General features: G+C 70.9%; 50 protein-coding genes (1 of these 50 running past the window's edge). 24 read left to right on the top strand and 26 right to left on the bottom strand.

Annotated elements, in window-relative coordinates; all coding sequences use genetic code 11:
• A protein-coding gene (locus LUW87_RS17680; RefSeq protein ID WP_232672523.1) for an AfsR/SARP family transcriptional regulator crosses the window boundary here: on the top strand, positions 1-2595 show its 3' portion. The gene continues 345 nt to the left of window position 1, outside the view; 2595 of the gene's 2940 nt are visible here — the last part of the coding sequence; the start codon falls outside the window, past its left edge; it ends in the stop codon at positions 2593-2595.
• Positions 2596-2608: 13 nt separating this feature from the next.
• On the opposite strand, the gene LUW87_RS17675 is transcribed toward LUW87_RS17680, so the two are convergent.
• Positions 2609-3802, bottom strand: a complete 1194-nt coding sequence (locus LUW87_RS17675; RefSeq protein WP_232672522.1) for an acyl-CoA dehydrogenase family protein — start codon at positions 3800-3802, stop codon at positions 2609-2611.
• Positions 3803-3857: 55 nt separating this feature from the next.
• A complete protein-coding gene (locus LUW87_RS17670; RefSeq protein ID WP_232672521.1) occupies positions 3858-6029 on the bottom strand; it encodes an alpha/beta hydrolase in 2172 nt (723 codons plus the stop codon).
• Positions 6030-6194: 165 nt separating this feature from the next.
• Between LUW87_RS17670 and LUW87_RS17665 the strand changes: the two genes are divergently transcribed.
• Both LUW87_RS17665 and LUW87_RS17660 read left to right on the top strand, forming a co-directional pair.
• Positions 6195-6881 carry a class I SAM-dependent methyltransferase gene (locus LUW87_RS17665; protein ID WP_232672520.1) on the top strand — a complete coding sequence of 229 codons (687 nt, stop codon included), beginning with the start codon at positions 6195-6197 and terminating at the stop codon, positions 6879-6881.
• Positions 6878-7609, top strand: a complete 732-nt coding sequence (locus tag LUW87_RS17660) for a PIG-L deacetylase family protein (protein ID WP_232672519.1) — start codon at positions 6878-6880, stop codon at positions 7607-7609. The genes LUW87_RS17665 and LUW87_RS17660 overlap by 4 nt, the downstream gene beginning before the upstream one ends.
• Positions 7610-7622: 13 nt before the next feature.
• On the opposite strand, the gene LUW87_RS17655 is transcribed toward LUW87_RS17660, so the two are convergent.
• Entirely contained in the window at positions 7623-8042 is a 420-nt protein-coding gene (locus LUW87_RS17655) for a hypothetical protein (protein WP_232672518.1), read from the bottom strand.
• 132 nt (positions 8043-8174) lie between these two features.
• On the opposite strand from LUW87_RS17655, the gene LUW87_RS17650 reads away from it, so the two are divergent.
• From LUW87_RS17650 to LUW87_RS17640, 3 genes are all read left to right on the top strand, one after another.
• A complete protein-coding gene (locus LUW87_RS17650; protein WP_232672517.1) occupies positions 8175-8786 on the top strand; it encodes a DedA family protein in 612 nt (203 codons plus the stop codon).
• 183 nt (positions 8787-8969) lie between these two features.
• Positions 8970-9350 (top strand): thioredoxin, encoded by a 381-nt coding sequence (trxA, locus tag LUW87_RS17645; protein WP_232672516.1) that lies wholly within the window; start codon positions 8970-8972, stop codon positions 9348-9350.
• A gap of 42 nt (positions 9351-9392) precedes the next feature.
• A complete protein-coding gene (locus LUW87_RS17640) occupies positions 9393-10586 on the top strand; it encodes an MFS transporter (RefSeq protein WP_232672515.1) in 1194 nt (397 codons plus the stop codon).
• Positions 10587-10617: 31 nt separating this feature from the next.
• Here LUW87_RS17640 and LUW87_RS17635 read toward each other — a convergent pair whose 3' ends face one another.
• From LUW87_RS17635 to LUW87_RS17620, 4 genes are all read right to left on the bottom strand, one after another.
• Positions 10618-11136, bottom strand: coding sequence for a mycothiol transferase (locus tag LUW87_RS17635; protein WP_232672514.1), 519 nt, complete (start codon positions 11134-11136; stop codon positions 10618-10620).
• A 157-nt stretch (positions 11137-11293) separates the two neighbouring features.
• Entirely contained in the window at positions 11294-12112 is an 819-nt protein-coding gene (locus LUW87_RS17630) for a patatin-like phospholipase family protein (RefSeq protein WP_232672513.1), read from the bottom strand.
• Between the two features lie 173 nt (positions 12113-12285).
• Positions 12286-13518 carry an acyl-CoA dehydrogenase family protein gene (locus LUW87_RS18565; RefSeq protein ID WP_232672512.1) on the bottom strand — a complete coding sequence of 411 codons (1233 nt, stop codon included), beginning with the start codon at positions 13516-13518 and terminating at the stop codon, positions 12286-12288.
• Between the two features lie 89 nt (positions 13519-13607).
• Complete coding sequence (locus LUW87_RS17620) at positions 13608-14930, bottom strand: APC family permease (RefSeq protein WP_232672511.1); 1323 nt, start codon at positions 14928-14930, stop codon at positions 13608-13610.
• Positions 14931-15236: 306 nt separating this feature from the next.
• On the opposite strand from LUW87_RS17620, the gene LUW87_RS17615 reads away from it, so the two are divergent.
• Both LUW87_RS17615 and LUW87_RS17610 read left to right on the top strand, forming a co-directional pair.
• Positions 15237-15884 (top strand): DUF389 domain-containing protein, encoded by a 648-nt coding sequence (locus LUW87_RS17615; RefSeq protein WP_232672510.1) that lies wholly within the window; start codon positions 15237-15239, stop codon positions 15882-15884.
• A gap of 119 nt (positions 15885-16003) precedes the next feature.
• Positions 16004-16903 carry an alpha/beta fold hydrolase gene (locus tag LUW87_RS17610; RefSeq protein WP_232672509.1) on the top strand — a complete coding sequence of 300 codons (900 nt, stop codon included), beginning with the start codon at positions 16004-16006 and terminating at the stop codon, positions 16901-16903.
• A gap of 43 nt (positions 16904-16946) precedes the next feature.
• On the opposite strand, the gene LUW87_RS17605 is transcribed toward LUW87_RS17610, so the two are convergent.
• The 4 genes from LUW87_RS17605 to LUW87_RS17590 all read right to left on the bottom strand — a co-directional run bounded on the left by LUW87_RS17605 (position 16947) and on the right by LUW87_RS17590 (position 20167).
• Positions 16947-17567 carry a hypothetical protein gene (locus LUW87_RS17605; protein WP_232672508.1) on the bottom strand — a complete coding sequence of 207 codons (621 nt, stop codon included), beginning with the start codon at positions 17565-17567 and terminating at the stop codon, positions 16947-16949.
• Positions 17568-17706: 139 nt separating this feature from the next.
• The gene (locus LUW87_RS17600; protein ID WP_232672507.1) at positions 17707-18159 is read right to left on the bottom strand and encodes a nitroreductase family deazaflavin-dependent oxidoreductase; all 453 of its coding nucleotides are present in this window, start codon (positions 18157-18159) and stop codon (positions 17707-17709) included.
• 103 nt (positions 18160-18262) lie between these two features.
• Entirely contained in the window at positions 18263-19717 is a 1455-nt protein-coding gene (locus LUW87_RS17595) for a flavin-containing monooxygenase (protein ID WP_232672506.1), read from the bottom strand.
• Between the two features lie 177 nt (positions 19718-19894).
• Positions 19895-20167, bottom strand: a complete 273-nt coding sequence (locus LUW87_RS17590; RefSeq protein WP_232672505.1) for an SHOCT domain-containing protein — start codon at positions 20165-20167, stop codon at positions 19895-19897.
• Between the two features lie 286 nt (positions 20168-20453).
• Between LUW87_RS17590 and LUW87_RS17585 the strand changes: the two genes are divergently transcribed.
• The gene (locus LUW87_RS17585; RefSeq protein ID WP_232672504.1) at positions 20454-20753 is read left to right on the top strand and encodes an MTH1187 family thiamine-binding protein; all 300 of its coding nucleotides are present in this window, start codon (positions 20454-20456) and stop codon (positions 20751-20753) included.
• A gap of 76 nt (positions 20754-20829) precedes the next feature.
• On the opposite strand, the gene katG is transcribed toward LUW87_RS17585, so the two are convergent.
• Both katG and LUW87_RS17575 read right to left on the bottom strand, forming a co-directional pair.
• Complete coding sequence (gene katG, locus LUW87_RS17580; RefSeq protein WP_232672503.1) at positions 20830-23037, bottom strand: catalase/peroxidase HPI; 2208 nt, start codon at positions 23035-23037, stop codon at positions 20830-20832.
• 75 nt (positions 23038-23112) lie between these two features.
• Positions 23113-23562 carry a Fur family transcriptional regulator gene (locus tag LUW87_RS17575; protein ID WP_346742590.1) on the bottom strand — a complete coding sequence of 150 codons (450 nt, stop codon included), beginning with the start codon at positions 23560-23562 and terminating at the stop codon, positions 23113-23115.
• A gap of 317 nt (positions 23563-23879) precedes the next feature.
• On the opposite strand from LUW87_RS17575, the gene LUW87_RS17570 reads away from it, so the two are divergent.
• The 4 genes from LUW87_RS17570 (at position 23880) to LUW87_RS17555 (ending at position 30463) form a co-directional block, all read left to right on the top strand.
• Positions 23880-27143: a DEAD/DEAH box helicase gene (locus tag LUW87_RS17570; protein ID WP_232672502.1), complete on the top strand. Its 3264-nt coding sequence runs from the start codon at positions 23880-23882 to the stop codon at positions 27141-27143.
• 141 nt (positions 27144-27284) lie between these two features.
• Positions 27285-28280: an OB-fold nucleic acid binding domain-containing protein gene (locus tag LUW87_RS17565; RefSeq protein ID WP_232672501.1), complete on the top strand. Its 996-nt coding sequence runs from the start codon at positions 27285-27287 to the stop codon at positions 28278-28280.
• A complete protein-coding gene (locus LUW87_RS17560) occupies positions 28281-29306 on the top strand; it encodes a lipid-transfer protein (RefSeq protein ID WP_232672500.1) in 1026 nt (341 codons plus the stop codon).
• Positions 29303-30463 (top strand): thiolase domain-containing protein, encoded by a 1161-nt coding sequence (locus tag LUW87_RS17555; RefSeq protein WP_232672499.1) that lies wholly within the window; start codon positions 29303-29305, stop codon positions 30461-30463. The genes LUW87_RS17560 and LUW87_RS17555 overlap by 4 nt, the downstream gene beginning before the upstream one ends.
• Positions 30464-30503: 40 nt before the next feature.
• On the opposite strand, the gene LUW87_RS19405 is transcribed toward LUW87_RS17555, so the two are convergent.
• Positions 30504-31706 (bottom strand): cytochrome P450, encoded by a 1203-nt coding sequence (locus LUW87_RS19405; protein ID WP_232672498.1) that lies wholly within the window; start codon positions 31704-31706, stop codon positions 30504-30506.
• 82 nt (positions 31707-31788) lie between these two features.
• Positions 31789-32058 carry a hypothetical protein gene (locus LUW87_RS17545; protein WP_232672497.1) on the bottom strand — a complete coding sequence of 90 codons (270 nt, stop codon included), beginning with the start codon at positions 32056-32058 and terminating at the stop codon, positions 31789-31791.
• A gap of 199 nt (positions 32059-32257) precedes the next feature.
• Between LUW87_RS17545 and LUW87_RS17540 the strand changes: the two genes are divergently transcribed.
• Positions 32258-33199 (top strand): oxidoreductase, encoded by a 942-nt coding sequence (locus LUW87_RS17540; RefSeq protein WP_232672496.1) that lies wholly within the window; start codon positions 32258-32260, stop codon positions 33197-33199.
• Positions 33200-33208: 9 nt separating this feature from the next.
• Here LUW87_RS17540 and LUW87_RS17535 read toward each other — a convergent pair whose 3' ends face one another.
• From LUW87_RS17535 to glpK, 3 genes are all read right to left on the bottom strand, one after another.
• A complete protein-coding gene (locus LUW87_RS17535; RefSeq protein WP_232672495.1) occupies positions 33209-34135 on the bottom strand; it encodes an aldo/keto reductase in 927 nt (308 codons plus the stop codon).
• Positions 34136-34337: 202 nt separating this feature from the next.
• Positions 34338-35924 carry a phytoene desaturase family protein gene (locus LUW87_RS17530; protein ID WP_346742596.1) on the bottom strand — a complete coding sequence of 529 codons (1587 nt, stop codon included), beginning with the start codon at positions 35922-35924 and terminating at the stop codon, positions 34338-34340.
• Positions 35925-36087: 163 nt separating this feature from the next.
• On the bottom strand, positions 36088-37599 hold the full coding sequence (gene glpK / locus LUW87_RS17525) for a glycerol kinase GlpK (protein ID WP_232672494.1): 1512 nt from the start codon (positions 37597-37599) through the stop codon (positions 36088-36090).
• Between the two features lie 187 nt (positions 37600-37786).
• On the opposite strand from glpK, the gene LUW87_RS17520 reads away from it, so the two are divergent.
• A complete protein-coding gene (locus tag LUW87_RS17520) occupies positions 37787-39424 on the top strand; it encodes a glycerol-3-phosphate dehydrogenase/oxidase (RefSeq protein WP_232672493.1) in 1638 nt (545 codons plus the stop codon).
• A gap of 56 nt (positions 39425-39480) precedes the next feature.
• Positions 39481-40608: a serine hydrolase domain-containing protein gene (locus LUW87_RS17515; RefSeq protein ID WP_232672492.1), complete on the top strand. Its 1128-nt coding sequence runs from the start codon at positions 39481-39483 to the stop codon at positions 40606-40608.
• A gap of 164 nt (positions 40609-40772) precedes the next feature.
• Here LUW87_RS17515 and LUW87_RS17510 read toward each other — a convergent pair whose 3' ends face one another.
• Together LUW87_RS17510 and LUW87_RS17505 are read right to left on the bottom strand one after the other, a co-directional pair.
• A complete protein-coding gene (locus LUW87_RS17510) occupies positions 40773-42101 on the bottom strand; it encodes a sodium-dependent transporter (protein WP_346742595.1) in 1329 nt (442 codons plus the stop codon).
• 149 nt (positions 42102-42250) lie between these two features.
• Positions 42251-42565 carry an EthD family reductase gene (locus LUW87_RS17505; RefSeq protein ID WP_232672490.1) on the bottom strand — a complete coding sequence of 105 codons (315 nt, stop codon included), beginning with the start codon at positions 42563-42565 and terminating at the stop codon, positions 42251-42253.
• A gap of 245 nt (positions 42566-42810) precedes the next feature.
• Here LUW87_RS17505 and LUW87_RS17500 point away from each other — a divergent pair, with 245 nt between their 5' ends.
• A complete protein-coding gene (locus LUW87_RS17500) occupies positions 42811-44694 on the top strand; it encodes a flavin-containing monooxygenase (protein WP_232672489.1) in 1884 nt (627 codons plus the stop codon).
• Positions 44695-44974: 280 nt separating this feature from the next.
• Here LUW87_RS17500 and LUW87_RS17495 read toward each other — a convergent pair whose 3' ends face one another.
• From LUW87_RS17495 to LUW87_RS18940, 5 genes are all read right to left on the bottom strand, one after another.
• A complete protein-coding gene (locus tag LUW87_RS17495; RefSeq protein WP_232672488.1) occupies positions 44975-45253 on the bottom strand; it encodes a hypothetical protein in 279 nt (92 codons plus the stop codon).
• Positions 45254-45420: 167 nt separating this feature from the next.
• Positions 45421-46521, bottom strand: a complete 1101-nt coding sequence (locus LUW87_RS17490; protein ID WP_232672487.1) for a hypothetical protein — start codon at positions 46519-46521, stop codon at positions 45421-45423.
• A gap of 212 nt (positions 46522-46733) precedes the next feature.
• Complete coding sequence (locus LUW87_RS17485; protein ID WP_232672486.1) at positions 46734-47864, bottom strand: phosphotransferase family protein; 1131 nt, start codon at positions 47862-47864, stop codon at positions 46734-46736.
• Positions 47865-47918: 54 nt separating this feature from the next.
• Positions 47919-48665 carry an enoyl-CoA hydratase/isomerase family protein gene (locus LUW87_RS17480; RefSeq protein WP_232672485.1) on the bottom strand — a complete coding sequence of 249 codons (747 nt, stop codon included), beginning with the start codon at positions 48663-48665 and terminating at the stop codon, positions 47919-47921.
• Between the two features lie 188 nt (positions 48666-48853).
• A complete protein-coding gene (locus LUW87_RS18940; protein WP_283251227.1) occupies positions 48854-48982 on the bottom strand; it encodes a hypothetical protein in 129 nt (42 codons plus the stop codon).
• A 255-nt stretch (positions 48983-49237) separates the two neighbouring features.
• On the opposite strand from LUW87_RS18940, the gene LUW87_RS17475 reads away from it, so the two are divergent.
• Together LUW87_RS17475 and LUW87_RS17470 are read left to right on the top strand one after the other, a co-directional pair.
• A complete protein-coding gene (locus LUW87_RS17475; RefSeq protein ID WP_232672484.1) occupies positions 49238-51448 on the top strand; it encodes an EAL domain-containing protein in 2211 nt (736 codons plus the stop codon).
• Between the two features lie 134 nt (positions 51449-51582).
• Positions 51583-52194 carry an LOG family protein gene (locus LUW87_RS17470; RefSeq protein ID WP_232672483.1) on the top strand — a complete coding sequence of 204 codons (612 nt, stop codon included), beginning with the start codon at positions 51583-51585 and terminating at the stop codon, positions 52192-52194.
• 33 nt (positions 52195-52227) lie between these two features.
• On the opposite strand, the gene LUW87_RS17465 is transcribed toward LUW87_RS17470, so the two are convergent.
• Complete coding sequence (locus LUW87_RS17465; protein WP_232672482.1) at positions 52228-52365, bottom strand: hypothetical protein; 138 nt, start codon at positions 52363-52365, stop codon at positions 52228-52230.
• Between the two features lie 177 nt (positions 52366-52542).
• Here LUW87_RS17465 and LUW87_RS17460 point away from each other — a divergent pair, with 177 nt between their 5' ends.
• The 5 genes from LUW87_RS17460 to LUW87_RS17440 all read left to right on the top strand — a co-directional run bounded on the left by LUW87_RS17460 (position 52543) and on the right by LUW87_RS17440 (position 57599).
• Positions 52543-54243 (top strand): N-acyl-D-amino-acid deacylase family protein, encoded by a 1701-nt coding sequence (locus tag LUW87_RS17460; RefSeq protein WP_232672481.1) that lies wholly within the window; start codon positions 52543-52545, stop codon positions 54241-54243.
• Positions 54240-55400: an epoxide hydrolase family protein gene (locus LUW87_RS17455; protein WP_232672480.1), complete on the top strand. Its 1161-nt coding sequence runs from the start codon at positions 54240-54242 to the stop codon at positions 55398-55400. The genes LUW87_RS17460 and LUW87_RS17455 overlap by 4 nt, the downstream gene beginning before the upstream one ends.
• A 66-nt stretch (positions 55401-55466) precedes the next feature.
• Positions 55467-56162 (top strand): CAP domain-containing protein, encoded by a 696-nt coding sequence (locus LUW87_RS17450; protein ID WP_232672479.1) that lies wholly within the window; start codon positions 55467-55469, stop codon positions 56160-56162.
• Positions 56163-56274: 112 nt separating this feature from the next.
• Entirely contained in the window at positions 56275-56724 is a 450-nt protein-coding gene (locus LUW87_RS17445) for a nuclear transport factor 2 family protein (RefSeq protein WP_232672478.1), read from the top strand.
• A 314-nt stretch (positions 56725-57038) separates the two neighbouring features.
• Complete coding sequence (locus LUW87_RS17440) at positions 57039-57599, top strand: GNAT family N-acetyltransferase (RefSeq protein ID WP_232672477.1); 561 nt, start codon at positions 57039-57041, stop codon at positions 57597-57599.
• Positions 57600-57671: the final 72 nt, after the last annotated feature.

Genomic DNA, 57671 nt, shown 5'->3' with positions numbered 1-57671 from the left:
GACGACCCCGACGGGGCCCTGGTCCTCCTCGACGAGGCCCTCGGGTCCTGGCGCGGCGAGGCCTTCGCCGACCTCGCCGACACCGATGCCGGACGCATCGAGGCCACCCGGCTCAGCGAGCTCCGGCTGTTGGCGACCGAGGAGCGCTTCACGACCGCTCTTCACCTGGGCCTCGCCGACGAGGCCCTCCCCGATCTCGAGGCCTTCGTCCGCCGTGAGCCCTTGCGGGAACGGCCTCGGGAGCTCCTCATGGACGCGTTGACCGCGTCCGGCCGGCGTGCCGATGCGCTGCGGGTCTACGACTCGTACCGGCGGCAGTTGGCCGAGGAGCTGGGGGTGGACCCGTCGGCCCATCTGCGTCGTCGTCACGAGCAGCTCCTCGACGCGGTCGAGCCGGCCGACGGTGGACCACGGCGACCGGCCCCAAGGGAGGATGTCCCTCCGGCCGATCGGCACGAGGCCACCGGGTTCGAAGAGGCCTCGCTGCCACGGCCCGTCTCGTCGTTCGTCGGGCGCGACGAGTTGCTCGGCGCCCTGGCGGCCCAGGCGACCCACAACCGCCTGCTCACGTTGGTGGGGCCGGGCGGCGTCGGCAAGACACGCCTGGTCACCGAGTTGGTGCACCGGATCGTCGACGACTTTCCCGACGGTCGCCCCTTCTGCGACCTCACCCCGGTGGACGGTGCCGGCGTCGCCGCGGCCGTGGCGTCGGCCTTCGGCATCGAGCCCCGGGCGGGCGTGGCACCGGCCGAGCGGATCGCCGAGGTGGTCCGTCGGGAGCACGCGCTGCTCGTCCTCGACAACTGCGAACACGTCCTCGACGAGGTCGCCGGTCTCGTCGAGGACCTCGTACGGTCCACCGAACACCTCGTCGTGATCACCACCAGCCGGGAACGCCTGGCCGTGGAAGGCGAACGGATCTTCGCCGTGGACCCACTCGGGGTGGGTGGCGAGACCAGCCCCGCCTTCGAGCTGTTCGTCGACCGGGCGCGCGCCGCCTCCTCGACGTTCGAGCTCGACGAGGCCAGCCGGATCCGGGTCGTCCGGCTCTGCGAGCGGCTGGACGGGCTCCCGCTGGCCATCGAACTGGCGGCGTCACGGCTGCGATCGCTCACCCTCGAAGAGATCACCGAGGGTCTGGAGTCCAGCACCTCGGTGCTCCGGGGTGGCCGCCGCACGGTGCCTCGGCACCGCTCCCTCGACGCCGCCCTCACCTGGTCGTATCGACTGCTCGACGACGACGAACGTGACGTGCTGGCCGCGGCGGCGAGCTTCCTCCAACCCTTCGACGTCGCCGACGTGGCCGCCGTGGCCGAACGGCCCACGGCCGACGTTCGCGACGTCCTGGCTGATCTGGTCGAGCGCTCACTCGTCCACCGGGTCGGCGGCCGCTTCTCGCTGCTCCAGGTGGTCCGCCTCTTCGTGAACGAGCGCACCGAGGACCGGGCCGACCTGACCCGGCTGTCGCTCCGGCACGCGAACAGGGTGGCCGAGCGAGCCGAAACGGCCAACCGGGTCCTGCGCACGGCGCTGGACGACACACCCATCGCCGACGTGCGGGCCTTGGTCCCCGACCTGCGACAGGCCATGACCGCCGCTCTCTCGTCGGGCGACGCCGATCTCGCCGTGCGGTTGGTCGTGGCCGTCCGCGATGCGGCCATGCACGCCATGCTCCCGGAGCTCATGGCATGGGGAGAGCCGGCCGGAGAGCTCGGCGACGCCGTCGCGCACCCACTCGCCGCCGACGCCTTCTCGATCGCCGCACTCGCCGCGTGGAAGGCCGGCGACCTCGACGCCATGCGTCGGCTCCTCCAGCGGGCCGGAGAGACCTTGGCGCGAGGTGGGGAGCGCGACCGCTACGAACACCAAGGAGCCCTGGGCACCGAGGCACTGGCCCACGGCGCGCTCGACGACGCCGTGGCGCCCCTGCGTCGCGCGCTCGAGTGCCCGGAAGCCGTGGACGACGTGCTGCGCCAGGCCGAAGGCGGCGCCACGCTCGTCATCTGCGAGGCCTATGCCCACCGGGCCGAGGCGTGCACCCACGCCGAGCGCCTCCTCACCGACGTGGCTCCTCGCGCGGGTGCCGTCCCCGCCTCGTGGTGCTGGTACGCCGCCGGCGAGTGCCTGCTCGACGCAGAACCGATGGTCGCTCGTGGTCACCTGCAGCGGGCGGTGGAGCTGGCCCGGGCCGGCGGGGCCACCTTCGTCGAGGGCGTGGCCGGGGCATCGCTGGCCTCGCTGGACGCCCGTTCCGGGGACACGACTGCCGCCGTCGGGCACTACCGGTGGTTGCTGCCCCTCTGGCTGCGCGCCGGCGTGCGCTCACCGTTGAGGACGATGTTGCGCACCGTCACCGAGCTGCTCTGCCAGCAGGGCTTCGACGACGCCGCGGCCCGGCTCCTCGGCGTGGTCACCGCACCCGGTGCCGGGCACGAGGTGGTGGGCGACGACGACGTCCGGCTCCGGACCGTGAGGGCCACGCTCGAGCGCAGGATGGGACGGGCGCAGCTCGAGATCCGGCTCGAAGAGGGCCGCGCCCTCGACGACGCGGCCGCCGCCCAGGAGGCGACGGCCGCGTTCGACCAGATGGCCTGATCGCCCCTCGGACTCACCAGCGTGGACCCGCGGGGTCGATGCCCAGCAGCGCCTTGCCGGCGGTCTCGTGGGTGAGCGCGTCGTTGGTCGGATGGAAGCCGCCACACCGCACGTCGCGGTAGAGGCGTTCGAGCTCGTGGCCTCGCACCATGCCCGCACCGCCGGCGACATCCAGGGCGACGTCGACCACACGTTTGGCCGCCTCGACGGCCCGCCACTTGGCCGAGACGATCTTGGCCCCCCACCGGTCGCCGTGGTCGACCCCGTCGACGCAGTCGTCCACGAAGCGCCGGACCGTCGCGTCGGCGGCGTCGAACTCCAGGTACATCTCGGCGACCTGGTGCTGCACCATCGGGTTGTGGGCGTAGGTCCCGCGGGGGATCGCCACCGAGCTCTTGGTGGTGGCCGAGTGGACCGCCAGTTCCAGGGCGCGCTCCGCGATGCCGAGGTACACGTTGCCGACCTGGCCCACGAACCACAGGTTCATGGCGAAGAGGAACAGGTCGCTCTCGTCGCCCGCCGGCGTGATCGCTCCGATGCGGTCATCGGGGACGAACACGTCGTCGAGGACCGTGTCGTAGCTCTGCGAGGGCCGCATCCCGAGGGTGTCCCAGTTGGGGACGACGGTGACGCCAGGTGCCTCACGGGGCACGAAGCCGTGCACCACGACCGGCTGGTCGGGGGTGCTCGTGTCGAGCGCGTGCACCCCGAGGTGGGCCCATGCCGGTCCGTTCGACCCGAACATCTTGTGGCCGTTGACGACGTAGCCACCGTCGACCTTCACCGCCGTCGCGGTCGACATCACGACCGGGGCGTCGTTGCCGGTCTCGGCGTGACCGGCGGCGAACACGTCGCCGGCGACGGCCCGCTCGAGGATCCAGCGCAGTGACGGGTCGCCCGCCCTCTCGTACTCCACGGCGATGCCGACCCAGTAGTGGTGCATGGTCATGGCGAGGGCGGTCGCCGGGGCATAGGTGGCCAACCGACGTTGGGCGCGTCCGAGCTGGCGCAGGTCGTATCCCCAACCGCCGAGCTCCTCGGGGACGGCGGCACCGAGGTACCCGATCTCGCGCAGGACGGCCAGGTCCTCGTGGAAGTACTCGTTGTGCTCGTCGGCCACGCGGGCCCGGTCGCGGAACCCGGCGAGCGTGTCGTGGTCCGGAAGTCGCCTGGTGGCGTCGGTGCTGGGATCTTCGATGAGGGTCATGGTGTGCTCCTGGGTGATGGTGGATGGTTGTCGGGGAGTCGGGGCGGCGTCGTGGTCACAGCAGCTCGACGAGCAGCGACGCGGCGCGGCGAGCGCCGCACCGGGGCACGGGGCGATAGGGCGGCCGATCACGGCGCAGCTCATCGGCCATCGCCGCGGCGAGGGCCTCGGGCGTAGCCGCGGCGTACTCGAGGGCCCGACCGGCGCCATGGCGGTCGAGGCGATGGCGGACGTGGATCTGCTGTTCGAAGTGGTCGAGCAGGGGCAGGTACACGAACGGCCGCTGGGCCGCGGTGAGCTCCATCGTCGTCGTGAGCCCGCCTTGCACGACGGCGAGGTCGCACGCCGCCAGGTGGCGGTGCAGGTCGGGCACGAACGCCCGCTTCTCGACCCCGGCGACGTCGGGGAGGGCGCCCGGATCGATCCTCGGACCGGTGACGATCACAGTACGCAGCCCGGGGATCTCCTCAGCCGCCAACGGATGGGCGGCGACGATCCGCCGGAGCAACGGCAGCCCGACGGCGGAGCCGCCGACCGACGCGATGACGACGACCTCGTCGTCGCGGTAGCCCAGCTCGGCCCGAAGCCGGGTGTGGTCGAGCTCGGCCGGGTCGAAACCGGTGATGTAGCCGCTGAACTCGTAGTGCTCGGCCGTCCACTCGGCGATGGACGGGAGTCCGGCGCCGAAGGTGTGCGGGACGACGTCGTCGGGATCGCCGACGAAGATCGACAGATCCCGGACGTGGGGTCGACGTTCGACGTGGCCGATCATCTCGCGGTTCCAGTCGGCGGCGACGAAGGCTTCACGTTCGCCGCCGGACGCCATGGGGACGATGCCGACGAAGTCGGACAGCCAGGCGAAGCGAGCTCGCTTCAGTGCCGGATGCTCGTGCAGGAAGTGGTCCACCTCCCACGACTCGTCGCCGACGACGAGGTCGTAGCCGGCGCTCTCGGTGAGGTCGGCGAACACGCTGAAGTTCGTGACCAGGATCTCGTCCATGCGGCGCAGGGCCTCGAACACGTGGAGGTCGTGCTCCCCCATCTCGCTCTCGAGGTGCGCAGACTCGCTGGCGAGGCGAAGGCTGGCCGGGTGCACGGTCTCACCAGCCGCGTCGAGCACACGTGTCACCGGGTCCTGGGCCAGCCAGTCGATCCGCACGTCCGGCGCCAGCGTCCGCAGTTCCGTGGCGATCGCCAGGTCACGGCGGGCGTGGCCCAGACCGATCGGGGAGGACAGGTACAGCACGCGCGGTGGCCTCGGACGCCGGATGGCGGCCACCGCACTCGGGGTCCCGGGGTCGGGATCGGTCATCCGGCCGGCTCCCGGAGGCTCCGGGACGGCCGACACCCGGCGGTCCATGAAGGATCGGATGATCCGGTTCACCTCGATCGGGTAGCGGACCTGGGGGCAGTGGGCGGCCTCAGGCATCTCGACCAGCTCCGAACCGAGGCCGGTGGCGAGGCGGCGGCCCCACTCGGGTGGGCAGATCACGTCGAGTCCGCCCTGGATGACCAGGGAGGGGCAGGTCACCGACGCCACCAACGAGCGCAGCGCGGCCGCGGTCTGGTGCGGTGGGGTGGCGGCCCGGGCGGCGACGGTCGCGGTGAGCACCTCGGGGGTGGTGTCGAGCCCCCACGCCAACGCCTCCTCGCGGGGCTTGGTGGCGTGCGGCTCGGCCAGGGCGGTCTCGGTGAACCACCGCACGAACCCGGGAAAGTCCCGGGCCCAGGCGTGACGGTTGTAGCGACCCCAACCCTCCTCGACCTCGAGTTCCTCGTCGAAGGTCGCGAGGGCCCGGGTGAGGGGTGCGTCGACGTCCCCGGCCAGGTCGACCGACGGGCCGATGAACACGGCGCCCTCGACCAGGTCGGTCGCCGATGCCGCCAGCAGCAGGGCCAGCAGGCCGCCGTAGGAGTTGCCCACGAGGACCGCCTGATCGGTCCGGGTCGCGCTCATGACGGCGAGGGCGTCGGCCGCGTGCTGGTGGGGGACGTAGGCGGAGGGATCGGTCGGCCGGTCGGAGCGGCCGCAGCCGCGGGCGTCGTAGGTGACGATCCGGAAGTGGTCGGAGAGCCCGGCGATCTGAGCCTTCCAGATCCGGCTGTGCACGACCATCCACGGCGGGAGCAGCACCAGCGTGTGCTCGCCGGCGCCGAAGACCTCATAGTGCACGGACGTCCCGTCCTGGTCGACGGTGCCCTCCTCGACTGGCTGGCGTGGCCGCATGCCGGTCCTCCTCTCCTGGGTGCTGGACCTCACCGTGATCCGGTGTGCTCGCGGGCCGCTTACGCGGCACTCGCGAGCGCTCGCGAGGCCGTCGCGAGGCCCCTGCGAGAGCTCCACCCCACCGTGGCCCCCGTCCCCACCCCCACGACGAGGAGGAGGCCGGCCATGAGCGCCACCATCCAACCCACCCGACCGACGGTGGAACCCCGGGAGGACCAGACCTTCCACCACGGCACCCGCAGCGACTTCAACGCCTGGTTCTTCCGGGTCTTCGACCGCTACATCAACCACATCGCGCGCCATCACAAGCGTGAGGCGTTCGCCGGCATGCGCGCCGGCGACATCGTGGAGCTCGGTGCCGGGGTCGGCGCCAACTTCGCCCATCTGCCGGCCGGTGCCCGGGTGCTGGCGGTGGAACCGAGCCGGGCGATGCACGACGAGTTGGTCGCCCGGGCAACCGACCGCGCCGTGGACCTGACCGTCCTCGGCGCCTGTGCCGAGGACCTGCCGATCCCCGACGCGTCGGTGGACGAGGTGATCTGCTCGCTCGTGTTGTGCACCGTGAAGGACCAGGCGGCCGCGCTCGCAGAGATCCGACGGGTGCTGCGCCCGGGTGGGAGCTTCCGGTTCGTCGAGCACGTGGCCGCACCTGCGTGGAGCCCCCGGCGTTGGCTCCAGCACGCGATCCGCCGACCGTGGAGCTGGCTGTTCGAAGGGTGCGACCTGTGCCGGGACACCGTCGCCTCGGTCGAGGAGGCCGGTTTCCGCGAGATGCAGGTCCGACGAGCCCGATTCCGCCGGTCCCTGTTCACACCCGTGAACTCGGCCGTCTACGGCTACGGCATCCGATGACCGGCGACGACGAGATCCGGTGTCTGGGTACGATCCTCGGCATCTGGGCGCATCCCGATGACGAGACCTACCTGTCGGCCGGTCTCATGGCGGCTGCGGCCGACAACGGCCAGCGAGTGGTCGTGGTGTCGGCGACCGCCGGCGAGCACGGCACCGACGACCCTGTGACCTGGCCGCCCGAGCGGTTGGGCCCCGTACGGGCCAGGGAGGCCGCCGCCGCGCTCGCCGCGCTCGGCGTGCAGGAGCACCGCTGGATGGGGTTGCCCGACGGCGATCTCCGCCGGTGCTGTCCCGACGAGCAGATCCGGCGGCTCGCCGAGACCATCATCGAGGTCGCACCGGACACGATCCTCACGTTCGGCCCCGATGGCATCACCGGCCATCAGGATCACCAGGTGCTCGGGCGGTGGGCGTCGGCGGCCCATCGGCTGGCCCGACCCGGTGCATGCCTGCTCCACGCCGCGCTCGAGGAGGCCTACTGCAAGAGGTTCCAGCCGCTCCACGACCGCTTCGAGGTCTTCATGGACGGCGCCCAGCCGGAGCCTCGTCATCACGACGAGCTGGCGGTCCACCTTCGCCTCTCCGGAGCGGAGCTCGACCGCAAGCTGGTGGCCCTCCGAGCCCAGGCCACGCAGACCGCTCCGATCATCGAGGCCATCGGCGCCGACAACTACGCCCGATGGGTGGCCGAGGAGGCCTTCGTCGAGGTGCTGGCCGACCGCAGCTGACGGCTCCCGGGTGTCAGCCGAACTGCACGAGCTCGAAGGGCAGACCGCCGGCAGTCACCTCGACGAGGGACATCGGTGCCCCGGTGGCGGCGGTGACCTGGAACGGTCCCCGCACCACGTGCCCGGCCTCCGCCGCCTCGGCGCCGGCACGATCGATGTCCCGGTTCACCACCGCCAGGAGGCGCATTCCGGGCGAGACGTCGCCCCGCAGGTGCTCGGGGATCTCGATGACGTCGAGACTGCCCGGTCCTTCGCCGATGAACGCCGCCCGTGCCGGCGCGGCCAGCCCGCTCCAGCCGAACAGCTGCCCCACGTTCTCCTCCGGGATCTCGTAGCGCGACACGGTGGAGATCCTCGCCACCTCCACGCAGAACCCGACGACCTCCTCGAGGTCCTCGGTGAACACGACGACGTGCGACAACGACTTCGGCATCCGACCTCCCTGACGTCGATCGACCCTAACCCGCGGCGCGGCCGGGAACCGTCGAGCCGGACCCGCCGCGCAGGAGCCCGGGCCAGGGGTCGTGCGAAGGTGCGGACCCTCCGCGTGGGGTAGGTCCCGGCCATGTCCGACTGGGTCACGAGCTTCGTCGAGACGGTCGGGTACCCAGGGATCGTCGTGCTCATGATCCTGGAGATCCCCCTCCCGATCATCCAGTCCGAGATCGTGATGACCTTCAGCGGCTTCGCCGCGTCTCGCGGCGATCTCGACCCGGTCCTCGTCGTCGTCGCCGGGGTCGCGGGCAGCACGATCGGGTCGGTCGCGCTGTTCGCGGTCGCCCGTTCGGTGCCCGAGCCGGCGGTGAAGGACTTCCTCGAGCGCCACGGCGGGTGGCTCGGGTTCACCCGGGAGAACCTGGAGTCGGCGCAGGACCGCTTCCGGCGCCACGACCATTGGGCGGTGCTCGTCGGACGCCTCATCCCCGGCATCCGGTCCTTCATCGCCATCCCGGCGGGCTTCACCCGGATGCCGTACTGGGAGTTCATCGCCCTCAACCTGGTGGGGACCGTCTTCTGGATCAGCGTCCTGACCTACCTGGGGTCGATCCTCGGTGAGAACTACGGCCTGGTGGACCAGTACAGCTCCTACATCACCTACGGCCTCCTCGGGGCCGCCGCCGCCTACGTCCTCTACCGGATCGGCGTGGTGGCGATGACCCGTGCATCCGACACGTGAGGCCGCTGGTCGAGCATCGCCACCTCGTCGCCGGGGGCCCAGTACTGGCGTAGGCCCGCCCCATCGGAAATGCTCCTGGCATCGTGACGTCGGCGAGCTCGTCGCAGGCGTCCCACCCGAAGGAGGACCGGCGTGAGCGAATCGACGGTGAGTCGCTGTGCGAGCTGTGGCACCAAGAACCGCGTGCCGAGCACTGCGACCGGTGTGCCTCGCTGTGCGACGTGCCACCACTCCCTCCCCTGGATCGTCGAGGCCACGGCCGGCGAGTTCGACGATGCCGTCGCCACCAGCGCCCTCCCGGTCGTGGTCGACCTGTGGGCCCCGTGGTGCGGTCCGTGCCGCATGGTCAGTCCGCTGCTCGAAGAGCTGGCGACGGACCTGGCCGGGTCGATCAAGCTCGTGAAGGTGAACGTGGACGAGGCCCCGGGGATCAGCGCCCGGTTCGGGGTCCAGGGCATCCCCACCTTCCTCCTCCTCGACCACGGCACCGAGAAGGGTCGGTTGGTCGGCGCCCACCCCCTCCACGAGCTTCGGGCCTGGGTGCAGCAGTCGAGCACCGCCTGACCCACCGGCAGGGACCTGGTCCCGGGCTGGCATCCTGGGGCCATGTCCACCCCGGTCGCCACGTCGTCGGTGCGACGGGTGACCCTCGCCGCCAGTGCCACCCTGACCGTCGCCGTCCTCCCCGTCTTCCTGGTCGGATCGCTGTCGGCCGACATCGGCCGCGAGCTGGGCTTCGGCACGGCCGGAACCGGCGTCGCCATCACCGGTTTCTTCGCCGCCGGTGGGCTCACGGCCGTCGGCATGGGGCGGGTCACCGATCGGGTGGGCGCCAAGGTCGCCATGCGCGCCGGCGTCGTGCTCTCGGGCATCTGCACTCTGGCCCTGGGCACGATCGCGACCCAGCTGTGGCAGCTGGTCGTGCTGCTGGGCTTGGCCGGCACCGCCATCGGGCTCGTCGACACCGGCGGGGCGCGTTCGTTCTCCGAGGCCGTCCGGTTCGGCCGCCAAGGTCTGGCGTTCGGGATCAAGGAAGCCAGCGTCCCGGCCGCGTCGATGCTGGCCGGCCTCTCGCTCCCGGTGCTCGCCGATGCGCTCGGCTGGCAGTGGGCGTTCGTCGTCGGGGCCGCACTCGCCCCGGCGGTGTGGTTCCTCGTCCCGCCCGATCCGGTGCCCGGCGACGTCGACCACGCAGCCCACCCGGCCTCTCCCGATACCGACGCGCCCCACCGGTCGACGACGCGACGGGCCACGCTCGTGCTGTTCGCGGTGGGCGTGGCCTTCGGCGCCGGTGCGTCGTCGGCGGCGGCCACCCTCTTCGTCCCGGCCGTGAGCGACGCCGGGTGGACCGAGAACGCAGCCGGCGTGCTGCTGGCCATCGCCAGCATCGCCAGCATCGCCACCCGCCTGGGACTCGGGTGGTCGAGCGACCTGGCTCCCCAGCACATCCGCAGGATGCTCGCCGGCGCCCTCGCTCTCGGGGCGCTCGGCGCGGCGCTGCTCGCCGTGTCGAGCGCCCCGGCCGTCGTCGTGGCCGGCGCGCTCCTCGTGCTCGGCGCCGGTTGGGGGTGGAGCGGCCTGGCCTTCCTGCGAGCCGTTCGCGCCACACCGGAGGCCCCGTCGATCGCGGCCGGGATCGTGCTCACCGGGCTGGCGACCGGCGGGACGGTGGGCCCGGCACTGTTCGGAGTGATCGCCTCTCGCTGGTCCTACACCGCGTCGTGGTGGTCCGCCGCCGGTGCGTTGGCCATCGCCGCCGCCGTCGCGGTCGTGGTGCGAGACCACGCCGCCTCACCGTAGGCACCGGGCCCCGCTCGTTTCGGACGGTCGCCTATCGCTCCGATCGACGTTCGAGGAGGCCCCGGACGTAGGCCGCCTGCCCCGCGTGCTGGATGTCGTCGTCGAGGACGCTCACCAACCGGACGCCGAGCGTCACCGGCGGATCCCAGCTGCGGTCGACGACGCGGTCGAGCGCCTCTGGGGTCAGCGTCGCCACGAACGCACGGGTGCGCTCCGCAACAGCGTCGTAGTAGCCGGTCACGGCCGAGACGCTCTCGGGACGAACCCGCGCCACCTGCTCGGGTGTGTGGCCGAACCCGACGTCGGACGGATCGGCCTCGACGCCGAAACGGGCCGCCCAGCCGTCCTCCATCCACACCTGCTCACGCTCGACCAACTCGGCCATGTGCGCGTCCTGGACCCGCGTGAGGTGCCACAACAACCAGCCGATCGGGTTGGAACCGGCCTCGGGCACGACGAGCAGGTCCGCCGGGGACAACCCCGCCGACACCTCGTGGACGTGTTCCTGCACCCTCGACATCAGGTCCTCGAACAGCTCGGGCACGTCCATGTCGCCTCCTTCGATCGCCGCTACCAACCATCTCCCGGCGAGCGGGTGCCTGTCGAGGCGCGCGCCTCGATGCCCCGGAGCATCTTCTGGGTCATCACGAAGCTGACCAGGCCGAGCGGTGACAGCAGCGCCTGACCGAGGCGGCTGTCGAACCCGATCAGGAGGGGAGGCGCTCGTCCAGACGCTTCGCCCAGCGCAACCCCTGCTCGCGGGCGAGGGGGTAGACGTCCCGGGCGGCGTCGGCGTCGAAGAGGTTCATGGGGTTCACCCCGGCGAAGCGGGCGATCTCCTTGTTGGGCCGGATGAGGGTGATGAGGCGGTCGGGGTGGCGGCGCTGCCAGGTGTCGAGCTCGCGTCGCAGCAGGAACCCGGCACCGCGGCCGGTGAGGCCGAACAGGCCGATGTGGGGCCCGGCGAGGGGCGCCACCACGATCACCGATCTGGCTTCGGCGGCGGCGTCGATGGACGTCACCGACCACATGCCTCCGTCCACGTAGAGCCGTCCGTCGATGCGGTGGGGTGGGAAGAGGCCGGGCACCGCCGATGAGGCCGCCACCAGGTCGGCGAGGGGGTAGCGGCCGCCGTCGAGGATGTGGCGGCGGCGCGAGCGCACCGCCAGCGCCGACACCGACACCAGCGGGTGGGTGGCCTCCCCGAACAGCGCCCGGGCCCGGTCGGCGAGCACGCCCGGCTGGCGGGTCGGGACGGACGGCACCTCGATCGAGGCCACCTCGTCGTGGGAGAGGCCGAGGGCGACCGCCGCCGCGGTCCAGGACCCCGCCGAGGTGCCCAGCGCCGGGGCGGTGGCCACCGGGACGCCGCCGTCGATCAGGCCCTGGGCGACCCCCGCCGTGTAGCCGATGCCGAACACGCCGCCACCGCCGTACACCATCGACAGCTCGTGGGGCCCGGAGGTGACCGCGGGGTCGCCGTCGATCTGCACGTTGCCCGGTTGGCTGTGCTCACGGACGGCCACGACAGCCTCCTCGGACCGGTCACGGTCGAGCACACCTCGCCCCGACGGACGCGTTCTGGCGGACCGATCGGCATCAGGCGTGCTCGATCCTGGGTTCGGTTCCACTCTCCGCCTCGGCGCGGCGGATGACCACGGCAGAAGGTCCCGACCCGCGAGCGCCCCTGGTCAGACCGCTAGCTGCGGGGGATGTCCCTCCAGGGCTTGGTCTTGTCGTAGCCCGGCTCCCTGGGCAGGCCGAGGGCCCGTTCGGCGAGGTTGTTGCGCTGGACCTCGTTGGTGCCACCACCGATGGAGATGCCGAAGCGGTTGATGAGCTCGAACTGCACCCACCGGGACTCCTCGGACCCCCCGGCCTGACCGGCGGGCCCGGCGATCCGCATCCCGAGGTTCCCGCTGTGGACCTTGCTCTCGGCGATGAAGAGCTTGAGGATCGACGGGTCGACCGGCGGGACCTCCCGACGGCGGATGGCCGACATGATCCGGTCGCCGACGAACCCGAGCACCTTCTCGCGGCTGTAGGCCACGGCGAGCTCCTGGCGGATCACCGGGTCGTCGAGCACGCCGAACCGCTCGGCCAGCAACCGCAGCGTCTCGAAGAGGCTCTGACCGCTGCCGCCCCCGATGAACGCCGACTCGTTGGACAGCACGGTGCGGGCCGGGGCCCAGCCGCCGTTGATCTCGCCGACGACGTTGGCCACGGGTACGCGCACCTCGCTGAGGAAGACCTCGTTGAAGTGGGAGGCGCCGGTGGGCTGCACCAGGGGCCGGACCTCGATGCCGGGGCTCGACATGTCGACCAGCACGAAGGTGATGCCCTGGTGCTTGGGGGCGTCGGGGTCGGTGCGGGTGAGCAGCATCCCCCAGTTGCAGAACTGGGCCGCCGAGTTCCACACCTTCTGGCCGGTGACGACGAACTCGTCGCCGTCGCGCACCGCCCGACAGGCGAGGCTGGCCAGATCCGAGCCCGCCCCCGGCTCGCTGAAGAGCTGGCAGATGGAGATCTCGGCCGAGAGCATCCGGGGGACGTAGTACGCCTTCTGCTCGTCGCTGGCGTGCTTCATCAGCGTGGGCAGCAACATGGCCATCGTGGCGGCGATGAACCCCGAGGAGACGTCGTAGCGGGCCGCCTCTTCGCGATAGATCGTCTCGTGCCAGGGGTGCCCGCCCCGACCCCCGTACTCGACGGGGTAGGTGAGCCCGGCGAGGTTGTTCTCGAAGAGCGTGCGCTGCCAGCGACAGCCCGTCTCGAAGGCCTCCCGGGCCTCGGCCTCGCTCGTGTGGGCGTTGATGGCGAACGGGCTGTCCTCTTGCCGCGGCTTGGCGTTGGCGGCGAGGAACGCCCTCACCTCGGCCCGGAACTCGGCCTGCTCGGGGGTGTCGGTGCTGGTGTCCTCGGTGATCGTCACGAGACAACGCTAGCGGGGACGACGTCGCGGCCTCTCCGGACCGGACCACTCGCCGGGGGTCAGACGTCGTGGAGCGGCACCCGGAGGGGCTACCCGGTCTCGGTCGCGTCGCTGTACCGCCGCATGTAGACGGTCTCTCCCCCGCCGACGAGAACGGCGAAGACGACGAACGCTCCGACGACCAGCGGGTCGTTCATGATCTGAAAGCCGACGAGCCCCGCCAGCACGACGGCATCGAGGCCGACGGCGGCCAACAGCAGCGAACCCCGGGCGCCGGTGTCGGGGCGCAGATGGCGCCAGTGCCCCCAATGGATGACGAGGTCGAGGGTCAGATACGCGAACGCGCCCAGCGCGGCGATCCTGGTCAGGTCGAAGAGGACGGTGAGGACGATCGCCGCTGCGGTGGTCACCACCAGCGGGGGATTGCCGAACGGGAGCCGACGCCCGGCCGTCACCTCCGGCACCTCGCCCATGTCGCTCATCATCCCCAGCATCCTCGACGTGGAGTACATGGAGGCCATGACGCTGGTGACCGTGGCCACGACAGCCAGCCCGGCGACGAGACGGAAGCCGACTGAACCGAAGACCGGGCGGGCCGCTTCGGCCAGCGAGTCGTCGCGAGCCGCGATGATCTCGGTCAGGGTGAGGTTGCCCCGCACGGCGAACGCGACCGCCAGATAGATCACCGTGACGATGGCGATGGACCAGACGATGGCACGACCCACGTTGCGGTGAGGGTCCTCGATCTCGGCCCCGGTGTTGGTGATGGTCGTGAACCCCTTGAAGGCCAGCAGGGCGATGGCCACTGCGCCGACGAGGGACACCGCCGCAGGTGACTCGATCCCCCCACCGTCACCACTGGGGAAGTCGGCGACCACCAGGCAGGCCCCGGCGAAGAGAACGAGGCCACCGATCTTGACCACCGCCATGATGCTCTCGGTGGCGTTCACCGCCCGGTTGCCGGCCGCGTTGACGGCGAACGAGCCGACCAGAAGGACGACACCGAGGCCCGCGACCCACACCGTGGCGGGTTCGATGCCGACCAGACCGGAGAAGTAGGTCCCGAAGGTCCGCGCCACGAGACTCTCGTTGAGGACCATGGAGGCCCACATCGCCATGGTGAAGACGGCGGCGATGGGCCCGACACCGTAGGCCTCGGTGAGGAATCGGCCGATACCACCGGCGGAGGGGAAGGTGTTCGACAGCTTCACATAGGAGTAGGCGGTGGTGCCGGCGACGACGGCAGCGATGCCGAAGGCCACGGGGAAGAGCGGACCGGCAGCGGCCGCCACCTGACCCGTGAGGGCGAAGACGCCGGCGCCGATCATCACGCCAGTGCCCATCGAGATGGCCCCGGTGAGGGTGATCCTCCCGCTGGACGTGCCCGACGCGGTCGTCGATCGGTCAGCCACCGCAGCGGTCGACGTCGGACGAGCCGGGCGCGGCGACCGACAGGTCGGGATCGTTCTCCACGCCGCCGGGAGCGAGATGCATGCCGGGCTCGTACCCAGGTCCGTTCGGGCTCATTCGTGGGCCGGCCTCGCACCCCGCTCGCCGCCGTCGCAGTGCGCGGCGACATGTCGCTGGTCGCGACGCCAGCCACTGCGCAGCCCGAGCAGACACCGACGAGTCCCCGATCCTGCGGGGGGCCTTCAGGGCCCTCCGGGCCTGGCATGCGGTGGAGGACCGGCGCGATCGGCTCATCGTCGCGGTGGCGCTTGTTCGGCGTCGGCGTCCTCGTGCTGGTGGCCCCCGGCACCATCCTGCTGGCGATACGGGCCGTACTCGGTGCGACCGCCATCGTCATAGGCCTCGTGCTCGTCGCCTCCGGCCCCGGGAAGCACGCTGCGGGATCGACCGCCGAGGGCATCGACTCCGCGTCGATGGCGAGGGTGGCGACGACCTGGCTGCGTGATCGACGCCTGGCACCGACCCGTCGGGTCGAGTTGGCCGAGACCTTGTTCGTCGAACCACCCGACCGCCTGGCCAAGCTGACGTCGTTCTGGGTGATGATGCTGCTGTCGGTCGGCATCGCCAGCTTCGCCGTCGTGCAGAACTCCACCGCAGTGGTCATCGGCGCCATGCTCGTCGCGCCGCTCATGGCACCGATCATGGGGGTGGCGGCAGGCGCCTGGGCCACCGTCGACCCCCGCACCTCGAGCTCGCTGCCGGGTGTGGCCATCGCCGTGGCCCTGGTGCCCCCGTTCGCCGGTGGTGGGCATCACCCACCACCGGACACCGAGAGCCTCGAGCAGGACCTCACCGAGGCGTTCGGCACGCCGGTCACGTTGCGGGCCCGCCATGTCCCGTCGGTGGCCCTCTCCCCCGGTGAGGCGCCGTCACTGCCCGTCGACACGGGAACCTGACGGGCCGGCTCCGAGCGGTCGACACGGATCGCCCCGGCCCCGCCCGATCCCCGCATCGGACATCGGCGGTACGGTCGGGCCATCCCGATCGGCGGCGAGCACCCGGAGGACGAACAACCATGATCGAGCGCATCGCCTACGACGAGTTCGGCTACTTCGCGGACAATGCCGCCGAGTTCGGGATCCCGTATGACGGCCCTCCGACCGTGCGCCGGGAGAAGGTGGAGGTGGAGCCGGGCCGCCACCTGTCGGCCTTGGTGTGGGGCGACGCCCCTGCAGAGGTCGTGCTGCTCCACGGCGGAGCCCAGAACGCGCACACCTGGGACACCGTCGCTCTCGCCCTCGGCCGGCCGCTGGTGGCGATCGACCTGCCCGGCCACGGCCATTCCGACGGCGGCATCGGCGGCAGCCTCGACGTGCGCCGCAACGCCACCGACGTCGCCGCCGTCGTGGCCGCTCTCGCCCCCGATGCGCTCGCCGTGGTCGGCATGTCCCTCGGCGGCATGACCGCGCTGGCGCTCGCCGACCAGCGCCCCGAGCTGGTGCGGAGCCTGGCGCTCGTCGACGTCACCCCAGGGGTGGACGGTCCCAAGGCCCAGTCCATCGTGCAGTTCATCGACGGCCCCGAGACCTTCCCGAGCTTCGAGGACCTGCTCGCCCGCACCATCGAGTTCAACCCCACCCGCACCGAGTCGTCGCTGCGACGAGGGATCCTGCACAACGCCGAGCAGCAGGCCGACGGCAGCTGGGTGTGGCGCTACCGGCGCTTCCGGGAGGAGGGCGAGGTCGGCGGCCACCCCGACTTCGCCGACCTGTGGGACGCCGTGTCGGGGGTGTCGGTGCCGCTCATGTTGGTGCGGGGCATGCGTGCGCAGTCCGTCGTGGACGACGCCGACGAGGCCGAGCTCCTTCGTCGCCGACCCGACGCACGGGTCGAGCACGTCGAGGAGGCCGGCCACAGCGTGCAGGGCGACACCCCCGTCGAGCTCGCCCGGCTGCTCGACGACTTCCTCGGCTGACCCGGGGCCGGTGGCCCCGGGTCGCGCCGATCCCGATCGCCGGCTAGGGGATGCGACCCAGTACCGGCACCCGCGAGAACCACGGCTGGAGCGCGAACCGCCCGGCGCCGACGGTCGCGATGCCCAGGTAGGCCACCATCTCGATCAGGTGGCTGCTGTTCACCGGGTTGTTCTCCGGCCACACGTCGGCGGCGAGGAACATGAACGCCATCAACAAGGCGCTGCCCACGGCGGCCGTGCGCACGGCGATCCCGAGCATCAAGGCCACGCCCGCCAGGAGCAGTGCGGCCATGAACCCCACGTCGGCGAGGTTGATGGCGTCGGGGGCCGAGGGCGCCATCCAGTCGAACAGGAAGCCCGTGTGGCTGGCCTCGGTCCCGAAGTTCAAGAACCCGTACGTGGGCGAACCGCCGTTGATCATGGCGGCGTCGCACCCGAAGTCGATGGCCGAGGACTCCGCCGCCCGGCAGGTCGAGAAGCCCAGCCCGAACATCTTGTCGAGGAAGGCCCACAGGAACGACCAGCCGAGCAGGATCCTGAGCACGGTCCAGGCCCACATCCCCTTGGTGTGGCCATCGCCCAACACCCTCTCGAGGGGCCGGGTGATCTTCGGCGACTCCGATGGAGCCTGGGCAGTTGGTGGTGATGCCGTCGATGCGGTCATGAGACTTCTCCCCGTTGGTCGATACCTCTGTGGGACTCTCTCGGCGACCAGCGTGACAGAGATCGTTCAGATTCGGGCGGATCCGCCCCGACCCTCCCGCTCAGACCGGCGTTGGCGTCCGGTTCGCAGGACCGAGGCGTCAGCCGGCGGGCGCCAGCACGAACAGCGGGATCGAACGCTCGGTCGCGGCCTGGTAGTCGTCGTAGTCGGGCCACACCGCGACCGCTCGCGCCCACCAGGTGGCCTTCTCGTCGCCGCTCACCTCGCGCACCGTGAAGTCACGGACCTCGCTGCCGTCCTGCAGCCGCGCCATCGGCTTGGCCCGCAGGTTGTGCACCCACTGCGGGCTGGTGGGAGCGCCCCCCTGCGAACCGATCACCGCGTAGTGGCCCTCGCCGTCGGCCACACGCACCAGCGGGGTCTTGCGCACCTTGCCCGACTTGGCGCCGAGGGTCCACAGCACGATCCAGTGGTCACCCACCACCGCGCTCGGCTCGGAGCCGCCCGACCTCTCGTAGAGCTCGACCTCTGCCGCGATCGGCTCCCACGGGCTGGGTTCGTAGTCGGCGTCGAAGGCCTCGAAGGCTGCCATGTGCTGATCCCCCTGCCGCGAACCACTCGCGGCGTGCGATGGATGTGTCGTCCGAGGCTACCCAGCGGCGCCTGGCCCCCCGGGTCGAGCCGCGTGCCTGCGCTCAGCCTGGGGCGGCGGCCGGCGAGGTGTGGTGGCGACGACCGAGCTCGAAGTCGTCGAGGTTCGGCTCGGCCACGGACTCGCGGAACGTGTACATGGACCACGGGTACTGGGTGACCATGCGACCGGACTCGCTGAGGTAGTAGTGGCTGCAGCCGCCCTTCCACACCTCCACACCGTCGATGGCGGCTTGCAGCTCGTCGTTGTAGGCGGCCATCACCTCGGGCTTGACGTCCACCCAGTCGACCCCGGCGGCGTCCATGGCCTGAAGGGCCTTGACCGCGTACTGAGCCTCGTACTCGATCATCGGGATGAGCGACCCCTGGTTGGTGTTGGGCCCGTAGAGCATGAACAGGTTCGGGAAACCGGAGGTGGTGATGCCCAGGTGGGCCTGGGCGCCATCGGCCCACGCCTCCCGGAGCGTCAGCCCGCCCCGGCCCGTGATCGGGATGCGCGAGGCGAACTTGTCGACCTCGTAGCCGGTGGCGAACACGATCACGTCGACCTCGCGCTCGACGCCGTCCGCGGTGACCACCCCGTTCGGGGTGATGCGGGCGATCGGGTCGGTCACCAGCTCCACGTTCGACCGGTTGAAGGTCGGGTAGTAGTCGTTGGAGAACAGCGGTCGTAGGCAGCCCCAGGGCGTGGTCGGCGTGAGCTTCCGGCGCACGACCGGGTCGTCCACCACTTCGATGGCGCACGCCGCCACCCACTCGGCAATGGCGTTGATCTCCGGGTTGGAGAACGGGGCGCTCGGCCCCAGGAACGTCATGATGCCGTCGTGGTAGGCCTGCAGCTCCTCGGGATCGAGGAACTGCTCGAGCTGCTCGTCGGTGTGCTCCACGTCCTCCTTGGGCAGCACCCAGTTGGCCGAGCGCTGGAAGACGTGCAGCTGCCCGGCCGCCTTGGCGATCTCGGGGATGGACTGCACTGCGCTCGCCGCACTGCCGATGACGGCGACCCGCCGGCCGGTGAGGTCGACCGACTCGTCCCACGCCCCGGTGTGCATGGCCGCCCCCGCGAAGGTGTCGCGCCCCTCGATGTCGGGGTACTTGAGCTCGCCGAACATGCCCTGGGCGCTGATCACCGCGTCGGCCTCGACCTCTTCGCCGGCCTGGGTGGTGACCCGCCAGACGCCGTGGTCGTCGTCCCACGCCGCCGAGGCGATGCCCGTGTTCAGCCGGATGTGGGGCCACAGATCGAGGTCGGTGACCGTCTTGCGCATGTACTCGAGGATCTCGGGCTGGGCGGCGTAGGAGCGGCTCCAACTCGGGTTGAGGGCGAACGTGAAGCAGTACACGTGGCTCCACACGTCGCACGCCAGACCCGGGTAGCGGTTGCGCTGCCAGGTCCCGCCGACGTCGCCGTCGCGCTCGAAGATCGTGAACTCGTCGTAGCCGGCTTGGCGCAGGTAGTGCCCCGAGCAGATCCCCCCGGGCCCTGCTCCGATCACCACCACGCGACGCCTGTTGCTGCGCGCTGAACCCTTCCCCACGTTGCTGCCCTCCACGGAGTCCCCCTCTTCCGTCTGGACCGTAACGTGGTTACAGGAGGTCCCGCCACTGATGCTGGAGCATTCCCTCCCGCTGCGGGCACGCCCCGCGGTCCGGCGGCCGGATCGGTCGCCGGGACATCATCGGAGGTGGTCGAGCCGTTCGCGGTATTCCTCGGTGGAGAGCTCGCCACTGGCGTAGCGCTCATCGAGGATCTCCCGGGCCCGCGATGGGCGATTCCCCGCCCGGTCGCGACTCCGGGTCACGAGCCAGACGGCGGCCGCGATGATGACGACCCAGGAGAACATCATCACCGTCCCCCAGAACCACATCCATCCACCGCCCCAGCCGTTCATGTGGCCCCACCCGTGGGTGTCGGCGACGACCGGTGAGAGCGTGGTGAAGGTCGACATCGAGTCAGCTCCTTGCTAGGACTGCTTCCCTACCCGACCGCCGGCTGTTCGAGTGATCCCCCGCCCGAACAACGGGCTGCGCCCCACGCGCCTGCGAGTGTCGCAGCAGCTCCACCCGTCGGCTGGGACCGGGCCCCTCCCCCGGGTGGCGCAGCCAGGTGGGCACGTCCACGAGCCCGGGGAGATCTCCACATCGTCCTGCTCGACACCGGCACGACGACGGGCCGAGGGGCCGAGAGCCGCTGACCGCTGGCCGCTGGCCGCACCAGGGGCGACCATGGGCGACATGATCGCTGCCTTCTCCATCACCCCTCTCGGCACCGGCGACTCGGTGAGCGCCAGCGTCGCCGAAGCTGTCCAGATCGTCCGCGACAGCGGGCTGCCGAACGAGACCAACGCCATGTTCACCAACGTCGAAGGCGAGTGGGATGAGGTGATGGACCTGGTCAAGGCCTGCGTGATGAAGGTCGCCGAGACGGCGCCGCGGGTGAGCGTGGTGCTGAAGATCGATCACCGCCCGGGCCACGAGGACGCCTTGCGCCACAAGGTCGACGTCCTCGAGGCCCACCTGGCCGACGGGACCTGATCGGGTCCGACGCGCACCGGCCGGCGGTGTCCGCTGGTGTGGCGGTCACCACCGGCCGGGACGCACCCGGTGTCGGTCAGGCGTGGAGGTCGAAGCGGTCGTTCTCCATGACCTTCACCCAGCCACGGACGAAGGCCTCGAGCATGAGCGCTTCGCCACCGGCGGCGCCGTACTCCTCGGCGATGGCCCGCAGCTGGCTGTTGGCGCCGAAGACGAGGTCGACGCGGCTCGCCTTCCAGCGGGGCTCGCCCGTGGCGCGGTCGCGGCCCTCGAAGACGTCCTCGGACTCGTCGATCGACGCCCACTTGGTGCCCATGTCGATCAGGTTCACGAAGAAGTCGTTGGTGAGCGCTCCGACGCGATCGGTGAACACGCCGTAGCCCTCGTCACCCACGTTGGCCCCGAGGACTCGGAGCCCACCCACGAGGGCGGTCATCTCCGGCGCGGTGAGGTCGAGCAGGAACGCCTTGTCGATGAGCAGGTGCTCGGTGGGCACGGCGCCGAACTTCTTGACGTAGTTGCGGAAGCCGTCGGCGGTGGGCTCGAGGAACTGGAACGAGTCGATGTCGGTGTCGTCCTGGGTGGCGTCGGTGCGCCCCGGGGTGAACGGCACGGTGATGTCGTGACCCGCGGCTTTCGCGGCGGCCTCGACGGCGGCACAGCCACCCAACACGATCAGGTCGGCGATCGACACCTGCGCGCCGCCCTTGGCGTTGAACGACGCCTGCACCTTCTCGAGCTCGGCGATCACCGCCGGCACACCGGAGCTGACGTTGGCGTCCCAGTCGATCATCGGCGACAGGCGGATGCGGGCGCCGTCGGCGCCACCGCGGAAGTCGGTGCGCCGGTAGGTCGAGGCCGAGGCCCAGGCCGTGAGCACCAGCTGCGCGGTGGACAAGCCCGAGTCGAGGAGGGTGGACTTCAGCTCGGCGATCTCGGCGTCGCCGATCATGGGCCCCTCGTGGGCGGGGTTGTTGTCCTGCCACACGAAGCGCTCGGCGGGCACCTGGGGGCCCACGTAGCGCGAGGCGGGGCCCATGTCGCGGTGGAGGAGCTTGAACCAGGCCTTGGCGAAGGCGTCGGCCAGCTGGTCGGGATTCTCGTGGAAGCGCTTGGAGATCTCGAGGTAGGCGGGATCGGTGATCATGGCCATGTCGGCGGTCGACATGGTGGGCGGGTTCACCTTTCCCTCGACGTGGGCGTCGGGCACCCAGTAGCCGTCCTTGACCTCGCGTGGCTGCCACTGCTTGGCCCCGGCGGGCGACTCCACCAGCTCCCACTCGTGGACGAAGATCGTGTCGAGGTAGGTGTTGTCCCACTTGGTGGGCGTGGGCGTCCAGGCCCCTTCGAGCCCCGAGGTGATGGTGTACTCGCCGAGGCCCGTCTCGTGGCTGTTGGCCCACCCGAAGCCCTGGTCGGCGAAGCTGCCGGACTCCGGCTCGGCGCCCACGGCGTCGGCCGGGGCGTTGCCGTGCATCTTGCCGAAGGTGTGGCCACCGACGGTCAGCGCCACCGTCTCTTCGTCGTTCATGGCCATGCGCCCGAACGTCTCACGGATGTCCTGGGCGCTCTTCATGGCGTCGGGCACGCCGTTGGGTCCCTCGGGGTTGACGTAGATGAGGCCCATCTGCACGGCCGCGAGCGGGTTGTCGAGGGTGCGGCTGCCGTCCTCGAACGAGCCCGTGTAGCGCTCGTCGTGGGTGGCCAGCCACTCGTTCTCGGGGCCCCAGTAGATGTCGTCCTCGGGCGCCCAGATGTCGGCGCGGCCGAAGGAGAAGCCAGCCGTGCGAAAGCCCATGGTCTCGAGCGCTCGGTTGCCGGCGAAGACCATCAGGTCGGCCCAGGAGATCTTCTGGCCGTACTTCTGCTTGATGGGCAGCAGCAGGCGGCGGGCCTTGTCGAGGTTGCCGTTGTCGGGCCAGGAGTTGAGCGGGGCGAAGCGTTGGGCGCCGGTGCCGGCGCCGCCCCGACCATCGTTGACGCGGTAGGTGCCGGCGGCATGCCAGCTCATGCGGATGAAGAACGGCCCGTAGTGGCCCCAGTCGGCGGGCCACCAGTCCTGGGAGTCCGTCATCAAGGCGTCGACGTCACGGGTCAGCTCGTCGATGTCGACGTCGGCCAACGCCTCCCGGTAGTCGTAGTCGGACCCGAAGGGGCTCGAGTCCGGGTGCGACTGGTGCAGGATCCGCAGGTTGAGGGAGTTGGGCCACCACTTCTCGTTGGACTGGAACTCGTTGGAGGTGAGTGCGCCCCACGCGGGGGCGGTCTTGCCGTTCTCGGACATGTGGGTCTCCTTGGCTCGCTGCTGCTGGGCGGTTGGCGGGTCGGTGATCGGTCGGTGGTCGGTGGGCGGGGTGGTTCAGCCGGTGGTCGGGGTCGCCGCAGCCTGGCGGCACTCGGGGCAACGGCCCCAGTAGACGACCTCGGCTTCGTCGATCTCGAAGCCCTGGTCGTCGGAGGCGATCAGGCACGGGGTCTCGTCGACGGCGCAGTCGACGTCGGCCATCCGCCCGCACCCCCGGCACACCATGTGGTGGTGGTTGTCGCCCACACGGGTCTCGTAGCGCGCCGACGACCCCGCCGGCTGGATGCGGCGGACGAGACCCTGCTCGGTGAGCACGTGGAGGGCGTCGTAGACGGCCTGGCGCGAGACGGTGCCCAGCTGCGCGTGCACGACACCGGCGATGTCGTCGGTGCTGCTGTGGGGCCGGCCGGCGACGGCGCGCAACACGGCGATGCGCTGGGCGGTGACCTGGATGCCGTGAGCTCGCAGCAGGTCGGCCGGCTCGGTCAGGACGTCGTGTTCCACGGTGCCTCTCGAGGATCGGGACGGATGGTGGTGGTGGCGACGGCCCGCCCCGTCGACCGATTCTGGATCCGATCAAGAATTGGACTCCCTATCCATAACCCGGATCTCCGCGCCGCGCAACCCCCTTCTTCCGGATCCGCCCCCCACGGGGCACCGACGTGTGTCCCCCACCGCACGACGGCCGCCCCACCGGAGACCGGCGGAGGACCTGTCCGACGCCCTGCGTAGGGTTGACCCCGATCGATCCGCCCCGATCGGCCTCTCGTCACGGCTCACCCCAGCAGGGCCGACGCCTCTTCGCGGAAGACCATCTCACCGTGCCCGCACCACCGACCGTCGACGAGCTCGACGATCACGTCCTCCACGCCTCCTACGACTCGGGTTCACTGGCGCGCGGCCGCGCCTACGCCGACGAGGACCGCGTCCGGGTGCTCAGCTGCGAGCCGGGCACCATCAAGGCGGTCTGTCGCGGATCGGGCCGGGAGTCCTACGTGCTGTGGGTGCGATGGAGCCGCCGCGAGGGCTCCATCGCGCTCGATGACACGTGCAGCTGCCCGCTCGGCGGCGCGTGCAAGCACTGCGTGGCGACCATCCTCACCGCCCGCCGGCTCCCCTCTCCGATCAGCCCGTCGGGTGCCGGCACCCCCTCGCAGCCCGACTGGCGCCAGACCCTGGCGGAACTGGCCGGCGCCGACGACGACGACGACCACGAGGCGACCGCGGCCGGCCTCGCCCTGCAGGTGACCGTGCAGCACCCGAGGCCCAGCCGCTACGCCGCCGACGACGGGCCCCGTGTCACCCTCCGACCGATGCGCCGGGGCCGAGCCGGCACGTGGATCAAGACCGGTGCGTCGTGGCGCGACATCGCCTCGCCCCACCGCACCACCGGCACCTCCCAGGACCACGTCGACCTGCTCCAACGGGCGGCCCTCAGGGCGCTGATGACCAGCGGCCCGCCCGACCTCGCCTACGCCAACAACCAGACGGTGTCGCTGGCTCGGTTCGGACCCGACGTCTGGTACCACCTCGAGCGAGCGGTCGAGGCGGGCGTCGAGCTGATCGGCGAGCACGACCGCGACGAGATCGTCCTGTCGGCGTCCAGGGCCACCCCCCGGGTCGACCTCTCGGCCGACGAGACGGGCGACGTCACCCTGTCGGCCACGTTCACCGTCGACGACGAACCGGTGCCGCTCAGCGAGGGGCGCAGCGGCCTCGTCGGCACACCGGCCCACGGGCTGTGGGTCAGCGACGGCGGCCGACTCGACCTCGTCGGCCTCGGCGCTCCCCTGCACCCCGCCGTGCACCGGCTGGCCGCCGGTGAGGCCCTCACCGTCCCGGCCCACGACGTCGAGGACTTCCTCGACCTCTACCAGCCGGCGCTCGCCCGCCACGCCACCGTCGCCTCCTCCGACCGCAGCGTCGCCTTCACGACCAGCCGCTTCGAGGGCCTCGTGGCGTTCGTCGACCGCACCGCCCTCGACGCCGCCACCCTGCGGTGGGCGGCGCGCTACCGGCGCGGCCCCCGCACCGTCGACCATCCCTTGCACGGTCCCGGCGGCCGCACCCGAGATCGAGCGGAGGAGGAGGCGGCGGTCGCCGACCTGAAGCCGCCGACCCACCTGCTCGACGCCCTCGTCGACCGCGACGGTCGGCTCCGCGACCTGACGGTGTCGGGCGCGGCAATCGTCAGCCTGCTCACCGAGATCCTCCCCTGGCTCGAGGCCGAAGGCGTCGAGATCGAGGTCGTGGGCGATCACCCTCAGCTGAGCGAGGCGATCGAGGACCCACGCGTCTCGCTCTCGGTCTCCGACGGCGACCGGCGGGACGGGACCGATTGGTTCGACCTCGCGGTCGAGGTGAGCGTCGACGGTCAGCGGGTCGACTTCGCCGCCCTCTTCGCCGCCCTCGACCGTGGCGACGAGGCGCTCATCCTGCCGTCGGGCACCTGGCTTCGCCTCGACCGCCCCGAGCTCACCCGGTTGCGCGAGCTCATCGACGAAGCCCGCGGCCTGGCCGATCCCTCCGGCGACGCCGTGGCCCGCCTCAACCGCTTCCAGACCAGCTGGTGGGACGAGCTCACCGGCCTCGGCGTGGTGACCGAGCAGTCCCAGCGGTGGGCCGACAGCATCGACCGCCTGGCGGCGCTCGCCAGCCCCGAGCCCGTCGCCCCGCCGGCCGGTCTGTCGGCCACGCTGCGCCACTACCAACAGGAGGGCCTCGACTGGTTGGCGTTCCTGCACCGCAACGGCCTCGGCGGGATCCTCGCCGACGACATGGGCCTGGGCAAGACCATCCAGACCCTCGCCTTGTGCGTCCACATCCTCGCGGAGGAGCCCGAGGCCCGGTTCCTCGTGGTGGCCCCGACCAGCGTCGTGGAGAACTGGGCCCGTGAGGCCGGCCAGTTCGCGCCCGGGGTCGAGGTCCGCACCATCCGCGAGACCGCCGCCCGCCGGGGCACGTCGCTCGGCGACGCCACCGCCGGAGCGTCGATCGTCGTCACCTCCTACGCCCTGTTCCGCCTCGAGTTCGACGACTACGCCGACCAGGAGTGGGAGCTGCTGCTCCTCGACGAAGCTCAGTTCGTCAAGAACCACCAGGGCAAGACCTACCAGTGCGTGCGCCGCCTCGAGGCCGCCACCAAGATCGCCGTCACCGGCACGCCCCTCGAGAACACCCTCATGGACCTGTGGTCGCTGCTGTCGATCACCGCGCCGGGCCTCTACCCCGACCCGAAGCGGTTCAGCGAGACGTACCGCAAGCCGATCGAGAGCGGTGAGGCCCCCGAGCTGCTCGCCACCCTGCGGCGCCGCATCGCCCCGCTCATGCGGCGACGGACCAAGGACGCGGTGCTCACCGAGCTCCCGCCCAAGACCGAGCAGACGGTCGAGATCGAGCTCAGCGCCCGCCACGCCCGGATCTACGAGACCCAGCTCCAACGTCAACGCCAGAAGGTCCTCGGCCTCGTCGGCGACGTGCAGAAGCACCGCTTCGAGATCCTGAAGTCACTCACCATCCTGCGCCAGCTCGCCCTCGACCCCGCACTGATCGACGACGAGCACGACGACGTCGGGTCGGCCAAGCTCGACCGGCTCCTCGACGACCTCACCCAGGTGGTCGCCGAAGGCCACCGGGCCCTGGTGTTCAGCCAGTTCACCCGGTACCTGACCCGCGTCCGGGCCCGCCTCGACGCCGCCGGCATCGACCACACCTACCTCGACGGCCGCACCCGCAAGCGCCACGAGGCCATCGCCCGGTTCAAGGACGGCGACGCCCCGGTGTTCGTCATCAGCCTCAAGGCCGGCGGGTTCGGCCTCAACCTCACCGAGGCCGACTACTGCTTCGTCCTCGACCCGTGGTGGAACCCCGCCACCGAGAACCAGGCCGTCGACCGCACCCACCGCATCGGCCAGCAGAACCCGGTGATGGTGTACCGCTACGTCTCCAGCGGCACCATCGAGGAGAAGGTCATGGAGCTCAAGGCCCGCAAGGCGGACCTGTTCGCCAGCGTCATGGACGGCGAGGGCGCCCTGGCCGGCGCGCTCACCGAGGACGACATCCGAGGCCTGCTCGACCTCGGATGACGCCGCTTCGAGCCGGTGGCCTCGACGTGACCCCCGTTCGGCGAGCGGCGGATCGGCGGTGAACCTACGCTGGCGTCGCTGACGGGCCAGCCCTGGTCCCGTCGAGGTCTCGGCCGTGCTGGACCGAGCCGTCGAGGAGGGATGTCCCACGTGGTCCGGTTCGTCGAGAGCACCATCACGTTCCCCTACACCCGGTCGCTCGGGCCGGTGACGGGCGCGTTCATGACCGCCCTGACCGAGAAGCGGATCCTCGGGATCCGCTGCGGCGACGGCGTGCTCGTCCCCCCGATGGAATGGGACCCGGCCACCGGCGCCGAGCTGGCCCACGACTTCGTCGACGTCGGACCGGCCGGCACGGTCGCCTCGTGGACCTGGGTACCCGAACCGACCGAGCAGCATCCGCTCGACCGGCCCTTCGCCTTCGCCTTCATCACCCTCGACGGGGCCTCGACCCCGCTGCTCTACGCCGTCGACGCCGGTTCGCCGCAGGTCATGGCCAACGGCATGCGGGTGGCGCCGCGTTGGAAGGGCGAACGGGTGGGCCACATCACCGACATCGCCGCCTTCGTGCCCGGCGAGGAACCCGAGGTGGAGGGCGACGACCTCGGCCCGGCCGCCGAGCCGGTGACGATGATGGACTACCTCGCCTCCATCACCTACAAGAACCCGGTCCCGCCGGCGTTCGACTTCGTGGTGGGCGCGTCGGCCGACCACCGCCTCATCGGCTTCGAGTGCCCGGTGTGCGGCCGGGTCTACGCCGGCGGCCGGGGCGTCTGCCCCATCGACTCCCTCGAGTTCACCGAGGAGCACGCCGTCGACCTCCCCCACACCGGCACCATCACCAACCACGTGGTGATCACGCCGGTGGCCTACCCGGGCCAGACCGAGACCGACCCCTTCGCTCGGGTCTTCGTGCTGCTCGACGGCGTCGACGTGGTGCTGGGCTACCAGCCGGTGTTCAACCTCCCCGTGGAGGACGTCGCCGTCGGCGTCCGGGTCAAGGCGGTGTGGACGCCGCCCGGCGAGGAGATCGACGAGGGCGGCACCATGGGCGGCGCGTTCGGTGCGCTCATCGGCTGGGAGCCCTCGGGGGAGCCGGCCGTCGACGACCTCGATCTCACGAACAGGATCTTCTAGATGAGCACCTCCGACGACATCGCCGTGGTGGGCTGGGCCCAGACGCCCATGGTCCGCCACACCGACAAGAGCGAGGTCCAGCTGCTCATGAGCGTCATCACCGACGCCATCGAGCCGCTCGGCCTCACCCGGGCCGACATCGACTTCACCTGCCTCGGCTCGTGCGACTACATCACCGGCCAGGCGTTCTCCTTCGTCGGCAACCTCGACGCCATCGGCGCCTGGCCCCCCAAGCGCGACTCCCACGTGGAGATGGACGGCGCCTGGGCGCTCTACGAGGCGTGGCTGCGCCTGCAGGAGGGCGACATCGACATCGCCGTGGTGACCGGGTCGGGACGCTCGTCCACCGGCAACCCGGCGCTGATCTACCCGATGGAGATGGACCCGTACTTCCTGGCCCCCATCGGCGCCGACCCTGTCACCTTCGCCGCCCTCCAGGCCCGGGCCGTCATCGCGTCGGGCATCGCCGACGAGCGCTCGATGGCCGAGACGGCGGTGCGAGCCCGGGGCAAGGGCACCGTCGACGAGCTCCTCGCCGACGACTACGTGCGCCAGCCGCTGCGCCGCCACGACCTGCCCCCCATCACCGACGGCGCCGCCGCCATGGTGCTGGCCCGGGGCGACCGGGCCCGCGAACTGGTCGACCGCCCGGCCTACATCACCGGCTTCGACCACCGCACCGAGTGCCACAACCCGTCATTCCGGGCCCTCGACGACTCCCCCTCCACCCGCATCGCGGCCGAGGCCGCCGGCCTGGGCTCGGCCCCCGTCGAGGTCGCCGAGCTGCAGGCGGCCTTCACCCACGAAGAGCTGCTGTTGCGATCGGTGCTCGGCTTCGGCGACGACGTCACGGTCAACGCCTCCGGCGGCGCCCTGAAGGAGAACCCCATCATGGCCACCGGCCTCGTCCGCATCGGCCACGCCGCCGACCACATCTTCGGCGGCGGCAACCGGGCGCTGGCCCACTCGACCAGCGGCCCCTGCCTGCAACAGAACCTCGTCTGCATCATGGAGGGCCGGTCGTGATCCCCGCAGCCGTCGTCGGGGTCGGCCAAACCCACCACAAGAGCAAGCGCCGCGACGTCTCCTTCGGTGGCCTCGTCCGTGAGGCCGTGTTCCGGGCCCTCGACGACGCCCACATGACGATGGCCGACATCGACGCCGTCGTGCTCGGCAAGGCCCCCGACCTGTTCGAGGGCGTCATGAAGCCCGAGCTCTACCTGTCCGACGCGCTGGGCGCGGTGGGCAAGCCCATGTTCCGGGTGCACACCGCCGGTTCGGTCGGCGGCACCACCGGCGTGGTCGCCGCCTCCCACGTGCAGGCCGGCAAGCACAAGACGGTGCTGGCGGTGGCCTTCGAGAAGCAGTCGGAGGGCAACGCCCAGTTCGCCCTCGGCAGCGGCAAGGGCGCCTCGCTCGGCGCCGGCGGCTCCTTCGCCCCGTTCATCCGCTCCTACATCCACCGCAGCGGCGCCCCCGAGCACATCGGCTGGAAGGTGGCGGTCAAGGACCGCCAGAACGCCCTGAAGAACCCGTATGCCCACCTCCGCCTCGAGGACATCTCGATCGAGAAGGTGAAGGCCAGCCCGATGATGTGGGAGCCCATCCGCTTCCTCGAGTCCTGCCCCTCCTCCGACGGTGCCTGCGCAGTGGTCATCACCGACGAGGACGGCGGCAAGGCCGCCGCGGCCGACGGGCGCCCGCCGGCGTGGATCCTCGGTGCCTCCTCGCGCTCGGAGCCCCCGGCGTTCCCCCGCCGCGATCCGGTGCGCCCCCAGGCCTGCCTCACCTGCGCCGACGACGTCTACCGCCAGGCCGGCATCACCCGCCCCCGCGAGCAGATCGACATGGCCGAGCTCTACGTGCCGTTCTCGTGGCACGAGCCGATGTGGCTCGAGGCCCACCACCTCGCCGACGAGGGCGAGGGCTGGAAGCTCACCGACGCGGGCGAGACCGAGATCGGCGGGTCCATGCCCATCAACTGCTCCGGCGGGGTGCTCTCCACCAACCCCATCGGCGCGTCGGGCCTGCTCCGCTTCGCCGAGGCCGCCCTGCAGGTGCGCGGCGCCGCCGGCGAACGCCAGGTCGAGGGGGCCCGCACTGCGCTGGCCCAGGCCTACGGCGCCAACTCCCAGTACTTCAGCATGTGGGTGGTGGCGAGCAGCCTCCAGCCGTTCGGCTGACCCGCCCCGACCTCCTGCGCCCGTCCCGGCCGTGGGATGTCTAGGCGCGCTCGAGCCGGACGGGGAGCTCCTTGAGGCCGTTGTTCAGGTTGGACCGGATGCGCCGCGCCGGGCCGGTCTGGGTGATGGTGGGGAACCGGTCGAGGAGCTCTTCGAAGAAGACCCGGCCCTCGAGGCGGGCGAGGTGCACGCCCAGGCAGAAGTGAGAGGCGATGCCGAACGACAGATGCGGATTCGGCGAACGGTGGATGTCGAACGACTGCGGGTTCTCGAAGACGTCCTCGTCGCGGTTCGCCGACGTGTACATCATGGCGATCTTGTCGCCCGCGGCGATGGCCTGGCCGCCGATCTCGGTGTCGGCGAGGGCGGTGCGACGGAAGTAGTGCAGGGGGTTGGCGTAGCGGAGGATCTCCTCGACGGCGCCGGGGATGAGCGAGCGGTCGGCACGCAGCTCGGCCAGCTGGTCGGGGTGGTCGAGCAGGGCGTGCAGGCCCGACGACAACATCGTCTTGGTGGTGTCGTTGCCGGCGGTGACGAGCTGCACGAAGAAGCTGGCGAACTCCATGTCGGTCATCGGGCCGTGGCCGAAGTCGCCGGCGAGGATCAGCGAGGTCAGGTCGTCGCGGGGCGGTTCCTGGCGGCGGGCGGCCGCCAGCTCCATGGCGTACATGGCCATGCCGGTCATGCCGCGGGGCCGGTCGGCCGCAGCCAGCTCGGGGTCCTGGGCGCTGGTGCTCTCCTCGGCCCAGCGCCGGATCCGCTCGCCGTCCTCGGGCGGCAGCCCCATCAGCTCGCCGACGACCTGGTTGGGCAACATGGCCGCCACGTCGTGGACGAACTCGACCTCACCGTCGGCGGGCACCTGGTCGAGGATCGACCGGCAGATGCCGCGGACCTGCTCCTCCATCTGGCCGATCGCCTTGGCCTTGAAGCTGCCCACCAGGGGTCGCCGGTGCTCGGTGTGACGGGGCGGGTCCATCATCAGCATCATGTTGCGGCTCTGGGCGAGCTGCTCGGGCTCGGGGTCCTCGAGCACCACGCCCATCTCCTCGGCGGAGAAGATCGCCGGGTCCTTGGCCACCGCGCACAGATCGGCGTGGCGCAGCACCGCCCAGTAGCCCGGTTCGTCGGGCATCTCCTGCCAGTAGACGGGCTCGGTGCGCCGCAGCTCGGCGAAGATCTCGTGGATCGGGCCGTCGACGTAGAGGTCCGGGTCGTAGATGTCGACCTTGGTGGATGCCACAACTGCCCCCCAGGCGTTCGGTGGTTCCCACGATCGTGGCAGTCGCCGACCCCGGAGGGCAAGGGGCGTGTCCGAGCGTGGCTCAGCCGACGGCCAGCAGCTCCACGGCGGCGTCGGTGAGGGTCTTGCGCCCGACCATGACGTGCTGGGTCGCGGCGTTCATGTCGCGGAAGCAGCGGCCGATGACGCTCGGGTTGCGCAGCGAGTCGGTGCCCAGGTGGATGGCGCCGGACTCGCGCACGGCGGCGGCCACCTCGTCGGTCAGCGCCGCCCGCTGCTCGATCTCGTCGGAGGCGGCGTCGACCATCGGGGCCAACGCCCGGACCCGTTCCAACAGCGGCGTCTCGACCATCGCCGGACCTTCTCCATCGCCGCACTCGCGGAAGTGAACGCTCGCCCGTTCTGATGCGAGCGGCCGGCGGACCGTCGACGACCGGTCGGGGCCGGCCGACGCGGCGGGGCCACCGTCGGCCCGGGCCGAGCGACCCGGCAGCGGTCTCCGTAGCCTGCACGGAGGCACCAGACGCCACCGTGCCCGTCCGAGGAGAGCCATGACCGATCCGAACGAGTACACCGTCCCCGACCAGACGGGTCGCACCGCCCTCGTCACCGGGGCCAACAGCGGACTGGGTCTGCAGACCGCCACCAGGCTGGCCCGAGCAGGGGCGACGGTGATCATGGCCTGCCGCAACCCGGACAAGGCTGCGACCGCCCTCGACGAGGTGCGCCGCGCCGCCCCCGACGCCACGGTGACGACCCTGCCGCTCGACCTGGCGTCGCTCGACTCGGTCAGCGAGGCCGCCGAGAGAGTGCGAGCCGACCACGACCGCCTCGACCTGCTCATCAACAACGCAGGCGTCATGGCCATCCCCCGAGGCGTCACCGTCGACGGCTTCGAGACCCAGTTCGCCACGAACCACCTCGGCCACTTCGCGCTCACCGCCCACCTGATGGACCTGGTCATGGCGACACCTCACAGCCGGGTCGTGAACGTCTCGAGCAACGCTCACAAGATGGGGCGCATGCGCTTCGACGACCTCATGGGCGAGCGGCGCTACGAGCGTTGGTCGGCCTACGGGCAGTCCAAGCTCGCCAACCTCCTGTTCAGCTTCGAGCTACAGCGTCGGCTCACCGCGGCGGCGTCGGGCACCATCGCCGTGGCCGCCCACCCCGGTTGGTCGGCAACCCACCTGCAGACGAGCGGGCGCGGCGTCACCGAGGGGCCGTGGCTCAAGGCCACGGAGCTGGCCAACCGCGTCATCGCCCAGAGCGACGCCATGGGTGCCCTGCCGACCATCCACGCGGCCACGTCGGCCGACGTGATCGCCGGCGGCTTCTACGGGCCCGACGGGCCGCTCGAGGTGCGGGGCATGCCGACCCAGGTGAACCCCAACGCCCGGGCCAAGGACCCCGCCGCCGCCCGGGAGCTGTGGGGCCGATCCGAGGAGCTCACCGGGGTTCGGTTCGCCATCCACGACGCGGCCACCGGCTGACTCCTCGACTCACGCGAGGCGGCGGAGGGCGTCGTCGTAGACGTCGGGTGGCAAGGGTCCCTTGGCCGCCGCCGCGACGTTGGCCGCCAGGTGGTCGACGCTGGAGGTTCCCACGATCGTCGTGTCCATGTCGGGGTGCGACAAGGTGAACCGCAACAGGAACTCCATGCGCGGCATCCCCTCGAGGACGTCGTCGAGGCGGGACTCGGTGACGGCCCAGCGGGCCTTGCGCTCCTCGAGGGACTGCTCCAGGCGGGCCCGCATCTCCTCGGGGAGGCGGGCGTACTGGGCGGGGAGCGCTTCGGGGACACCACGGGCGACCCCACCGCGGATGATGGTGCCGGCGCCGCCACTGGCGGCGGCGGAGATCACGTCCTCGTGCTCGCGTTCGAGCGCCGAGTAGGGGATCTGAAACGCGTCGAAGACGCCCATCTCGATGTGGTCGGCGATGTCGGGCAGCGTGCCCGACATCCCGATGAACCGGACCTTGCCCTCGTCGCGCAGCGCCTCGAGCTCGGCGAGCGAGTCGTGCAGCTCGAGCGTCGCTCGCGATGGGCTCATGTGGACCTGCACGAGGTCGAGATGGTCGGTCCGCATCCGTCGCAGGCTCTGCTCGACGCCGCCGCGCAGGGTGCGGCGGTCGTAGGCGTGCGCCGGGAAGCTGTCGGCCGGGGGCGGCGGATCGACCTGGCAGCCGCACTTGCTGGCGAGGAAGTACTCCGAGCGCCGGTGCGAGATGCCCGCCCCGATGAACTCCTCCGACGGCCCGTAGTCGGGCGACGTGTCGATCATGGTGATGCCGGCATCGAGCACGGCGTTCAGGACGCGGGTAGCGGCTTCCTCGCCCACCCGAGCCTGCAACTCCATGGCACCGAAGCCGAGCTTGGTCACCACCTCGCCGGTGCGGCCCAGGGTGTCGGTGGGGAGGTCGGGCATGCTCGCAGGCTAGGGCGAGCCGGGGCCCGAGACCTGACCGCCGGACCGTCGACGTGGAGGTCCGGGTCGTAGATGTCGGCCTTGGTGGTCGCCACAGGCGCCCCCAGGGTTCGGTGGTGGCCCCGACGGCGGCCGCGGTCGCCCTCGGCGGCGCGCGACCCTCGATCGGCGGAGGCCTCGCCCTCCGAGGGGTGGGTGAAGGTCAGCCCCGGGGGCGGCTCGGCCGCACGGCCCGGAGCACCCGGCGGCGCCGATCGGCGGCCAGCGCCGCTCGTGCCGCGTTGGAGCCGGGTGCCCCGTGCACGCCACCGCCGGGGTGAGCCGACGCCGACGCGAGGAACAGGCCCTTGATCGGGGTGCTCGCCCGCCCGCCGCCGGGGAGGGGCCGGAACACCAATTGCTGGTGGATCTGGGCGGTGCCCCCGTTGATGGCTCCGCCCACCAGGTTGGCGTCGACGCGTTCCATGGATCGGGGTGTGGCCACGTGACGAGCGATGACGCGAGCACCGAACCCGGGGGCGTACTCCTCGACGATGCGTTCCATGCGAGCCGCCATCTGCTCCGTCTCGTGGTCGTCCCAGGACCCGGTGAGGCCGTCCCCCCCGGCGTCGCGTCGCACCCGCTGCGGCACGTGGGTGTAGGCCCACGCCGACTCGGTGCCCGCCGGCGAGCGAGTGGGGTCGCTCGTCGTCATCTGGCCCATCAGCATGAACGGCCGCGATGGCACCTGGCCGGTGGCCAGCTCGTAGGCGAACCGTGACAGCGCGTCGAGGCTGTCGGCCAGGTGGACCGTGCCCGCCCCGCCCACCTCCGGGTCGGACCAGGGGATGGGACGGTCGAGGGCCCAGTCGACCTTCACCGTGGCGTGGTCGTACTCGAAGCGCGCCAGTCGCCGCAGCAGGCGATCGTCGAGGTGGTCGGCCCCGACCAGGTCGAGGAACAACGACGGAGCGCCCACGTCGGCCAGCACTGCCCGGCGGGCGACCACCCGATGCCCCTGCTCGGTCGTGACCCCGATCGCCCGTCCGCCCTCCACCACCACGCGGTCCACCCGTGCCCCGGTGACCACCCGCCCGCCCAGACCACGGAGCCGGTGGACCAGGGCGTCGACGAAGCACCCCGCCCCGCCCGTCGGCACCGGGAAGCCGAGCTGTTGGCCGAGCGAGGCCAGCAACCAGCCGAACAACCCTCCACCGGCGGTCTCGGGGGTGAAGTCGGCGTGCAGGGCGTTGCCGGCCAGCAGCAGCGCACCGCCTTCACCGGCGAAGCGCTCCCGGGCCAGGCTGCGGACCGGGGTGAGGGCATCACGGAGGAAGTCGAGCCCGCCGTGCACCCCCAGGCGGCCCGCCAGGCGGGCGCTGGGCACCACGGGCGGTAGCGGCGCCAGGAGGGCGTCGATCAGCGGCCCGGACACCCTCGACCACGTGCCGTACAGGGTCCGCCACGCATCGCCGTCTCCCGGGACGAAGCGATCGAGCGAGGCGGCCGTGCGGTCGAGGTCGGTGGACAGGACCATCGTCGGTCCGTCCGGGGTGGGGTGCGCCAACACGAGCGGGGCCCGAGACCACGACAGACCGTGGCGCTCGAGCTCGAGCGCCCCCACCACCGGGGAGGCCGCGGCGAGGGGGTAGAAGGCGCTGAACAGGTCGTTGCGGAACCCGGGCGCCGTCACCTCGGCGGTACGCACCGCGCCGCCGGGCACCGGGGCGGCTTCGAGCACCACCACGTCCCACCCCGCCGACGCCAACAGGTTGGCGGCGACCAGCCCGTTCGGCCCGGCGCCCACCACCACCGCATCGGCCCGGGCCGGAGTCGGGTCGGGCTCGAAGCTCGGCTGCCGATCGGCCAGGCGCGGGTCGGAGAGGTCGCTCACCCCACGATCCTTCCCCATCCCGCCTCTATCCCGGCTGGCCGGCAGCCGGGCCTCGGTGTCCATGGCCCTCGACACAGCACTAGCCGGGCTGGTCGTCCACCCAGTCGAAGGTGCGGGTCACGGCCTTCTTCCACTGGGCGAGCTCGCGTTCTCGGGTGGCTTCGTCCATGCGGGGCAGCCAGCGCGTGTCCTCGACCCACTTGCCGCGCAGCACCTCGATGCCCGGCCAGAACCCCACGGCCAGCCCGGCGGCGTACGCCGCACCGACCGCCGTGGTCTCGGTCAGCGCCGGCCTGATGACCGGGATGCCGAGGATGTCGGCCTGGAACTGCATGAGCAGCTCGTTCTTCACCATGCCCCCGCCGACGCGCAGCTCGTGGAGCGTGACGCCGGAGTCGGCTTGCATCGCATCGACCATCTCGCGCCCCTGGAACGCGGTGGCCTCGAGCGTGGCGCGGGCGATGTGGCCCCGTTCCACGAAACGGGTCAGCCCGACGATCACCCCGCGGGCGTCATCCCGCCAATAGGGAGCGAACAGCCCCGAGAAGGCGGGGACGAAGTAGCAGCCACCGTTGTCGTCCACGGTGCGGGCCAGCTCTTCCACCTCGGCCGCCGAGTCGATGAGGCGGAGGTTGTCGCGCAGCCACTGCACGAGCGCCCCGGCGATGGCGATGGACCCCTCGAGGGCGTACACCGCGGGGGCGTCACCGAGCTGGTAGCCGACGGTGGTGACCAGCCCGTGATCGGACCGCACCGGCTCGGTGCCCGTGTTGAGCAACAGGAAGTTGCCGGTGCCGTAGGTGTTCTTGGCGTCGCCGACGTCGAAGCAGGTCTGGCCGAACAGCCCGGCCTGCTGGTCGCCGAGGTCACCGGCCACCGGCACCCCCGCCACGGCGGCCAGGCGCGCCTCGCCGTAGACCTCGCTCGAGGACCGGATCGCCGGCAGCATCGACGCCGGGATGCCGAGGGCGGCCACGTTGTCGGGTGCCCAGTCGAGGGTGGCCAGGTCCATCAGCAGGGTCCGGCTGGCGTTGGTGACGTCGGTGATGTGCAGGCCTCCGTGCACGCCGCCGGTGAGGTTCCAGATGATCCAGGTGTCGATCGTCCCGAACAGGAGCTCGCCGGCCTCGGCACGCGCTCGGGCCCCCGGGACGTTGTCGAGGATCCAGACGGCTTTCGGGCCCGAGAAGTACGTGGCGAGGGGAAGGCCGGTGGAGGCGCGGAACCGGTCGCGACCGCCGTCGGCGGCCAGGTCACGGCAGATCTGATCGGTGCGGGTGTCCTGCCACACGATGGCGTTGCCCACTGGTTCGCCGGTCGCACGGTCCCAGACGACGGTGGTCTCACGCTGGTTGGTGACGCCGATGGCGACGAGGTCCGCCGCGGTCAGCCCGGCCGACTCGAGGGCCTCGGCGATGACCTCCTCGGTGCGGGCCCAGATCTCCTGGGGCCGATGCTCGACCCACCCCGGCCGGGGGTAGACCTGCTCGTGCTCCTTCTGGGCCATCCCCACCGGTTGGCCGTCGGTGTCGAAGATCACGAAGCGGGTGCTGGTGGTGCCCTGGTCGATGGCGGCGACATACCGAGTCATCTGTGCTCCTCACATCGGGTCGTCACGGGAGGTGCATCCCGCGCCGGGCGCTCATTCTCCTCCCAGGACGACCTCACCGATGGTCCGGGCGTGGTGAGCCTCGCCGCTCGACCGGGCGACCGAGGCGTCGAGACGGCTGCCGTCTGCCGGACCGGGGCCTGCGGTTCGCCGTTGCTACCGTGACCGGATGACGCTGCGGGACACGAGCATCGACCGCCTGCGAGAGGGCTCGTTCGACGTGTTCGTCGTCGGCGGAGGCATCAACGGCGCCGTCGTCGCCGCCTCGCTCGCCGGCCGGGGCGCCGACGTCGCCGTCGTCGATCGGGGCGACTTCGCCTCGTTCACCAGCCAGGAGTCCTCCAACCTGGTGTGGGGCGGGTTCAAGTACCTCGAGAACTACGAGATCCCGCTGGTGCGCAAGCTCTGCCGGTCGCGCAATCGGCTCATGCGGGCCTACCCCGACAACGTCCAGGAGATCTCCTTCCTGGCTGCGCTCGACACCTCGTCGCCGTACCCGCCGTGGCTGAGCGCCCTCGGCGCCACGGCGTACTGGGTGCTGGGGAACTTCCGCACCCGCGCCCCCCGGCTCCTCAGCGCCGCCAAGGTCCGCGACGCCGAGCCGGTGATCGACACCACCTCCGTCCGGGGCGGCATCGAGTACCGCGACTGCATCCTGAAGGACAACGACGCCCGTTTCGTGTTCTCGTTCGTGCGCTCGGCCATCGAGGCCGGCGCGACGGCGGCCAACTACGTGGAGCTGGTCACCGCCGAGCCGAGCGGGAGCGGCTGGCGGTTGCGCCTGCGCGACCTCGAGACCGACGAGGAGTTCGAGAGCAGCGCCGGGATCGTGGTCAACGCGGCCGGACCGTTCGTCGACGGGCTCAACGCCGACATGGGCGTGCAGACCACGCACCGCATCGTCTACTCCAAGGGCATCCACCTGGTCGTCCCCCGGCTCACCACCGGCGACGACGACCGGGTGCTGGCGTTCTTCGACGACACCCAGCGCCTCTTCTACGTGATCCCCATGGGCGTGCGGTCGGTGATCGGCACCACCGACACCCGGGTCGACAGCCCGTACTCCGCAGTGGACGACGAGGACCGCTCCTTCCTGCTGTCCCAGATCAACGCCCGCCTCGAGCTCGCCGAGCCGCTCACCACCGACGACGTGATCGCCGAGCGCTCCGGGGTGCGCCCGCTGGTGGTCCCCACCGACGGCGGCGACACCAGCGACGTCGACTGGACCGCGCTCAGCCGCAAGCACGAGATCGAGGTCGACCGGCGCCGCCGCGCGGTCACCGTGTTCGGCGGGAAGCTCACCGACTGCATCAACGTCGGCGAAGAGGTGGCCGCGGCGGTCGAGTCGCTGGGCCTCGTGCTGGAGCCCGACCAGGGCAACTGGTACGGCGAGCCGGCGGCGGACACCCGAGCCGAGTTCCATCGCCAGGCCCGGCTCATGCGCCTCGACGACCGGCGGGACCGGCCGGGGGTCGAGCCGCTGTCGGACCGTCTCTGGCGCCGGTACGGGCGTCGGGCCTTCTCCATGCTCGAAGCCATCCGTTCCGACCCCACCATGGCCGACGACATCCTCGGAGGCACCGACTACCTGCGGGTGGAGCTGCACCTGGCCGCGTCGACGGAGATGGTCACCCGTCTGGAGGACTTCATGCGGCGTCGCTCCAAGATCGAGCTCGTGGTGCCGGCGGTGCAGTACCTCGACTCCGACGGGCTGGAGCACGTGGCCGAGATCCTCTTCGGCGTCGACGCGCCCCGCAAGCTCGAGCAGTACCGCGCCTCCCACCCCGGCCCCCGCCCGGCCTCCTGACGGGTCAGCGGGCGGCCCAGGCCACCGCCGCGACGGAACGGGTAGCGTCGCCGGCCATGGGGAGGACGACGTGGAGCCTCGCCGCCGGTCTGCTGCTCACGGCGTGCGCAGGCGGAGCGGAGTCGTCCGATCCCGAACAGACCAGCCGCTCGAAGGCGCCGTCGAGGACCGCCGAGGTGTTCGCTGATCTCGACGCCGGATCACCGGGGTGCTCGGTCGCGGTCCGCCACCCGGAGGGCACCTTCGACCTGCACGTCGGCGCGGCGGACGTGCAGGAAGGGGTCCTGATCGACCGGGACACGCTCTTCGACGTCGGCTCGGTCTCCAAGCAGTTCACCGCCGGCGCGATCGCGCTGCTCGTCGTCGACGGCGACCTCGCCCTCGACGACGACATCACCGAGCTCCTCCCCGACCTCGGACGCTTCGACGACACCATCACGGTCGGAGACCTGCTCCACCACACGAGCGGCCTACCGGACTACATCTCGCTGCTCGACGCCGAACTGGACGAACCCACGACGATGGCAGACGCCGTGGAGGTCGTCGTCTCCGACGACGGCGCTCCCACCGCGGCGCCGGGCGAGCGCTTCGAGTACTCCAACACGAACTACGTCCTGCTCGCCCTGATCGTGGAGGCGGTCACCGGACGTCCCTTCCCCGACGTCGTCGACACCGAGATCCTCGGTCAGCTCGGCATGTCGTCCTCCGTCGTACGCGACGACCAGGGCGTGCTGCTGGCCGACCAAGCTCCCGGCTACGCCTTCGCCGACGATGCCGAGACGACCGACGACGACGGAGACGGCTGGGTCGCGATCGGGTCGGCGTGGCGGCAGACCGGAGACGGAGCGCTCCACTCGACGGCGCTCGAGCTGCTGCGGTGGGCCGAGTTGTTCCTGCTCGACCCCATCGCCGAAGAAGGGCTCGGCTCACCCGCGTGGCTCGACGTGATGTTGTCACCCGGACCGCTCGCCGACGAGGACGGCACCCGCTACGGCGGCGGACTCGAGCTGACCGACGGCGACCGAGGTCCGGTGATCAGCCACGGGGGCTCGTGGATCGGCTATTCCTCGGCCATCACCATGGAACCTGCGTCGGGCGTGGCGGTGGCCGTGACGTGCAACGTCGACAGCGACGACGCGGAATCCCGCGCCGCCGAGGTGCTCGACCTCTGGGCCGCCTCGTGACGATCGTCGCCGTGTAGACGGGGAGCGCCGACCGAGCCTCAGCAGGTGACCTCGAGCTCGACGTCGACCACGTCGCCGTCGGCCCATCGACTCGATGTCGAAGCTGCGAGCGACCAGCGAGGCGTCGCTACCCATGTGGAGCTCCAGCGGAACTCATCTGCCCCTCACCACACGACGGTGATGGCGATCCAGACCAGCACGGCGGCCGGGAGCCAGCGGCCGACGAGGTAGATCCGCGCCACCCACCACCTCGAAGAGGTGCCCAGGGCTCGCTGCAGCCGGCTCGGTGGCACCAGCCAGCAGAAGAAGCCCGCCCCGAAGATCCCGGAGAACAGGATCACCTGCCCGCCCACGTTCTGGTCCACCCAGTCGAGGAACCGCGTGTCGCCGATGCTCAGCTCCAAGGGGGTGAAGCTGAGCGCGGACGGCAACGCCAGGACCAGCATGAGGCCGATCACCACCACGACGGCCTTGCGATGGCGAAGTCGGAACTCCTCGGCGACGGTGCTGAGGATCACCTTCAGACCAGCCAGGCTCGAACTGAACGCGGCGACGAAGAACAGACCGAAGAAGGCGATGGCCAACGGTGCCCCCCAGGCCATGGCCTCGAAGGCTCGCGGCAGCGTGTTGAAGGCGAGCTGGCTGCCCTCGCCCGGGTCGAGGCCGTGGGTGAACACGAACGGGAAGATCATCCAGCCGGCCAGCAGCGCGATGCAGGTCTCGGTGCCCGCCACGATGAGCGACGCTCGGGGCACGTGGGTCTTCTTCGGGATGTAGCTGCCGTAAGTGACCAGGTACCCCTGGCCGATGGCCAGGGAGTAGAAGCCTTGCCCGAACGCGATCACCCACAACGAGGGATCCCTGAGGGCGGACAGGTCGGTGTCGAGCAGGAAGTCCTTGGCCTCTGCCCACCCGGCCGTGCGGCTGGCGGCGACGACCAGCCCGACCACGACCAGCAACAGGACCGGCATCATGAACTTGGAGAAGGTCTCGAGGGCCTTGAGGCCACGTAGGAGCACGAACGCACCGAGGGCGAGGACGACCAGGAGCCAGCCGAGGGAGGCGTAGCCGTCGGAGAAGTCCGAGAACGAGCCGACGTCCAGGCGTACCGCGTCGACGGCGTAGCCCATCGTCCAGCCGGTGATCACCAGGTAGTAGCTGGTGATCACCGCAGTGAGCCCGACGACGAACCAGCCGTACCACGCACCGCTGCGGCGGACCTGCCGATACGTGTGCACGGTGTTGCCCTGGGCGAGGCGACCAGCGGCCACCTCGAGGTACATCAACGGCAGGCACACGACCGCCATGGCGATGAGGTAGGCGAGGATGAACCCTCCACCCCCGTACTCGCCGGCGAGATACGGGAAGCGCCAGAGGTTGCCGAGGCCGACGGCCGCTGCGGCCATCGAGAAGATGAACGCGGGCTCCGACGTCCACTGCCCGCGATCCTTCGACGTCTCCGTCCCGGGTCGAGCGGCATCGGTTGCTGGCACCGGTTCCGTCACGGGGGACCAGGCCTCCTCTCGGATCGCGACATCATGAGCGGGGTGACCGGGCTCGAACCTACCGATCTGCGGATCGACGGGCGCCCGAGCGCGACGGAGGCCCGCCGAAGCGGGCCTCCGACCTGCGGTGCCGCGAGTCAGGCCTCGTCGCCGACCAACATCTCGGCCTTGTTGCCGTACTTCTGGGTCATGCCCATGGCGTGCTTGCTCGCCTCCATGATGCTCGGGTCGCTCATCGCCGCCTGCATGTCCTCCTGTGAGGCCCAGGTGCCGACGAACATCACGTAGTACGGGGGCTCGGTGCCTCGCGGCGTGCCGCTGAACACCGTCGTGGTGTGCGAGGTCATCTTGGGGAACTTGGCGGCGATCGGCAGGTGGTCCTGCTTGTACTCGGCGAGGAACGCCTCGGCGTCGGTTTCGGGCTTGGTGTAGAGAACGGTGAGGTTTGCCATGCGCCCTCTCTATCTGGTTGCCGCGCCGTTCACTCCCCTTCCCCTCGGACGACGGTGACCTCGTCGCGACCCAGGACGCCGGTTCCCTCGTGACCGGGTCGGCGGGTGCCGGCCGACCTGTGGGCGGGATCGGGGGGCGGATTGACCTCGGTCTCGGCCCGTTCGTAGGCTCCTACAGAGCACTGAAGGATCTTTCTATATTGCGAAAGGGCCGCCGCGAGGTTCCCGGCCCTGCGAGGAGCACCGTGCCCCAGGTCACTCACGCCCACATCCGCCGCGCCGTCGAATGCTCAGACCTCGCCGCGCTCCGAATCGCCGTCTACCAGGCCAGCGGCGACGCCGAGGTCGCCGCGCTGGGCCCGGTGGCCCAGCTCAGCTCGGAGGATCGGGCGCGTCTCGTCGATCGCTGCGTCGAGCTCATCGAGCGCGACCTCGACTCCTGGGAGCTGCGGGTTCCGAGCGACGACGAGATCCGCACGATGCTCGACCTCGTGCTCGGGGTGCCCACGCCGGAGGGCGACTTCGAGTTGCGCAAGGGCGTGCTCTCGTTCGACGAGTTCCCGTTCTTCGCCGACTGGCCATCCGGTGTCGGCGCCGTGCCCGACGGGTTCCACGTGGCCGTGGTCGGCGGGGGCTTCAACGGGATCGCCACCGCCGTGCAACTCGAGCAGCTCGGCATCCCCTACACGGTGTACGAGCGGCGGGGCGAGCTCGGCGGGACCTGGAGCATCAACCGCTACCCCGACATCCGCGTCGACACCCTGAGCTCGTCCTATGAGTTCAGCTTCGAGAAGGACTTCGCCTGGTCGGAGTACTTCGCCCGGGGCCCGGAGGTGAAGCGGTACCTCGAGCACATCGCCGAGAAGTTCGACGTGCTGCCGAACGTGCGCTTCGGCCACGACCTGGTCGAGGCCCGCTTCGACGACGACGCCGAGGTCTGGCACGTCACCTTCCGTCTCGATGACGGCTCCACCGTCTCGCATCAGGCGAACGCCGTGGTCAGCGCGGCCGGCTTGTTCGCCAACCCGATGGTGCCCGAGTTCCCCGGCGTCGACGCCTTCGGGGGGACCGTGATCCACCCGACGGCGTGGCCGGACGACATCGACCTGAGCGACAAGCGGGTGGCGGTGATCGGCAACGGATCGACGGGCGTCCAGTTGCTCGGCCGGGTGGCGGAGATGTCGGCGCACGTCGAGGTGTTCCAGCGGACCCCGCAGTGGATCAGCCCCCGGGACAAGTACGGCGACCCGGTCGAGCCCGAGGTCCGTTGGCTCATCGACGAGATGCCGGGGTACTGGAACTGGTGCCGGATCACGTCGATCATGCACCTGTTCGACTTCCACAAGGACTTCCTCATCCGGGACCCGGAGTTCGAGGCCACCGGTGGCCGCATCACCCAGAAGAGCGAGTTCGTCCGGAACATGCTCACCGAGTACATCCGCAGCGAGACCGGCGGTCGCCAGGACCTGATCGACGCGCTGGTCCCGGACTATGCGCCGATGGTCCGGCGACCGATCGTGGACAACGGCTGGTATCGCGCCCTCACCCGCGACAACGTCGAGCTGGTCACCGATGGGATCGCCCGGTTCACCGACTCGGGGATCGAGACCGAGGACGGCGTCGTGCACGAGGTGGACGTCGTGATCTGCGCGACCGGGTACGACATCGTGAAGTACCTGTGGCCGGCCGAGTACTACGGCCGTCAGGGAGCCAACCTGCACGAGCGGTGGGACGAGGAGTCGCCGATGGCCTACGTGGGGATGATGGTCCCCGACTTCCCCAACCTGTTCGTCTTGTACGGCCCGAACTCGCAGCCGGTGTCGGGCGGGGTCGCCCTGCCGGCCTGGTACCAGATGTGGGCCGGCTTCGTGGCTCGGTGCCTCACGACGATGATCGAGCGCGGCACGTCGACCGTCGAGGTCACCCACGAGGCGTTCAAGGCCTACAACGAGCGCCTGGTCGAGGAGTCACAGAACCTCATCATGGTCACCGACGAGGCCATCGCCCGGCGCAACTACTACGTGAACGGCCAAGGCCGCATGCAGGTCAACGCCCCGTGGGAGACCAGCGACTACTACCGGATGGTGTCCTACCCCGACTGGGACCCCGACGCGATCCGCTACGCCTAGGACGTCGTCGCCGTCAGCGCGAACCGTGGAGCGCGGCGATGCGGCGACCGATGCCGGCCATCGTCTCCCGCAGCTCGCCGGGAAGGACCACCTCGACCCCCGACCCCACCGTCTCGGCGCAGATCTCAGGCGAACTGGTCGAGCAGTCGGGAGAGGGCTGCGCTGACGTGCAGGTTGCGGGCTGGAGGCTTCCTCGGCCACGAAGGAGTACTCGGCAGGCACCGGGACGACCCTGCGCCGCTCCCGGAATGCCGCTGCGTGGCTCTCGCAACCACGAGCGTCAGGGGTCGGGCGACGTCCTGGATGAGAACCAACGGCCCAACAGCGCCGTCGCCGGCAGCACGATCCCGATCCACACGACGAAGAGATGTCGGGTGTCGACCTCGCCGAAGAGCTCTGTCTGTGCGATACCCCACGCGACGAGCGCGCACAGCGGTGGACCCACGACGAGCACCGTCAGGATCGTCGTCCCTCGAGACCGCAGCGGTCGATCACGCAGCTCGATGGCCATGGCGACCGAGACGCCACCCAGCGCCCCGAGCACAGCTGCGACGATCACGGCTCCCAGCGTCGCCAGCCCTCCTCCGTCGGCGACGACGTACCCGACGACCCCCCCGACGACCGCCGCGCCGACCGTGCCGCCCACGAGTGCCGTGCCCAACGTCCGGACGGGGTGGAGGACTGGTCTGCGCCCATGGTCCCGAGGTCGGTCCTCCTGTGCCGCGTTCACCATGCCGCTGCGGAACCAGCAGCCGGGTACGACGCACCGGCGACGGACGGCGACTCGAGCCCCACGACGGGTTCGACGTCACTCTCCGCATCGAGATCCCGGGATCCGAGCTGGGTCCCGTCCATTGACGACCACGAGAGCCCTGTCACCTCGTCAGGGTCGACCGGTACGGCGAAGCCTCGGGCTCCGCCGTCCTCGACGGGGACCGGCAGCGTCGAGAACGTGGTGCCGTCGGCGCGCTCCACGTCGACGCGGAACACGTCGGCGCCGGTGATGCCGCCGAGCACGGGGAGCAGATCGCCGCTGAGGTCGGCGACGCGAACGTCGTCGGGACCGCCGACCGAGAAGCACTCCTCGACCGAGTCGCCCTCCAACGGCACGGTGAGGCAGTGCTCGCCGTCGCGGGGCTCCACCCCTGCGGCGAAGGGGGTTCCCCCGCCGCCGTAGCGGGCGACCACGGTCTGCCCATCGACGATGCCGTCCGCGCCTCCGATGTCGATGCTGCGGACCATCCGGTCGAGCACCTCGACCGCCCGGTCGAAGTCACCGCCGGCCCGCTCCACCGCATCGACGACCAGCGTGCGCGGCTGCCCGTCGTCGCCGGACGGAACGTCCACGAGGTAGCGCACCGCCGTGGTTCCCTCGCCGAAGAGCTCGCTGGCCGGCCCCTCCAGGCGCACGGTCTGACGGCCGTCGACGACCGTCGTCGCGCGCTCGGTCTCCATCCGGTCCGAACCAGGGGCGGCGGCATCGGCGAAGCCCACCGGGTCGACGTAGGCGTTGATCACCGCCACGCGCTCGTCGGTCGCCTCGGGCACCTCGAAGGGCTCCGGATCGAACTGCGAACACGGGCCGACGACGTCGCCGGCGTTCGTCTCCCAATCGGCCGGGTACGACAACGAGAATCCCGCCGAGCTCTCACACGGCTGCCAGGCGTCCGTGTCCTCGGACGGCTCGGTGCCGTCCGGTGCGTCGGTGGTCGTCGAACTCGGCGGCTCGGTGGTCGGGGACGCGTCGTCTTCCTCGTCGCCGCCGCAGGCGGCCAGGACCAGGACCAGGACGAACGCAGTGCACAGGCCCGAGAGCGGACGTCGCACGCTTGCCTCCCGTTGCTCGGTTGCATGATCCACCCGTCTCGTACCCGTTGGCCAGGGGTCTCACCCCGACGACGCCAGGCCGATCGTGCTCTCGGCGGCGTCAGCATCTCGCGGGCCGCCACGTCGAGGTCGAACGTTCTGTTCGTGGATGCCGTGCGCCGACCAGTCGAGTACGAGCTCGAGCGGCTCGTCGCCCGGGCTCGGCTCGGATCTCAGGCGAACTGGTCGAGCAGGCGGGCGACCGCCGCGGTGACGTCGTTCTCGACGGCCATCGATGCCTCGGCCGGCATCAGCCCGGCGGCGACCATGCGGTCGCCGAGCGGGATCATGATGGCGCAGAAGCGCATCGCCCCGAAGATCTCCCAGTACCCGGGGTGGCGGACCTCTCGGCCCGACGCCTCCTCGTACATCGTGACCATCTCCTCGCGGGTGGGGAACCCCTCGGGGCGAGGCGCACCCAGGTCGTCGAACGACATGCGATCGAACATCAGCCACCAACCGAGGTCGGCCTCGCCGGGCGAGAGGGCGCAGGCCTCCCAGTCGACCACCGCGGCGGGCGAGTAGTCCTTCCAGATGATGTTGCCCAGCCGGCTGTCGCCCCAGATGAGCCCGATGCGCTCGTCCTGCGGGTCGTTGGCCGACAGCCAGTCGAGTGCCCGGTCGATCACGGGGTGCGGCCGACCGGCGAGGTGGTGGTCGACCCACGACCGGTACAGGCGCAGCTGGTCGGCCTGGGTGGGGTTGCCGTCGGTGGAAGTGTCGAGCCAGTCGAGCCCTGCGGCGCGCCAGTCGATGGCATGGATGGCCGCCATGGCCTCCAACCCGGTGCGGACCATCCGCCGCCGCTCCTCGGGAGTGGCCTCGTCGACGATGAAGCCGGCCTGGCTGTAGCGGGGCGTGTCGGACGGGATCACCCCGTCGACGAACTCCATGACGAAGAACGGGTTGCCCAGCGCCGACGAGCCGGGCTCGTAGTCGACCACCGGCGGGACGGGGATGCCGTACTCACGAACGGTGGCCATGATGCGGTACTGCAGCCCGACCGAGACCGCGGTGGCGGCGGTCTGCGGCGGGAAGAGCGGTCCGGTCCCGGGCTCGATGCGGGCGACGTAGCGCTGGTGGTGGGCACCGTCGTCGTCGTTCCAGTCGAGCTCGAAGAACGCGGTCTCGTTGGAGAAGCCGGTCGCCATCGGGATGTCGACGCCGCTGACCTCGATGTCGCGACGACCGTCGTCTCGCTGTTCGAACCACCTGGCCAGCCCCGACGCGTAGGAGCTGCGATCGACCGTGGTCTTCGGGGCGTGGGGCTCGGTGGAGCCGTCGGGCGTGGCCGTGTCGGACATGGTCCGAGCGTAGTGACCGATGTCATGTCCGTCCGCCCGGAAGTGCAGTCGCGGTCAGCGGGGCGACGAGAACCCGGCGACGAACACCGCCAACGCCTCGCGCTCCCGCCCGAAGGCGGCGGCGAGCTCCGCTCGCTCCGGGGCGTTCAGGAGCCGCTTCACCGACGACAGCGCCTCCAGGGAGTGGATCGCCAGCCGCTGGGCGTGGTCATGGGTGACGGCCAGCAGGTCCTCGGGCTCGCAGAGCTGCCAGGCCAGCCCCATCCCCTTGGCCTCGTCGGCGGTGATCCACTCCGACGACAGCAACGTCCACGCCGCTTGCTGGCGACCGAGCAGCTGCGGGAACAGATAGCTGGAGCCGGCCTCGGTCGGGGCCCCGAGCTCCGTGAACGGGCAACGCAGGCGCGCCTCGGTCGACATGAACACGACGTCGGCGAAGGCGAGCATCGTCATGCCGAACCCGACCGCATAGCCGTTCACGGCCATCAGGAGGGGCTTGGGGAAGTCGGCCAGCGTGTCGAGGAGCCGGTCGAAGCCGTTGCCGTCCCCGGTCTCCCTTGGGCCGCCCTCCTCCGGTCGGGGCTCGGCCAGGGCCTTGAGGTCGGCGCCGGTGCTGAACGCTCGTCCGCTCCCGGTCACCACCACGACGCGCACCTCGGGTTCGCCGGCCGCCGCCTCGAGGGCGGCGGCCAGGTCCACCACCAGGCCACCGTCGAAGGCGTTGAGCCGCTCGGGACGGTGCATCGAGATCGTCCGCACCCGGTCCTCGTCGGCGATCCGCACGTTCTCGAGGTCCTCCATGACCACAACATATTCCCGGGCCTGCCTCCTCATGGGTGGCCTACGACGTCGCTGCCTCGCGGCGGGCCGCTGAACGCCGTCTTGGCGTGCGACGTCATCTTGGCGAGTCCCATCGGAGCTGAGGCCCCGGATGGAGGGGTCGACCAGCGATCGGACACCCACGAGCGGACCCGAGCTCAACGGCGCGATCAGAACGTGACGTCCGCCAGCTCGAACCGGTACGCGTTCTCCGTCTGCCCCGGCCCACTGCCGGCCATCACGATGTCGGCGCTCGAGACACCCGAGAGGTCGAGCTCGGCCGTCGCCTCGGCGATCATCGGCAGGTCTCACCGCCTCGGCGCGGGCCGTCGGGTGCGGACCGCCCCTGTTAGCGTTGCTCGCACGCTCGCCCGCGAGGGTTTCCTGGTGGGGGCGCCCAGGTCATCAGAAGGCGGCCTCGTGTCCGAGTTCCTCGTTGTCGAGCACCGGCAGATCGACGTCTCGACCCGCTTGCGGTCCTGGCCGAACGAGAATCGCTCGCCCACGACGATGGTGCGAGCGTCGGGGACGGGGATCTCGGGAACAGCGGGCCGATGGACGCGCTGATCGTCGGCGCAGAGCCAGACCTCCGGGACCAGCTCCAAGACCGTGGCATCCAGGTGGCCGTCGCCGGGACGGCGGCGGAGGCAACGACCGCCATCGAGCTGCAGTCCTTCTTGGTGGTGATCCTGGATCTGGCGCTGCCGGCGGTGTCGGGGTTGGACCTCGTCGACGTGCTCCGGGAGTCGGGGTCCACTGCGCACGTCATCGTCCTGGGTGACTCGACCGCCGAGGCCGACCGCGTGGACGCGCTGCAGCGGGGCGCGGACGACTACGTCCTGAAGCCCTTCTTCCTCCAAGAGCTGACCGAACGGGTGCTGGCGGTGCGGCGTCGGCGGAACGTCCGAAGCGACACCCGCATCCAGCTCGGGCGCTGCGACATCGATCTGGGCTCTCGGCAGGTCACGTGCGGCGGCGAGGTCGTCGACCTCACCGCGAAGGAGTTCGCTCTGCTCGCCTACCTGGCCGTGCGTCCAGGCCACGTGTTCAGCCACAAGCAGCTCCTCCATGCCGTGTGGCGCTCGGTATCGGAGCGGCAGCAGCCCGCGACGGTGACCGAGCACATCCGGCGGCTGCGCGAGAAGATCGAGACCGATCCTGGTGCCCCAGCGGTCCTGGTCACCGTTCCCGGGGCCGGCTACCGACTGGATCTGCCGGCCCCGCACGACGTGCCCCGGGCGGTTGCGCCTCCACTGCCCCGTGAGGGAGTGATCGTCCACGTCGACGGCCTCATCGTGTTCGCGGACGACGCAGCCCAGGATCTCATCGGCGGGTCCGACCGGGCGACCCTGGTGGGGAAGAACATCCAGGATCTGGCCGCGCCGACGTCGGAGGCGGCAGTGGCGGCGCGCCGGGAAGAGATCGAGGCCGGCCATGTCCGCCGGTCGGAGATCATGCAGATCCGCCGAAGTGACGGCGAGATGGTCGTGGCCGAGGTGTCATCGACAGCAGTGGACTGGCACGGCGAGCAGGCGCGGCGGGTGGAGGTCACGGCCGTGACCGATGCACCAGACCGGCTCCGCGGGCTGGTCACCGGCGTCCTCGCCGAGGTCGGCGATGCCGTGGTCATCACCGACCTGCACTCCCACATCCAGAGCTGGAACCACGCGGCAGAACGTCTCTACGGATGGTCCGAGGATGCGGTGCTCGGGCGACACGTCCTCGACGTGCTGCGGAGCGTGGGGGACGGCGGACAGCCGGCCGAGGCGCGGGACCAGCTCGAACGGACGGGCCGATGGCACGGCACGGTCCGGCAGGTCACCCGCGACGGCTCGACGGTCGAGATCCTGGGCTCGCAGACCCTCCTGCGTGATCACGGGGGCGAGCCGATCGGCGTCGTCTCCGTCAACCGGCCCGTCGAAGTGGCCGGACACATGCGGATGTTGGAGCTGGACACCGCCCTCGCCGCCCGGGTCAAGCAGGGCATCGCCGACGACGAGTTCGTGGTCCACTACCAGCCGGTCATCGATCTCACCGACGGGCACGTCCTGACGGTCGAGGCGCTGGTGCGCTGGGAGCATCCCGAACGCGGCACCCTCGCACCGGCGGAGTTCCTCGAGACGGCCGAGCGGACGGGCCTCATCGTGGAACTGGGCGAGATCGTGCTCGACGCCGCCTGCCGTCAGGCCGCACAGTGGCGTCGCTCCGGCATCGACATCGGGCTCGCCGTGAACGTGTCGACGCGACAGCTGGCCGACCCGGGTCTGGCCGAGCGGTTCAGCGAGATCATTCGAGCATCGGGTTTCGATCCCGCCCATCTGTGGCTCGAGATCACCGAGACCGCACTCGTCGAGGAGCTCGACAAGGCGTCCCACGCCCTGCGGACCTTGGTCGGGCTCGGCGTGGGCGTGTCCATCGACGACTTCGGTACCGGCTGGGCGAGCCTCACCTACCTGCAGAGCTTTCCGGTGCACACCCTGAAGATCGACCGCAGCTTCGTGGCCGGCATGGGGAGCGGGGGCAACGACAACGCCATCGTCCGGTCCATCCTCTCGCTCGCCGCCGAGCTCGGTCTGGTCGCCGTGGCCGAGGGGATCGAGACCCAGTGGCAGCACCTGCTGCTCGAGTCCATGGGCTGCACGTTCGGTCAGGGCTACTTCTTCGGCCGTCCCACCCCGGCGGCCGAGGTACCCATCGAGCGAGCTCGCCGGATCGCCGACGTGGAGGCCGACGACAGCGCCACCGAACAACCTCGTCTCCGATAGGTGCCCTCGATCCCCTGACAGCGCCACGTCGGCCGCGCTGCCCCCGACGGACATGGCTGCGCGTGCGCGTGCCGCTCAGATCGACGGGAGGTGTGCAGAGGAGAGCTCGATTCGAGCCCGTTACGATCGCCCGGATGACCATCGGGAACCCGTCGCCAGGAGAGCTCTCCTCTCTGTGCGTGTTCTGCGGGTCCAGTCCTGGAGCCGATCCTCGTTTCGCTTCGGTCGCCGAGGAGCTGGGAGGCCTGATGGTCGAGCAGGGGCTCCGATTGGTCTACGGCGGCGGGCACGTCGGGCTCATGGGGAGGCTGGCCGATGCCGTCCTCGCCGCAGGCGGCGAGGTGCACGGGGTCATCACCACGGCGCTTCGTGACCGCGAGGTCGCCCACCGAGGTCTCACGAGGCTCGACGTCGTCGACACGATGCACGAACGGAAAGCTCGCATGTCCGATCTCGCCGACGGCTTCCTGATGCTTCCCGGTGGCTTCGGCACGCTCGATGAGTTCTTCGAGGCCGTCACCTGGACGCAGCTCGGCATCCACTCCAAACCGTGCGCAGTTCTCGATGTGAACGGGTTCTTCACCCCGCTGGTCGACTTCATCGACTCCGCGACCGAGAGCCGCTTCATCAGCTCGCAGCATCGAGCCATGGTCATCACCGACGACGACCCGCGTCAGCTCCTCGAGCAGATGGCGACGTGGCAGCCACCGTCCAACGAGAAGTGGCTCGATCGCAGCGACCGCTGACGACCGTGGCGGGGCCGGACCGGGCCCCTTGGTTCAGGCCTCGTCGCCGATCAGCATCTCGGCCTTGTTGCCGTACTTCTGGGTCATGCCCATGGCGTACTTGCTCTCCTCCATGATGCTGGGGTCGGAGCCGGGTGCCTCCGGGGGCGGCTGATCGACCCCGACGCTCACGACCCCGACGTCGTCCGCGCCGCTGTGCGAGGCTCGTGCCCGGCGAGCGTCCTCCTGGGCCTCGCCGACCTGCGGCCGAGGTCCCGGGGGCGCCGCAGCCACGAGCTCTCGTGCTCCCGGTCGCCCTGGTCCAGGCCACCCACCTCGCCCGCCGCGGGCCCGGATCAGGAGTGACGCGTGACGACCGACAAGTTGATCCGTGGCGGTGAGGTCGTCGACGGCACCGGCCGCGAGCGGTTCCAGGCCGACGTGCGGGTGCGGGGCGGGCGCATCGCCGAGGTCGGCCCCGACCTCACCCCCGACGGGGAGGACGAGCTCGACGCCTCCGGGGCGCTCGTGACGCCGGGGTTCATCGACACCCATGCCCACACCGATCCGCAGGTGTTCTGGGATCCCACGCTCGACCCCGAGCCCCTCCACGGCGTCACCACGATGCTGATCGGGAACTGCAGCCTCACCCTGTTCCCGGTGAGCGATCGCACCCGAGCCGAGGTGGCCGACCTGTTCGCCTACATCGAGGACGTGCCCCGCCACCTCTTCGACGACAGCGTCCCGTGGACGTGGAACCAGTTCAGCGGGTACCGAGATGCCGTCAACGCCACCGGTGCCGGCGCCAACCTCGCCCCGCTCGTGGGCCACAGCATGCTGCGCCTCGAGGCCATGGGGCCGGCGGCCTGGGAACGACCGGCCGACGAGGGTGAGCGCGACGCCATGGCCGCCATGTTGGACGAGGCCATGGCCGCCGGAGCATGGGGCCTGTCCACCTCGGCGCTCGACGTGGCCAAGGACGGCCGGCCGGTGCCGTCCCGCCATGCCGACGGCGCCGAGTTCGACGCCCTCCTCGACGTCCTCGCGCGCCAAGGGCGTGGCGTCCTCGAGTACGTCCCCGACCTGCTCGGGCCCGACGCCGCCGCGGCGCTCACCGACCTGGCCCGACGCTGCGGGCACCGCTCGATACCGCTCACCTGGACCGGCTTCACCTACAACCCCGGGCCCAACACGCAGCGCTGGCTCGAGCTCACCCGCTCGCTCGCCGAGGAGGGCGTCGAGAGCTACCCGCAGCTCTCCCCCCGTACGGTCGACTTCCGGTTGAACTGGTCGTCGTCGATGATGTTCATGTCGATGCCCGAGGGCTGGCATCGGGTGATCGCCGCCGACCCGGCGGAGAAGGCGCGGCTGTTGGCCGACCCGGCGTGGCGCGACACCGCCCGGGCCGAGTGGGACCGCACGGAGCGCTCGATGTTCCCGATCCACGCCCTGGAGAAGGTCCGCTTCGTCGAGGTGCACCGCGCCGACCAGGAACCCTGGCTGGGCCGCACGCTCGCCGACCTGGTGGCGGAGCGGGGCGGGCACCCGTCGGACGTCTTCGCCGACTTCGTCCTGGCCAACGACTGCCACCCGGGCGTGGTCGCCGTGGGCGTGGCCAACGCCGACGTCGACGGCGTCGGTCACACCCTCGCCGATCCCTCGGTGCTCATCAGCTCCTCCGACGCCGGCGCCCACATGCAGATGCTGTGCGCGTCGGGCGATCCCACCCTCTTGCTGACGCGCCACGTACGCGAGCGCGGCGACCTCGGCCTCGGCCTCGAGCAGGCGGTGCACGAGCTCACCGGGCGGCAGGCGGCCGTCTTCGGCTTCGCCCAGCGGGGAACGGTCGTCGAGGGCGCCATCGCCGACCTGGTGGTGTTCGCGCTGGACGAGCTCCACTACGACGACGACGTGTTCGTCGAGGACCTCCCGGGCGGCGGGGCGCGACTGCGGCGCCCCGAGGGCGGCTACCGGGCCACGTTGGTCGCCGGCGAGGCGGTGCAGCTGGGCGGCCGGCTCACCGGCGCACTCCCCGGCCGGGTGATCGGCAACGGGGGAGACGCCCGATGAGCGACGCACAGATCGAACCGTTCCGGGTCGCGGTTCCCGACGCCGACCTCGAGGAGCTGCAGTTCCGCCTGCGCCGCACCCGCTGGCCCGACGCCCAACCCGACGCGGGATGGGACTACGGGATCCCCCTCGACTACGTGCAGGAGGTCTGTGGCTACTGGGCCGAGGGCTACGACTGGCGCCGCCTCGAGCAGACCCTCAACGACTTCGAGCAGTTCCGCACGACCATCGACGGCCTCGGCGTCCACTTCCTCCACGTGCGCTCGCCGCACCCCGAGGCCTTCCCGCTGGTGATCACCCACGGGTGGCCGGGATCGGTCGTCGAGTTCCTCGACGTCATCGGGCCGCTCACCGACCCGACCGCCCACGGCGGCGACGCCGCCGACGCCTTCCACGTGGTGTGCCCGTCGTTGCCCGGCTATGGGTTCTCCGACCGGCCATCCGAGCGGGGATGGGGCGTCGAACGCACAGCACGGGCGTGGGCGGTACTGATGGAGCGGCTCGGCTACGACCGCTACGGCGCCCAGGGCGGCGACTGGGGCTCGTTCGTGTCCACCGCCCTCGCCGCCCACGACCCCGAGCACTGCGCCGGCCTGCACCTCAACCTGATGGCGGCCGGACCCTCGCCCGAGGACCTCGACGACCTCACCGACGCCGAGCGCGACGGTCTCGACGCCGCCACCCACTACGACCAGGTCGACTCCGGCTACGCCAAGCAGCAGATGACCAGGCCCCAGACGCTCGCCTACGGGCTCGCCGACTCGCCGGCGGGCCAGGCCGCCTGGATCCTCGAGAAGTTCTGGTCGTGGACCGACAGCGACGGCCATCCCGAGAACGTCATCACCCGCGACCGGTTGCTCGACAACGTCACCCTCTACTGGCTCACCGACACCGCCGGGTCGTCGGCACGCATGTACTACGAGTCGTTCGGCCCCAAGCGGACCGAGCCCACCGGCGAGCGACCCGTCACCGTGCCCACCGGCTGCGCGCTGTTCCCCAAGGAGATCTTCCGGCCCTCGCGGCGTTGGGTGGAGCGACGCTTCGACGTCGTGCACTGGACCGACATGCCCCGGGGCGGCCACTTCGCCGCGCTCGAGCAACCCGGGCTGTTCGTCGACGACGTGCGGAGCTTCTTCCGCAGGGTGCGGGGGTCGTAGTCGACGGCGAGGCCGTCACCAGCCACCGCGCGTCCCACGGCACAAGGGTCTGGGTAAGCCTCGCCCATGGCTCTTTTCCACCACCGCGCCGTCGCGTCCGCCTTCGTCGGTCTCCTGGCGCTCGCCGGTTGCAGCTCGACCAACGACGAGCCGGGCGCGGCACCCACCGTGGGCGGAGCGGACCAGACCAGCGCCCCCGAGACCACCGACACCGGCTCGCCCCAGACCTCTCAGGCGGGTACGCCGCCCCCCGAGGACGACGTCGCCGTCGAGCGGAGGATGGAACGGATGGTGTTCGACCTGGTCAACGCCGAGCGAACCGAGCGCGCACTCGAGCCCTTGGAGTGGGACGACCAGCTGGCCGGCCTGGCGCGCGACTGGACCGCGCAGATGGCCGAGGAGGGGACCCTGGAGCACCAGGACACCCAGGTGGTGTTGAAACGGTCCGAGGGGTTCACTGGTGTGGGCGAGAACATCTTCCGCGGCGCCGGGCCGGTACCGGCCTCGACCGTCCACGTGGGATGGATGCGCTCGGCGGGTCACCGGGCCAACGTGCTGCGACCGGGGTTCGACCGCATCGGCATCGGCTTCGTGTGCGACGACGGTGTGCTCTGGGCCACCCAGCGCTTCGGCCGGACCGCCGGGACTGGGAGCCTCGGATCCGACGACACCGCGCCGCCTCAGGAACCGATCGTGGCCCGCGAAGGCCAAGGCCCGACCTGCCCGGGTGCCACCGGCCGGCCCGACGTGGTCCCTGGATGACGCGTTTGCTCCACCCGGTCGATGCGGACCTCCCCTAGCCGGGCAGCACCCGCCGCAACCACGCGCTACAACTCCCGGTGGGGCGAGGGGCGCTCCTGACAGGGGAGTGGCGATGACGACGTTCGACGAGGCCGAGGTCCGCGCCGCCTACGACCAGTTCGTGGCCGTGGGCGAGAGCGGCGACTGGAACGCCTGGGCCGACCTGCACACGGTCGACGGCGTCTGGGTGGAGCACCACCTCGGGCGCTTCGAGGGTCGAGAGGCGATCAGGCGCGCCATCGTCGACGTGATGGCCCAGGCCCCGTCGACCATGACCTTCCCCGTGGAGTGGGTCGTCGTCGAGGGCAACCGCGTCGTGTACTACCCCTGGCAGGTCCTCCCCCACCCCACCGGGCAGGGGGAGGACTTCCGCTTCGGATGCGTCACGATCCTCGAGTACGCCGGCGACGGCCAGTTCTCCTACCAGGAGGACCTGTACAACCCCACGGAGGGAGCCGAGGTGTTCGGGCGATGGATCGCCGCCGGTGGCGTGCTGCCGGCCGGGGTGTCATCGCCCGACTGAAGGGCCCTGCGAAGCCCCTGCTGACTCTCCGTGCTTCCCGCAGTCGACGACCGCAACGCGCCGGCCGTCGACGAGGCGACATCGGAGGCGGATGACGGCAGCGCGCTCGACGCAGTGTTCGCGTTCCGCTGACGTCACTCGGACGTGCACAGTTCGCTCCGAGGGGGGTGCTCCGTAGCCCTCCACGAAGAGAGTGGCGGAAGCACCCGTCGCAAGCATCGGCGCCGATGGGTGCCCGGAGCACGCGAGCCGGGTCGGCCGATGCGTGGTCAGCTCGTCAACCGCCTCACGCGCGGGCACGCGAAGCTCACGACATGAACGACCCGCCGACCCCGCCGACCGTGATCCGCAACGCCGAGCCGGCAGATCTCGCCGAGGTCCTCGCCATCGAACGGGCGGCGTTCGACGCGGAGCCCATCGACGAGTTGGTGGAGAACCTGCTCGTCGACCCGACAGCGGCACCCTGGGTGTCCTTGCTCGCCCTGCGGGAGGATCGTCCGGTCGGCCACATCTTGTTCACGAAAGGACACCTTCAGACGGAAGGAGGTCAGCCCGTCGTCTTCCTGTTGGCACCCCTCGCCGTGGTTCCCGACGCGCAGAGCCAGGGCGTCGGCGGCCGGCTGATCGAGGCGGGCCTCGATGCCCTGCGCCGAGCGGGTGCTGACCTCGTCTTCGTTCTGGGGCACCCCGACTACTACCCCCGCCACGGCTTCCGGCCGGCCGGTGTCCTCGGCTTCGAGGCGCCCTACCCCATCCCCGACGACGTCGCCGACGCCTGGATGGTGCAGGAGTTGAAGCCGGGCTGCATCGGCCGGCTCCGGGGCAGGGTGGCCTGCGCGACGGCGATGGACCGTCCGGAGTACTGGAGGGAGTGAGCACGCTGCGTCGACGTCGCCTCGGCGGCGAGCAGGAGCTGCGCCGTCTCCGTCAGCTCATCGTCGGTCCTC

The organism is Rhabdothermincola salaria (genome assembly GCF_021246445.1).
In the GTDB taxonomy this organism is placed as follows: Bacteria; Actinomycetota; Acidimicrobiia; order Acidimicrobiales; family Acidimicrobilacustridaceae; genus Rhabdothermincola_A; species Rhabdothermincola_A salaria.
Note: the sequence above shows the minus strand (reverse complement) of the source record. Positions and strands in the feature narration are given on the sequence as shown.

What these genes read in the sequence shown, in the direction of transcription:
- LUW87_RS17585 (WP_232672504.1), top strand. Translation starts at nt 20,454, where the DNA reads ATGATCGCTGCCTTCTCCATCACCCCTCTCGGCACCGGCGACTCGGTG.
- LUW87_RS17455 (WP_232672480.1), top strand. Translation starts at nt 54,240, where the DNA reads ATGAGCGACGCACAGATCGAACCGTTCCGGGTCGCGGTTCCCGACGCC.
- LUW87_RS17560 (WP_232672500.1), top strand. Translation starts at nt 28,281, where the DNA reads ATGAGCACCTCCGACGACATCGCCGTGGTGGGCTGGGCCCAGACGCCC.
- LUW87_RS17485 (WP_232672486.1), bottom strand. Translation starts at nt 47,864, where the DNA reads ATGTCCGACACGGCCACGCCCGACGGCTCCACCGAGCCCCACGCCCCG.
- LUW87_RS17640 (WP_232672515.1), top strand. Translation starts at nt 9,393, where the DNA reads ATGTCCACCCCGGTCGCCACGTCGTCGGTGCGACGGGTGACCCTCGCC.
- katG (WP_232672503.1), bottom strand. Translation starts at nt 23,037, where the DNA reads ATGTCCGAGAACGGCAAGACCGCCCCCGCGTGGGGCGCACTCACCTCC.
- LUW87_RS17610 (WP_232672509.1), top strand. Translation starts at nt 16,004, where the DNA reads ATGATCGAGCGCATCGCCTACGACGAGTTCGGCTACTTCGCGGACAAT.
- LUW87_RS17450 (WP_232672479.1), top strand. Translation starts at nt 55,467, where the DNA reads ATGGCTCTTTTCCACCACCGCGCCGTCGCGTCCGCCTTCGTCGGTCTC.
- LUW87_RS17505 (WP_232672490.1), bottom strand. Translation starts at nt 42,565, where the DNA reads ATGGCAAACCTCACCGTTCTCTACACCAAGCCCGAAACCGACGCCGAG.
- LUW87_RS17445 (WP_232672478.1), top strand. Translation starts at nt 56,275, where the DNA reads ATGACGACGTTCGACGAGGCCGAGGTCCGCGCCGCCTACGACCAGTTC.
- LUW87_RS17565 (WP_232672501.1), top strand. Translation starts at nt 27,285, where the DNA reads ATGTCCCACGTGGTCCGGTTCGTCGAGAGCACCATCACGTTCCCCTAC.
- LUW87_RS17635 (WP_232672514.1), bottom strand. Translation starts at nt 11,136, where the DNA reads ATGGACGTGCCCGAGCTGTTCGAGGACCTGATGTCGAGGGTGCAGGAA.
- LUW87_RS17515 (WP_232672492.1), top strand. Translation starts at nt 39,481, where the DNA reads ATGGGGAGGACGACGTGGAGCCTCGCCGCCGGTCTGCTGCTCACGGCG.
- LUW87_RS17655 (WP_232672518.1), bottom strand. Translation starts at nt 8,042, where the DNA reads ATGCCGAAGTCGTTGTCGCACGTCGTCGTGTTCACCGAGGACCTCGAG.
- LUW87_RS17675 (WP_232672522.1), bottom strand. Translation starts at nt 3,802, where the DNA reads ATGACCCTCATCGAAGATCCCAGCACCGACGCCACCAGGCGACTTCCG.
- LUW87_RS17590 (WP_232672505.1), bottom strand. Translation starts at nt 20,167, where the DNA reads ATGTCGACCTTCACCACGCTCTCACCGGTCGTCGCCGACACCCACGGG.
- LUW87_RS17660 (WP_232672519.1), top strand. Translation starts at nt 6,878, where the DNA reads ATGACCGGCGACGACGAGATCCGGTGTCTGGGTACGATCCTCGGCATC.
- LUW87_RS17520 (WP_232672493.1), top strand. Translation starts at nt 37,787, where the DNA reads ATGACGCTGCGGGACACGAGCATCGACCGCCTGCGAGAGGGCTCGTTC.
- LUW87_RS17475 (WP_232672484.1), top strand. Translation starts at nt 49,238, where the DNA reads ATGGACGCGCTGATCGTCGGCGCAGAGCCAGACCTCCGGGACCAGCTC.
- LUW87_RS17440 (WP_232672477.1), top strand. Translation starts at nt 57,039, where the DNA reads ATGAACGACCCGCCGACCCCGCCGACCGTGATCCGCAACGCCGAGCCG.
- glpK (WP_232672494.1), bottom strand. Translation starts at nt 37,599, where the DNA reads ATGACTCGGTATGTCGCCGCCATCGACCAGGGCACCACCAGCACCCGC.
- LUW87_RS17480 (WP_232672485.1), bottom strand. Translation starts at nt 48,665, where the DNA reads ATGGAGGACCTCGAGAACGTGCGGATCGCCGACGAGGACCGGGTGCGG.
- LUW87_RS17470 (WP_232672483.1), top strand. Translation starts at nt 51,583, where the DNA reads ATGACCATCGGGAACCCGTCGCCAGGAGAGCTCTCCTCTCTGTGCGTG.
- LUW87_RS17650 (WP_232672517.1), top strand. Translation starts at nt 8,175, where the DNA reads ATGTCCGACTGGGTCACGAGCTTCGTCGAGACGGTCGGGTACCCAGGG.
- LUW87_RS18940 (WP_283251227.1), bottom strand. Translation starts at nt 48,982, where the DNA reads ATGATCGCCGAGGCGACGGCCGAGCTCGACCTCTCGGGTGTCTCGAGC.
- LUW87_RS17600 (WP_232672507.1), bottom strand. Translation starts at nt 18,159, where the DNA reads ATGGCAGCCTTCGAGGCCTTCGACGCCGACTACGAACCCAGCCCGTGG.
- LUW87_RS17545 (WP_232672497.1), bottom strand. Translation starts at nt 32,058, where the DNA reads ATGGTCGAGACGCCGCTGTTGGAACGGGTCCGGGCGTTGGCCCCGATG.
- LUW87_RS17535 (WP_232672495.1), bottom strand. Translation starts at nt 34,135, where the DNA reads ATGCCCGACCTCCCCACCGACACCCTGGGCCGCACCGGCGAGGTGGTG.
- LUW87_RS17605 (WP_232672508.1), bottom strand. Translation starts at nt 17,567, where the DNA reads ATGACCGCATCGACGGCATCACCACCAACTGCCCAGGCTCCATCGGAG.
- LUW87_RS17670 (WP_232672521.1), bottom strand. Translation starts at nt 6,029, where the DNA reads ATGCGGCCACGCCAGCCAGTCGAGGAGGGCACCGTCGACCAGGACGGG.
- LUW87_RS17540 (WP_232672496.1), top strand. Translation starts at nt 32,258, where the DNA reads ATGACCGATCCGAACGAGTACACCGTCCCCGACCAGACGGGTCGCACC.
- LUW87_RS17665 (WP_232672520.1), top strand. Translation starts at nt 6,195, where the DNA reads ATGAGCGCCACCATCCAACCCACCCGACCGACGGTGGAACCCCGGGAG.